The 46516-nt window shown below is 30.1% G+C and carries 49 protein-coding genes, 2 tRNA genes, 1 pseudogene and 1 riboswitch; of the genes and pseudogenes, 32 read left to right on the forward strand and 20 right to left on the reverse strand.

Going from position 1 to position 46516, the window contains the following annotated elements:
* The first annotated feature begins 40 nt into the window (after positions 1-40).
* From Q0075_RS10835 to Q0075_RS10845, 3 genes are read left to right on the forward strand one after another with little or no spacing between them, the layout of a single operon-like run.
* Positions 41-3802: a gliding motility-associated C-terminal domain-containing protein gene (locus tag Q0075_RS10835; RefSeq protein ID WP_297869521.1), complete on the forward strand. Its 3762-nt coding sequence runs from the start codon at positions 41-43 to the stop codon at positions 3800-3802.
* Between the two features lie 30 nt (positions 3803-3832).
* The gene (locus Q0075_RS10840; RefSeq protein ID WP_297869522.1) at positions 3833-4738 is read left to right on the forward strand and encodes a type IX secretion system membrane protein PorP/SprF; all 906 of its coding nucleotides are present in this window, start codon (positions 3833-3835) and stop codon (positions 4736-4738) included.
* An 11-nt stretch (positions 4739-4749) separates the two neighbouring features.
* On the forward strand, positions 4750-6657 hold the full coding sequence (locus Q0075_RS10845; protein ID WP_297869523.1) for an OmpA family protein: 1908 nt from the start codon (positions 4750-4752) through the stop codon (positions 6655-6657).
* Positions 6658-6709: 52 nt separating this feature from the next.
* On the opposite strand, the gene Q0075_RS10850 is transcribed toward Q0075_RS10845, so the two are convergent.
* Both Q0075_RS10850 and pdxH read right to left on the reverse strand, forming a co-directional pair.
* Positions 6710-7165, reverse strand: coding sequence for a CAP domain-containing protein (locus Q0075_RS10850; protein ID WP_297869524.1), 456 nt, complete (start codon positions 7163-7165; stop codon positions 6710-6712).
* A 274-nt stretch (positions 7166-7439) separates the two neighbouring features.
* Complete coding sequence (gene pdxH, locus Q0075_RS10855; RefSeq protein WP_297869525.1) at positions 7440-8084, reverse strand: pyridoxamine 5'-phosphate oxidase; 645 nt, start codon at positions 8082-8084, stop codon at positions 7440-7442.
* A 115-nt stretch (positions 8085-8199) separates the two neighbouring features.
* Here pdxH and Q0075_RS10860 point away from each other — a divergent pair, with 115 nt between their 5' ends.
* From Q0075_RS10860 to Q0075_RS10870, 3 genes are read left to right on the forward strand one after another with little or no spacing between them, the layout of a single operon-like run.
* Positions 8200-8742 (forward strand): RNA polymerase sigma factor, encoded by a 543-nt coding sequence (locus Q0075_RS10860; protein ID WP_297869526.1) that lies wholly within the window; start codon positions 8200-8202, stop codon positions 8740-8742.
* A gap of 30 nt (positions 8743-8772) precedes the next feature.
* Positions 8773-9195 carry a hypothetical protein gene (locus tag Q0075_RS10865; protein ID WP_297869527.1) on the forward strand — a complete coding sequence of 141 codons (423 nt, stop codon included), beginning with the start codon at positions 8773-8775 and terminating at the stop codon, positions 9193-9195.
* 10 nt (positions 9196-9205) lie between these two features.
* A complete protein-coding gene (locus tag Q0075_RS10870) occupies positions 9206-9655 on the forward strand; it encodes a sensor of ECF-type sigma factor (protein WP_297869528.1) in 450 nt (149 codons plus the stop codon).
* Between the two features lie 40 nt (positions 9656-9695).
* Here the strand turns inward: Q0075_RS10870 and Q0075_RS10875 are convergent, their stop codons facing one another.
* Positions 9696-10718 carry an oxidoreductase gene (locus tag Q0075_RS10875; protein ID WP_297869529.1) on the reverse strand — a complete coding sequence of 341 codons (1023 nt, stop codon included), beginning with the start codon at positions 10716-10718 and terminating at the stop codon, positions 9696-9698.
* A gap of 156 nt (positions 10719-10874) precedes the next feature.
* Between Q0075_RS10875 and Q0075_RS10880 the strand changes: the two genes are divergently transcribed.
* The 3 genes from Q0075_RS10880 to Q0075_RS10890 all read left to right on the forward strand — a co-directional run bounded on the left by Q0075_RS10880 (position 10875) and on the right by Q0075_RS10890 (position 14444).
* Positions 10875-12002: a hypothetical protein gene (locus tag Q0075_RS10880; RefSeq protein ID WP_297869530.1), complete on the forward strand. Its 1128-nt coding sequence runs from the start codon at positions 10875-10877 to the stop codon at positions 12000-12002.
* A 73-nt stretch (positions 12003-12075) separates the two neighbouring features.
* Positions 12076-13293, forward strand: coding sequence for a methyltransferase domain-containing protein (locus tag Q0075_RS10885; protein WP_297869531.1), 1218 nt, complete (start codon positions 12076-12078; stop codon positions 13291-13293).
* A 2-nt stretch (positions 13294-13295) separates the two neighbouring features.
* The gene (locus Q0075_RS10890) at positions 13296-14444 is read left to right on the forward strand and encodes an endonuclease (RefSeq protein WP_297869532.1); all 1149 of its coding nucleotides are present in this window, start codon (positions 13296-13298) and stop codon (positions 14442-14444) included.
* A 119-nt stretch (positions 14445-14563) separates the two neighbouring features.
* Here Q0075_RS10890 and Q0075_RS10895 read toward each other — a convergent pair whose 3' ends face one another.
* The 8 genes from Q0075_RS10895 to Q0075_RS10930 form a co-directional block, all read right to left on the reverse strand.
* Positions 14564-15265 carry a sulfite exporter TauE/SafE family protein gene (locus Q0075_RS10895; RefSeq protein WP_297869533.1) on the reverse strand — a complete coding sequence of 234 codons (702 nt, stop codon included), beginning with the start codon at positions 15263-15265 and terminating at the stop codon, positions 14564-14566.
* Positions 15266-15310: 45 nt separating this feature from the next.
* Positions 15311-15760, reverse strand: a complete 450-nt coding sequence (locus Q0075_RS10900; RefSeq protein ID WP_297869534.1) for a FixH family protein — start codon at positions 15758-15760, stop codon at positions 15311-15313.
* Positions 15761-15772: 12 nt separating this feature from the next.
* A complete protein-coding gene (gene ccoG / locus Q0075_RS10905; RefSeq protein ID WP_297869535.1) occupies positions 15773-17191 on the reverse strand; it encodes a cytochrome c oxidase accessory protein CcoG in 1419 nt (472 codons plus the stop codon).
* A 61-nt stretch (positions 17192-17252) separates the two neighbouring features.
* Positions 17253-18203 (reverse strand): cbb3-type cytochrome c oxidase N-terminal domain-containing protein, encoded by a 951-nt coding sequence (locus Q0075_RS10910; RefSeq protein WP_297869536.1) that lies wholly within the window; start codon positions 18201-18203, stop codon positions 17253-17255.
* A gap of 103 nt (positions 18204-18306) precedes the next feature.
* A complete protein-coding gene (locus tag Q0075_RS10915; protein WP_133607121.1) occupies positions 18307-18477 on the reverse strand; it encodes a CcoQ/FixQ family Cbb3-type cytochrome c oxidase assembly chaperone in 171 nt (56 codons plus the stop codon).
* A gap of 5 nt (positions 18478-18482) precedes the next feature.
* Positions 18483-20660 (reverse strand): cytochrome-c oxidase, cbb3-type subunit I, encoded by a 2178-nt coding sequence (gene ccoN, locus Q0075_RS10920; RefSeq protein WP_297869537.1) that lies wholly within the window; start codon positions 20658-20660, stop codon positions 18483-18485.
* 2 nt (positions 20661-20662) lie between these two features.
* Positions 20663-20860, reverse strand: coding sequence for a cbb3-type cytochrome oxidase assembly protein CcoS (ccoS, locus tag Q0075_RS10925; RefSeq protein ID WP_297869538.1), 198 nt, complete (start codon positions 20858-20860; stop codon positions 20663-20665).
* Between the two features lie 90 nt (positions 20861-20950).
* On the reverse strand, positions 20951-23326 hold the full coding sequence (locus Q0075_RS10930; protein WP_297869539.1) for a heavy metal translocating P-type ATPase metal-binding domain-containing protein: 2376 nt from the start codon (positions 23324-23326) through the stop codon (positions 20951-20953).
* Between the two features lie 110 nt (positions 23327-23436).
* Between Q0075_RS10930 and Q0075_RS10935 the strand changes: the two genes are divergently transcribed.
* Together Q0075_RS10935 and Q0075_RS10940 are read left to right on the forward strand one after the other, a co-directional pair.
* The gene (locus Q0075_RS10935; RefSeq protein ID WP_297869540.1) at positions 23437-24114 is read left to right on the forward strand and encodes a Crp/Fnr family transcriptional regulator; all 678 of its coding nucleotides are present in this window, start codon (positions 23437-23439) and stop codon (positions 24112-24114) included.
* A 136-nt stretch (positions 24115-24250) separates the two neighbouring features.
* Complete coding sequence (locus tag Q0075_RS10940) at positions 24251-24664, forward strand: hypothetical protein (protein ID WP_297869541.1); 414 nt, start codon at positions 24251-24253, stop codon at positions 24662-24664.
* A 110-nt stretch (positions 24665-24774) separates the two neighbouring features.
* Here Q0075_RS10940 and Q0075_RS10945 read toward each other — a convergent pair whose 3' ends face one another.
* Complete coding sequence (locus Q0075_RS10945) at positions 24775-25083, reverse strand: rhodanese-like domain-containing protein (RefSeq protein WP_297869542.1); 309 nt, start codon at positions 25081-25083, stop codon at positions 24775-24777.
* Between the two features lie 130 nt (positions 25084-25213).
* Between Q0075_RS10945 and Q0075_RS10950 the strand changes: the two genes are divergently transcribed.
* The 3 genes from Q0075_RS10950 to Q0075_RS10960 are packed head-to-tail and all read left to right on the forward strand — an operon-like array spanning position 25214 to position 26914.
* Complete coding sequence (locus Q0075_RS10950) at positions 25214-25666, forward strand: MarR family transcriptional regulator (RefSeq protein ID WP_297869543.1); 453 nt, start codon at positions 25214-25216, stop codon at positions 25664-25666.
* 15 nt (positions 25667-25681) lie between these two features.
* Positions 25682-26314 (forward strand): NAD(P)H-dependent oxidoreductase, encoded by a 633-nt coding sequence (locus Q0075_RS10955; RefSeq protein WP_297869544.1) that lies wholly within the window; start codon positions 25682-25684, stop codon positions 26312-26314.
* A gap of 33 nt (positions 26315-26347) precedes the next feature.
* On the forward strand, positions 26348-26914 hold the full coding sequence (locus tag Q0075_RS10960) for a YceI family protein (protein ID WP_297869545.1): 567 nt from the start codon (positions 26348-26350) through the stop codon (positions 26912-26914).
* A 128-nt stretch (positions 26915-27042) separates the two neighbouring features.
* On the opposite strand, the gene Q0075_RS10965 is transcribed toward Q0075_RS10960, so the two are convergent.
* Positions 27043-27118 (reverse strand) — tRNA-His (locus tag Q0075_RS10965).
* A 110-nt stretch (positions 27119-27228) separates the two neighbouring features.
* On the opposite strand from Q0075_RS10965, the gene Q0075_RS10970 reads away from it, so the two are divergent.
* Both Q0075_RS10970 and Q0075_RS10975 read left to right on the forward strand, forming a co-directional pair.
* A complete protein-coding gene (locus Q0075_RS10970) occupies positions 27229-28326 on the forward strand; it encodes a site-specific integrase (RefSeq protein ID WP_297869546.1) in 1098 nt (365 codons plus the stop codon).
* Between the two features lie 414 nt (positions 28327-28740).
* A complete protein-coding gene (locus Q0075_RS10975; RefSeq protein WP_297869547.1) occupies positions 28741-29928 on the forward strand; it encodes a hypothetical protein in 1188 nt (395 codons plus the stop codon).
* 57 nt (positions 29929-29985) lie between these two features.
* Here Q0075_RS10975 and Q0075_RS10980 read toward each other — a convergent pair whose 3' ends face one another.
* The gene (locus Q0075_RS10980) at positions 29986-30222 is read right to left on the reverse strand and encodes a helix-turn-helix transcriptional regulator (protein WP_297869548.1); all 237 of its coding nucleotides are present in this window, start codon (positions 30220-30222) and stop codon (positions 29986-29988) included.
* Positions 30223-30314: 92 nt separating this feature from the next.
* On the opposite strand from Q0075_RS10980, the gene Q0075_RS10985 reads away from it, so the two are divergent.
* The 14 genes from Q0075_RS10985 to Q0075_RS11045 all read left to right on the forward strand — a co-directional run bounded on the left by Q0075_RS10985 (position 30315) and on the right by Q0075_RS11045 (position 38331).
* Complete coding sequence (locus tag Q0075_RS10985) at positions 30315-30725, forward strand: hypothetical protein (protein WP_297869549.1); 411 nt, start codon at positions 30315-30317, stop codon at positions 30723-30725.
* Between the two features lie 5 nt (positions 30726-30730).
* Positions 30731-30904 carry a hypothetical protein gene (locus Q0075_RS10990; RefSeq protein ID WP_297869550.1) on the forward strand — a complete coding sequence of 58 codons (174 nt, stop codon included), beginning with the start codon at positions 30731-30733 and terminating at the stop codon, positions 30902-30904.
* A gap of 9 nt (positions 30905-30913) precedes the next feature.
* Positions 30914-31324: a tetratricopeptide repeat protein gene (locus Q0075_RS10995; RefSeq protein ID WP_297869551.1), complete on the forward strand. Its 411-nt coding sequence runs from the start codon at positions 30914-30916 to the stop codon at positions 31322-31324.
* A gap of 20 nt (positions 31325-31344) precedes the next feature.
* Positions 31345-32058 (forward strand): hypothetical protein, encoded by a 714-nt coding sequence (locus Q0075_RS11000; RefSeq protein ID WP_297869552.1) that lies wholly within the window; start codon positions 31345-31347, stop codon positions 32056-32058.
* 53 nt (positions 32059-32111) lie between these two features.
* Positions 32112-32354, forward strand: coding sequence for a DUF6804 family protein (locus Q0075_RS13160; protein WP_366798488.1), 243 nt, complete (start codon positions 32112-32114; stop codon positions 32352-32354).
* Between the two features lie 5 nt (positions 32355-32359).
* Positions 32360-32884, forward strand: coding sequence for a hypothetical protein (locus Q0075_RS11005; protein ID WP_297869553.1), 525 nt, complete (start codon positions 32360-32362; stop codon positions 32882-32884).
* A 9-nt stretch (positions 32885-32893) separates the two neighbouring features.
* Positions 32894-33061, forward strand: a complete 168-nt coding sequence (locus Q0075_RS11010) for a hypothetical protein (RefSeq protein ID WP_297869554.1) — start codon at positions 32894-32896, stop codon at positions 33059-33061.
* Entirely contained in the window at positions 33048-33452 is a 405-nt protein-coding gene (locus Q0075_RS11015; protein WP_297869555.1) for a hypothetical protein, read from the forward strand. Before Q0075_RS11010 ends, Q0075_RS11015 begins: the two co-directional genes overlap by 14 nt.
* 179 nt (positions 33453-33631) lie before the next feature.
* Positions 33632-34333 carry a GH25 family lysozyme gene (locus tag Q0075_RS11020; protein WP_297869556.1) on the forward strand — a complete coding sequence of 234 codons (702 nt, stop codon included), beginning with the start codon at positions 33632-33634 and terminating at the stop codon, positions 34331-34333.
* A 7-nt stretch (positions 34334-34340) separates the two neighbouring features.
* Positions 34341-34820: a hypothetical protein gene (locus tag Q0075_RS11025; RefSeq protein WP_297869557.1), complete on the forward strand. Its 480-nt coding sequence runs from the start codon at positions 34341-34343 to the stop codon at positions 34818-34820.
* A gap of 21 nt (positions 34821-34841) precedes the next feature.
* Entirely contained in the window at positions 34842-35987 is a 1146-nt protein-coding gene (locus Q0075_RS11030; RefSeq protein ID WP_297869558.1) for a trypsin-like peptidase domain-containing protein, read from the forward strand.
* A 7-nt stretch (positions 35988-35994) separates the two neighbouring features.
* On the forward strand, positions 35995-36552 hold the full coding sequence (locus Q0075_RS11035; protein ID WP_297869559.1) for a hypothetical protein: 558 nt from the start codon (positions 35995-35997) through the stop codon (positions 36550-36552).
* Between the two features lie 28 nt (positions 36553-36580).
* The gene (locus Q0075_RS11040; protein WP_297869560.1) at positions 36581-37522 is read left to right on the forward strand and encodes a hypothetical protein; all 942 of its coding nucleotides are present in this window, start codon (positions 36581-36583) and stop codon (positions 37520-37522) included.
* Positions 37523-37614: 92 nt separating this feature from the next.
* Positions 37615-38331, forward strand: a complete 717-nt coding sequence (locus Q0075_RS11045; RefSeq protein WP_297869561.1) for a protein phosphatase 2C domain-containing protein — start codon at positions 37615-37617, stop codon at positions 38329-38331.
* 4 nt (positions 38332-38335) lie between these two features.
* Here the strand turns inward: Q0075_RS11045 and Q0075_RS11050 are convergent, their stop codons facing one another.
* The 6 genes from Q0075_RS11050 to Q0075_RS11075 form a co-directional block, all read right to left on the reverse strand.
* Positions 38336-38923, reverse strand: a complete 588-nt coding sequence (locus Q0075_RS11050) for a hypothetical protein (RefSeq protein WP_297869562.1) — start codon at positions 38921-38923, stop codon at positions 38336-38338.
* A 180-nt stretch (positions 38924-39103) separates the two neighbouring features.
* Positions 39104-40516: a hypothetical protein gene (locus Q0075_RS11055; protein ID WP_297869563.1), complete on the reverse strand. Its 1413-nt coding sequence runs from the start codon at positions 40514-40516 to the stop codon at positions 39104-39106.
* Between the two features lie 221 nt (positions 40517-40737).
* Positions 40738-40835, reverse strand: a riboswitch (SAM-I-IV-variant riboswitch).
* Between the two features lie 305 nt (positions 40836-41140).
* Positions 41141-41216: transfer RNA gene (locus Q0075_RS11060), tRNA-His, on the reverse strand.
* A 74-nt stretch (positions 41217-41290) separates the two neighbouring features.
* Positions 41291-42007, reverse strand: a complete 717-nt coding sequence (gene bshB1, locus Q0075_RS11065) for a bacillithiol biosynthesis deacetylase BshB1 (protein WP_297869564.1) — start codon at positions 42005-42007, stop codon at positions 41291-41293.
* A 30-nt stretch (positions 42008-42037) separates the two neighbouring features.
* Positions 42038-43072 (reverse strand): isochorismate synthase, encoded by a 1035-nt coding sequence (locus Q0075_RS11070; RefSeq protein WP_297869565.1) that lies wholly within the window; start codon positions 43070-43072, stop codon positions 42038-42040.
* Positions 43072-43497, reverse strand: a complete 426-nt coding sequence (locus tag Q0075_RS11075; RefSeq protein ID WP_291109973.1) for a hotdog fold thioesterase — start codon at positions 43495-43497, stop codon at positions 43072-43074. Before Q0075_RS11075 ends, Q0075_RS11070 begins: the two co-directional genes overlap by 1 nt.
* Positions 43498-43632: 135 nt before the next feature.
* Between Q0075_RS11075 and Q0075_RS11080 the strand changes: the two genes are divergently transcribed.
* Both Q0075_RS11080 and Q0075_RS11085 read left to right on the forward strand, forming a co-directional pair.
* Entirely contained in the window at positions 43633-45195 is a 1563-nt protein-coding gene (locus Q0075_RS11080) for a hypothetical protein (protein ID WP_297869566.1), read from the forward strand.
* Between the two features lie 120 nt (positions 45196-45315).
* Positions 45316-46516 (forward strand): annotated as a pseudogene (locus Q0075_RS11085) (phosphoribosylformylglycinamidine synthase); the annotation flags it as partial.

A 46516-nucleotide genomic window follows, 5' to 3' on the forward strand; every position in this document is an offset into this window, starting at 1 on the left:
AATGTACTAATTTTTAGTGTTTTGAGCAACTTTTTTTATAATGCACTACGGGTTATTCATATTATTATTCTTTGTTAGTTTGTCTATACATTCTCAAGTTAGAGTAAACTTTACACCTCGTGAGCCTATTTCTTCTCCTTCTACTAGTATTTTTAGTATTAAAGGTGATTTTACTTTAATAGGAAATACTAACTTAACACTTAATAACTATGATGTCAACGAACCAAATAGTAATAATAATATGGTTTATGTTGATATTGATGGAGATTCAAATACTTTTAATTCTTCAAGTGCTAATTTGACATTCTCAAATGAAAATGGTGCCATTCCCGAATGCTCAAAAGTTATTTTTGCAGGATTATACTGGACTGGAAGAGCATCTGACGGATCTAATAGCCCAGAAACATTTAATGTAACCAAAAATTCTGTCACAAAATTATTTAATAAACGAAAAGTAAAATTAAAAGGTCCATCATCAACATCTTATATCGAGATAACTGCTAATAGTAATGATATTTATTATCCACAAAATTCTGATGGATTCATGTATTCTGCATTTGCTGAAATAACTGACTATGTTAAAAATAATGGAATTGGTCAATATACTGTAGCAGATATTGCTCTTGTTGAAGGTAATGGGGGGTCTACAGGATACTATGGAGGCTGGGGAATAATTGTTGTGTATGAAAATTCAAAGATGAAATGGAGAGATATTACCGTTTTTGATGGACATGCATATGTACAAGGAAATTCAACTTCAAATCATCAAATTCCAATATCGGGTTTTAATGCAGTGCAAACAGGTCAAGTTAATGTTAAACTTGGTCTTATGGCAGGTGAAGGTGATAGAAGTATCAGTGGTGATTATTTTAATATACAAAGATCTAGTGATAATAATTGGCAATCTTTAAACCACACTGGAAATTCAACTAATAATTTCTTTAATTCTTCTATTCAAACTGGAGGAAATACTAGAAATCCAAATTTAGTTAACAATACGGGTCTTGATATTTCAATGTTCAATATTCCAAATCCTAATAATTCAGTCATTACTAACAATCAAACCTCTACAACTTTAAGATATGGATCTACACAAGATACCTATGTGATTTTTATGGCAGCAATGGCTGTTGATGCTTACATCCCAGATCCTGAAGGTGTTATGTCATTAGTAACCATTAATGGTGTCCCAGCGGCTTCTACGACAACTGTCACTCCAGGCCAAGAGATTGAATACTCCATCAAAATTCTTAATGAAGGTACTGAAAATATAAATAACGCACAAATTAAAATTCAATTACCATATACAGCAACATTTGTAAATGGAAGTCAAAACGGTGTTGTTAATTTTAGTCCACTACCAACTCCAAATAATATATATTTTAATCCATACGATGGTCCATCAGGTACTCTTATTTGGGACATTGGAACATTACCTGTTCCAGTAAGTCCAACAACAATTTTAGGAGAATTAAAATATAAAATAAAAATAACTGAGGATTGCTTTTTACTAAAAAATTCAAATTGTGTTCCTGCTGCATCATTATTTGGTTATATAAATGGAATTGGTGCAATTACAGGAATACAAATTATAAATAAACCTTTTATTCAAGGTTATGTTACAAGTGGTTTATGCATTGGAGATCCTATATTAAATCCTATAACGACAATGATTGATGCTACAAACTTCATTAATCAAAATTGTCAAAATACTATCAACGAATTAGTTTTTAATTATTGTAGTCCTATATCTCAAGTGCCGTTTAATTCGATTGCATCAAACTATCCTATTGGTACACAATTTTATAACAATTATCCTGTAAATGGAAGTACAATTGAATATACAAATTCAAATCCATTTCCAAATACCTTAGGAAGTTTGAATTACTATGCTGTACCACCAAATGCAAATGGTTGTTACTATACTTTAAAAATTAACATCGATACAAATCCAACAATTACGTCGCCTCAATCTGTAAATATAAATGGCTGTAATTCTTCTGTAATTTCTACTTTAGTGTATAGTGAAACACCCGTTAATATTAATCTTCAAGATTTTATTAACGCCAGTGGAAATGTATCAAATAATCAATTAAATTACACTATATCTTATGTTGATACTTCAAATGGTAGTTGTCCTCTTGTAGTAACAAGAACATATACAATAATTACTTCATGTAGTACTCAAACAATTACACAGACTTTTACCATCATCGATACAACCAATCCTGTGATTTTAGTGCAAGCTTCTAACTTAGAAGTACAATGCGATGGCAATGGAAATACTGAAGCTTTAAATGCTTGGTTGGCTTCTAATGGTGGTGCTTCGGCTAGTGATAACTGCTCGAATGTAACTTGGACTAACAACTTTACTTCGGTTTCCGATACGTGTGGTGCAACAGGTTCAGCTTCGGTGACTTTTACTGCTACTGATAATTGTGGAAACAGTGCTGCAACTACTGCTACTTTTACCATCATCGATACAACCAATCCTGTGATTTTAGTGCAAGCTTCTAATGCAGAAGTGCAATGCGATGGCAATGGAAATACTGAAGCTTTAAATGCTTGGTTGGCTTCTAATGGTGGTGCTTCGGCTAGTGATAACTGCTCGAATGTAACTTGGACTAACAACTTTACTTCGGTTTCCGATACGTGTGGTGCAACAGGTTCAGCTTCGGTGACTTTTACTGCTACTGATAATTGTGGAAACAGTGCTGCAACTACTGCTACTTTTACCATCATCGATACAACCAATCCTGTTTTTACAAGCGAATTACCTCAAAATATTTCTGTTTCTTGTGATGCTGTTCCAAACCCTGTAATTATGACGGGAACAGATAATTGTAGTGATGTAACTATAAACGTACTAGATGCGATTGACAGACAAGAGTCGCAATGTGAGGGTGAGTATATTATCAATAGAACATGGACAATAACTGATGGTTGTAACAACAGTTCTAGTTATACTCAAATCATAACTGTTTTTGATAACACTCCTCCTACTTTAACAACTCAATTAAACTCTCAAATTAGCGTTTTATGTTCTGAGATTCCAGAAGTTCCAGAATTAATTTTCACAGATAATTGTTCTGGAATCAATGAAATTAATTATAGTGAAACATCCAATGTAGTTTCAATTTATGAATATGTCCTTATTCGTGAATGGATAGTATCTGATAATTGTGGAAACGAAGCAAATTTTTCCCAAACTATAAACGTTAGTGTTGAAAAAACGTCTGATGCAATTCCTTTTGCAATTTGCATTGAAGAAAATCCAATAGATTTATTTACTATATTAGACGATTCAATTCCTACAACTGGAGAATGGCAAGAAATAACAAATTCAGGTGGATTGAATGGTAATATTTTTAATCCTAATAATGTGACTTTAGGAAATTACACCATACAATATGTTGTAGCATTAGAAGATAATAGTTGTCCTATGATTTATGAAATTTATTTAAATGTTAATGATGATTGTATAGTATTAGCTGCTTGCGATATTACTGTGTATAATGCAGTATCACCAAATGATGACAGTTCAAATGATTTCTTGTTTATTGATGGAATTGAGTGCTATCCAAATAATTCTATTGAAATTTATAACAGATGGGGAATTTTAGTCTATGAAGAAACGGGTTATAATAATAGTCTTAAATCGTTTAAAGGTGTATCTGAAGGAAGAAATACTGTTAATAGAAATGAACTTCTACCAGACGGAACTTACTTTTACATTCTTAAATATACAGATGAGGAAAATAAGAAACATGATCGATCAGGATATTTATACTTAAACCGTTAATTGACTTAAAAAAACTTAAAAACAAACAAGATGAAAACGATTCTAACATTAATTTGTGCATTCATTTTACAAAATATCTATTCTCAACAGGATTCTCAATATACGCAATATATGTACAATACGTCACTAGTAAATCCTGCTTATGCAGGTTCTAGGGAAACTATTACAGCCTTTTTACTTCATAGAAATCAGTGGGTTGGATTAGATGGAGCACCAGTAACTAACAATTTCTCAATAAATATGCCGATTGGAGATTCAAACTTTGGGATTGGATTAAATTTTGTAAATGATAAGATTGGACCAGTAACAGAGAATGAAATTTCTGCTGACTTATCATATTTTATTCAAGTTTCTGAAAATTATAAATTATCTTTAGGCTTAAAGGGAACTGCAAATTTATTTCAATTAGATGTTAATAAACTAAGGGTATTTGATCCTACTGATCCTCAATTTCAAAATATGGATACTGAATTTTCACCAAACGTTGGAGCTGGATTATATCTTTTTTCAGATAAAACTTATTTAGGATTATCAGTGCCAAATTTTTTTGAATCCTATCGATATAATGATAACAATATTAAAATTACAAAAGAAAAAATGCACTTTTATTTTATTGCTGGACACGTTTTTAAAATAAGTAATAATATTGATTTTAAACCTGCTCTATTAAGTAAAATAGTAGAAGGCGCTCCACTACAAGCAGACGTAACTGCAAATTTCTTATTCTTTGAAAAACTAACATTAGGTGCTGCCTACAGATGGGATGCTTCTGTAAGTGCTTTAGCTGGATTTCAAATTTCCGATTCTTGGTTCATTGGATATGGATATGATTTAGAAACTACGAAACTTGCTAACTATAATTCAGGTTCACACGAGATATTTCTTCGATACGAGTTGTTCAACAAAAGCAGTGTTTCAGCTCCTAGATTTTTTTAAATTTTCTAATTATGAAAACATTATACACACTAGTATTCGTTTTAAGTATCACAGTTGGTGCTTTCGGTCAAGGGTCTAAGCTAAACAAAGCGGACAAAAAATACGACAAATATTCCTATATAGATGCAATCGAAATTTATGAGAAAGTGGCTGAAAAAGGATATAAATCTGTAGAATTATTTCAAAAATTAGGTAATGCATATTATTTTAATAGTGAATTAGATAAAGCTTCTAAATGGTATGGTGAACTTTTTGCCTTAAATCAAGAAACAGACTCTGAGTATTATTTTAGATATGCTCAAGCCTTAAAAGCGGAAGGAAATTACGAAAAATCAAATCAATACATGGAATTATTTGCCCAAAAAACAAACGATTCTAGAGCTAAATTATTTCAAGAAAATAAAAATTACTTAACTAATATTGATGCTGTTTCTGGAAAATACACTATAGATAAAACAGATGTTAATTCAGAATTTTATGATTACGGTCCAACATTTTTTGGTAAACAAATTGTATTTACTTCTTCTCGAAGTGAAGGTAACCAATATTCTAAAATTCATGCTTGGACAAAACAAAACTTCACTGATTTATTTGTTGCTTCAATTGATAATGATGGAAGATTAGGTAGCGTAGAAAACTTTTCTAAAACCGTGAATACCAAATTTAATGAGTCCTCTCCTATTTTTACGAAAGATGGCAAAACCATGTATTTTACTAGAAACAATTACAACGACGGCAAAAAACGTAAAAGTGACGACAAAGTAATCATGGAAAAAATTTACAAAGCTGAATTAGTAAATGGAGAATGGACAAATGTAAAAGAACTTCCTTTTTCAAGCGACAATTACAAAACAGCACATCCTGCTTTGAGTACAGATGAGAAAACATTGTATTTTGCCTCAGATATGCCAGGAAGCTTTGGTAATTCAGACTTATACAAGGTATCAATTGATAGTAATGGTAATTTTGGTTTACCAGAAAATTTAGGAACAACTATAAACACGGAAGGAAGAGAAACATTTCCTTTTATAGATGCTGATAATAATTTATTTTTTGCATCTGATGGACACCCAGGACTAGGTGGTTTAGACATTTTTGAAGCTAAAGTCAACAATAATTCTTTTGAAAAACCAGTTAATATTGGTAAACCCTTAAATAGTCAATTAGATGATTTTGGTTATGTAACTAACAAAGATGGTTTGGGATTTTTCTCCTCCAACAGAGATGGAGGAATAGGTTTTGATGACATTTATACCTTTAGAATTTGTACGCATACATTATCTGGATTAATAACAGATATTGATACAAAAGAAATTTTACCTAATTCCAAAGTAATTCTATATGATGATAAAATGAATAAAATTTCCGAAACAATTGCTTCAGAAAAAGGATTATATTCTTTTAAAATTGATTGTAATAAAAAATATTTGGTAAGAGTTTCAAAAGAAGAATACGAAACAATTGAAAAATCATTTGAACCAATTTCAATTAATGGAGAATCTAAATTAGATTTTGAACTAAAACGTAAAATATTCCCAATAGAAGTAGGTACAGATCTCGCTAAAGTATTAAATATTAGTATAATTTATTTTGATTTAGACAAATGGAATATTCGTAAAGATGCAGCAGAAGATTTAGAAAAAATAATTGCCGTTATGAACCAATATCCAAGTATGACAATTGATATCCGTTCACATACCGATAGTAGACAATCACATAAATACAATGAACAATTATCAGATCGTAGAGCAAAATCAACTTTAGAATTTATGGTTAAAAATGGTATAAATAGAAGTAGATTAACCGCAAAAGGGTATGGAGAAACGCAATTAGTAAATAACTGTTCAGATGATGTTCCTTGTAGTGAAACTGAACATCAGAAAAACAGAAGAAGTGAGTTTATAGTAATTAAAATGTAACCTACTTTAATTATTTTTTGGAAAGCAGTTGTTTAATTTAATAACTGCTTTTTTATTTTTTTATAAATATGTTAGTGTAGTACTTTTTACCTTCCTCATCAATTTTTATAGCTCCTCCAAAATGTGTGTAGTCACCTTCTAAATTAGCTTTATGGCTAGGACTATTAATCCAAGCATTCACAGTTGAACTTGCTGAAGAATAACCATAAGCAATGTTTTCACCAACTCTGTAAGCACCTAATACTTCTTGCAAATTAGATTTTCTCTTATCAAAACCATCATGTGTAACCACATGATTAACATACATGTAATCATTATGCTCAGCAGATTTATATGAAATATGATCAATAATATTTAACGGATTTAAACCTATTGAAACTCTATAATTGTTTACCTGATCTAATAATTCTAACTCGGCCGTAGAATGCGTATAACTTTTGACAACTTCAGTTGAAGAACTTGGATTACTTTCATTATCAGAAGAACATGATACAAATAAAACAAGCATTAACGCTAAAGTAACTGAATTTAATATTAAATTTTTCATGACTTTATCTTTTAAATTAATGAACTAAACAATTTAATAAAATCGACAAACTGTTTGATTTCTTAGATAAAGGTACAAAATAATCGGTAACAAACATAAAAAATCGATGAAATACATCAAAATTTAACGTTTTAAACATTTGAATATCAAATACTTAAAACTTTACTTACATAAAAAAAATCCTAAGCTTTAAAACTTAGGATTTATAATGTATATTTTTTTAAAAATTTGATTATCAAGGAGATAAACGTTCTATCTTCCAATCGTATTCGTTAGTTAATTGATAGCGAATTCTATCGTGTAAACGATTTGGTCTTCCTTGCCAAAATTCTACTTCTACAGGGCGAACTAAAAAACCACCCCAATGTGCTGGACGTAAAATTTCTTTTCCCTCCCACTCTTTTTCTAAGGTTTTCAAATTATTCTCTAAAAACTCTCGATTCGGAATTACTTCACTTTGTGGCGAAACAATTGCACCTAATTTACTTCCATCTGGACGAGATGAAAAATAATTATCTGATATAACATCAGTTGTTTTTTCAGCAATTCCTTTAATGATAATCTGGCGCTCAACAGTTGGCCAAAAGAAAGATAAACAAACATTCGGATTATTCAAAATGGCTTTTCCTTTTTCGGAATTGTAGTTGGTATAAAAAATATAACCTTCTTCATTGAACTTTTTAAGCAATACCACACGAGCTTTAGGGAATCCGTCTAAACCAATTGTCGTAACAGTCATAGCGTTTACTTCCTCGGCTGCATTTAATTCTTCCGCTTCATAAAACCATTTATGAAATAAATTTATTGGATCTTCTGGAATTTGATTTTCCAATAACTCACTCTTTTCGTATGATTTTCTATAATTGCTTAAATCTTTCATCGTTATTTTATTTCTACAAAGCAAAGTTACAAAGGGAAACTTGTTTTTTTACTAAAACAAAAATTAAAATTAAACCTTTTTGAATATCTTTAGTCTTATAAACAAATATTGCATTTTGCAAGACGAAAAAGCTTTCATCTCCGAATTATTAAACCCGAAAACGCAGAACGAAGCGTTTCGAAAGCTATTGCAATTGTATCAAAAACCATTGTATTATCACATTAGAAACATGGTTTTAAATCATGATGATGCCGATGATGTGCTTCAAAATACATTTGTAAAAGTTTTTGGGAATCTTAAAAATTTCAAAAGCGATAGTAAATTGTATTCTTGGATGTACCGAATTGCCACCAATGAAGCCATCACGTTCATGCAACAAAGAGCAAAAAAACAAGGAATTTCAAATGAAGAAGCCCAACAGAAAGCGATAAATAAATTAGAAAGTGATGTTTTTTTTGATGGCGATGAAATCCAACTGAAATTACAAAAAGCCATTGCTATTTTGCCTGAAAAACAACAAATAGTCTTTAAAATGAAATATTTTGAAGAATTAAAATACGAAGAAATGTCCGAAATTTTAGGAACTTCTGTTGGTGCTTTAAAAGCAAGTTATCATATAGCAGTTAAGAAAATAGAAGAATTTTTACATACCAATTAAACCTTTTAACCTTATTTTTGTCCAATAGATATGAAGCAATTTGATTTAGAAAATAACAAAGAAATGAAATCGGGATTTAAAGTTCCAGAAAACTACTTTGAGCAATTCGAAGCAAAAATGATGGAACAAATTTCTAAAGAAAAGGAAACTAAAGTTGTTTCTTTATTCTATAGAAAGCAAGTTTGGATAAGTTCAATTGCAGCTATCCTTTTACTTGCTATTGCACTTCCGGTTTATTTTAACATGGCAAAAGAAAACAGTTTAGACGCTGGAACTATAGAAGTATATCTATCTCAACAACAAGGAATTGGAATCACTGAGTTATCAAAACACTTAACCAATGAAGACATCGCTGAATTAGAAAATAATTTATCAATAAATAAATCTAATTCTGATGCTGTGGAAGATTATCTTTCCGAATCAGAAAATTTAGATTACTATATTAACGAATAATAATTTACCCATGAAAACGAAATTTATATTAGCAATTATATTACTTTTTATTTCATCTGTATCCTTTTCACAGGACTTTAAAGAAAAAAGAGAAAAAGTAAAAGCACTAAAAGTGGCTTACATAACAGAACAATTAGAATTAACAACAGAAGAAGCTCAAAAATTTTGGCCACTCTACAATGCATTTGATGACAATCAAGCGGAGTTGCGTCACGAAAAAATGAGAGCTATTTTAGATCGTTTTAGACCTGGGAGTGTAGATAAATTAAGCGAGAAAGAAGCTTCTGCTCTTTTAGTTCAAATGGAAAGTTTAGAAGAAAATCTATTCAACCTAAGGAAAAAATTCATAAAAGATTTACAAGGTGTAATTAGTGCCAAGAAAATCATCAAACTTAAAAAAGCCGAAGAAGATTTTAATAGAGAATTATTAAAACAAATGCGCGAAAAAAGAAGAGGATAATTAAATTTTAAAAAGCGCTCAAAGTTATTTGAGCGCTTTTTTATTGGATTTCAAATCGAACCAACTTATTTCTTCCTGTTGCATAAAAGACTTTCTCTGATTCAAATCTGAAAGTAAAAAAATCTTTATCATCAGAGAATTTTGACCAAGTTTTGCCAAAATCACCCGAATAAAACATGCCTGTTCCACCAACAGAAATAAGCTTTTTTCCGTTACTATTTGGAACAAATTGCACACAAGAAGCGTAACCAAAAGCTTCTTTTTCAGCGATTAATTTCCAAGTCTTACCACCATTTTTAGTAATGGCTTTGTTGTCCCAATTTTGGTCTTGCTTCATATAATTTCCACCTGCAATAATTCCGATTTTTTTATTGTAGAAATCAGCAGTGAAAATTCCAGTCATTTCCTCACCTTGTACTATTGGCGTTTCATAAACTTTCCAGGTTGCTCCAAAATCCTTAGAAACAAAAACCCTCGATTTCTTTCCACCAGAAACCATAAAAATCGATTTTCCTTTTATGGTTAAATTGGTGTTGCTAGTAGCAAAAGCGGCTTCACCTTCTGAAACTTTTGGTAAAACATCGCAATTTACTTTTTGCCACGTTTTGCCTCCATCATTCGTTTTTATGACTGCTAAACAGTTTTCAATTGGGTCACCCATGGCAAATCCGTTTAAATCATCTACAAACTGCATACTATCGTAAAACACTTTTTCGTGTTCTTCTTTGTAAACAACAGTTTCTTCCAACGTTTTTTTATCAATACGAATCAACATCGCTGGATTTCCAACAGCTAAAATAAAAATGGCTTCTTTGGTTCCTGCTATACTTCTAAATTCTGTAGTTCGGGCAACGGATTGAATATCTTTTAAAATTGTAGTGTCTTTTTTCTTGTCGTAAAATCCGTAACGACCTTTATCCATTCCCATCCAAACTTTTTCATCGTCAACAAATATGGCTCTACAGCTCAATTTGGTTTCGAGAATTACTTCCGATTTAAATTTTACACTTTGAGCTATTGCTGAAATACTTATAAAAAATAGAAATAAATAAATCTTCTTCATTAGATAGGTTTTATTTTCAAATATAATGGAAATGTTGCAAAGGAAAAATATATTTTACAAACATCTAAAAATCAATAAGTTATTCTCTATTTGAAAACTTTGGCATAGTAATTGGTTATTTAAAAATAGAAATAAGAACCTTAAAACGAATATATTATGAAAACAAAATTGAAACATATGAGCTTACTGGCTTCATTGACGATAGGTTCGCTTTTTGCACAAGATAAAACTACGGTTACAGCAAAAAATTCGGATATCAGCGACAATTTAGATTTAAGAGCTGTTGCAACTGTTTTTGGTGATGCAAAAGACTTAGAAGACTTTGAAAGAAGGTTGAATGATCCTAAAACTCAAATCTCCAATTTAGATTTGAATAACGATAATTATGTCGATTATTTAAGAGTTATTGAAACAGTTGAAGGAAACGTGCATTTAGTTGTGGTGCAAGCTGTTTTGGAAAAAGATGTTTTTCAAGATGTCGCTACAATTGAAGTAGAACGAGATAGCAACAACCAAGTTCAAGTACAAGTTGTGGGTGATATTTACATGTATGGAACCAATTACATTTACGAACCTGTTTATGTGCATACTCCAATAATTTATACTACTTTTTGGGTAGGAAACTATCGCCCGTATTATTCATCATGGTATTGGGGTTATTATCCTAGTTATTATAGCTACTGGAATCCGTTCCCAATTTTTAGATATAGAAATCACATTCATCTTCACATCAATTTTGGTCACAGTTATCATTATGTTTCACACAGAAGATGTGCTTCAGTTTATAACAATTATTATGGAAGAAGAGGAAATGGTTACGAAAGAATGCATCCAAATCGTTCCTTTGCACATAGAAATTCAGGATATTCAAACCGCTATGAATTAGATTCTAAAAGAAATATCAAGTCGCCAAGAAATAGAAGTGAAATATCTTCAAACTCACCAAGAGGAACTCGTGAAACAAGAGCATATAATGGAACAACGCCAAGAACTAGAACAGAAACAAGTAATCCAAGAAATAACGGAACAAGAGGTAATTCTCCTAGAGTAACTTCAGAAAATAGAGGTCGAAACGATGGCTCAAAATCAAATCGTGGTAAAGAATATTCTGAAAACAGAAGTAATTCTTCAAGAGAAAGAGGAACAGTAACAAGTAATGGTAACAGAGGAAATTCCGAAGCTAGAGGAAATTCTTTAAGAGGTATCTCACAGTCAAGAAGTAGTGCTCCAAGAAGCAATTCAAATTTAAGAGGTTTTGAAGGAAGAGGAAACGGAAGAGGCTAAATATTAAAGCTGTCAATTTTGGCAGCTTTTTTTATTTTTATTCCTATCTTTGCAGGCTGATTTAAAATAAATAATGAGATTACACAGAAATTTAGTATTCACTACAATCGATTCGCTTATGGCGATTTTCAACGAAGAAGAATACGCTGATAAAGTGGTTGCCAGAGCACTTAAAAAAGACAAACGTTGGGGAAGTCACGATAGAAAATTCGTAGCTGAAACCATTTACGAAATCGTAAGATGGAAACGTTTATACGCCGAAATTGCAGAAGTAAAAGAACCTTTTGATAGAGATAAAATTTGGAGAATATTTGCCGTTTGGGCAGTATTAAGAGGCTATACCCTACCCGATTGGAAATATTTTGAAGATACACCGGTTAGAAGAATCAAAGGAAGATTTGACGAACTATCTAAGATAAGAAAGTACAGAGAATCAATTCCTGATTGGATGGATGAATTAGGAGTTAAAGAATTAGGTGAGGAAACTTGGACTAAAGAATTAGCAGCTCAAAACGAACAAGCAAAAGTAATTTTAAGAGTAAATAAACTTAAAACTACCAAAGAAAAATTAAGAGCCATCTTAATGGATTTGAATATTGAAACCGAGTTTCACAAAGATTATCCAGATGCATTAATTTTAACCGAAAGAGCTAATGTTTTTTTAACAGATGCTTTTAAAGATGGTTTGTTTGAAGTGCAAGACGCTTCTTCTCAATTAGTAGCTTATTTCTTAGATGTTAAGCCTGGAATGCGTGTTGTGGATACTTGTGCTGGTGCTGGTGGAAAAACCTTGCATTTGGCTTCTTTAATGGAAAATAAAGGGCAATTAATTGCTATGGATTTATATGAAAGTAAATTAAAGCAATTAAAAATTCGTGCTAAAAGAAACGGCGCTTTCAACATTGAACCTCGTGTTATTGAAAGCACAAAAACTATAAAAAAATTATACGATAAAGCCGATAGAGTTTTAATCGATGCGCCTTGTAGTGGATTAGGCGTTTTAAAAAGAAACCCTGATAGCAAATGGAAATTACAACCTGATTTTATCGATAACATTCGAAAAGTTCAGGCAGAAGTATTAGAAAATTATTCAAAAATTGTAAAACCGGGTGGAAAATTAGTTTATGCTACTTGTTCGGTATTACCTTCAGAAAATCAAGAACAAATTAAGCATTTCTTAAGCACTGAGATTGGAAAAGAATTTACATTTGTCAAAGATCAAAAAGTATTAGCAAGTGGAAGCGGTTTCGACGGATTTTACATGGCATTATTAGAAAGAAAAAATAAATAGATATGAAAAAAAATTACTTACTAACCCTATTATTGTGTTCCGCTGTCGGATTTGCACAAATTCCTACTGGATATTATAATACCGCAACTGGAACCGGTTTAACCTTAAAAACAAATCTAAAAAAAATTATTGATAATGTAAGCGATGGAATTCCTTCAGAGCACTTACATTCAGATCAAGGTTATGCTGCGTTATGGACACTTTATACTCATACTGCATTTAGAGATAATTATTATGAAAATGATGGTAGTTTATTAGATATGTATTCTGAAAATCCTTCTGGAGCTGATTCTTACAACTATACAACAACTTCTCAACAATGTGGGTCATATAGTGGAGAGGGTGATTGTTATAACAGAGAACATTTAATTCCTCAATCCTACTTCGATGGATATGCTACTAACCCAATGAAAAATGACCCATTTTTTGTAGTTCCATCAGATGGAAAAGTAAATGGGGACAGGAATAATTTACCTTTTGGAAAAGTTGGTACGGCAACATATACTTCTCAAAATGGTTCTAAAAGAGGAAATGGTATAAATTCTGGATATGCTTTAGGGTATTCTGGTGTTGTATTTGAACCTATTGACGAATTTAAAGGTGATATAGCACGAGCATTTTTCTATTTTGCTACACGATATGAAGATAATATGGATGAGTTTTATAGTACAGCAAATGCTGCTACATGTGAAGCTAAAAATATGTTTGATGGTTCAACTGGACGTGCATTTACAAATCCTTTTTTAGATATTTTATATAAATGGCATACTGATGATCCGGTAAGTGCTAAAGAAATAGCTATTAATAACGATATTTATTACAATCATCAAAGTAATAGAAACCCATATATTGATCATCCTGAGTATGTTGGTTTAGTTTGGAATAGTTTTTTGTCTAACCCATCTTTTGTATTTGAAAATTCAATTTCAATTTACCCAAATCCAGCTGTAAACAACGAAGTTACAATTTCATCTGAAACGGAATTAAAATCAATTGTTTTATACAATATTAACGGACAAATCATCCAAGAAATTAAAAATCCTACACGTGTTGATAATTCATATAAAGTGAATAATTTACCTAGTGGATTTTATTTAGTTCAAATGGCTTCTGAAAATGGTATTGCAACTAAGAAACTTATTGTAAATTAAGATTCAAAGCATATAAAATAGAAAAGTCTCATCATTTATTTGATGAGACTTTTTTTATGAAACAAAAAGAGTGATAAAGCTAAAACTCCATCACTCTTTTACCCTATTAACTAAAATATTTAATGACAATTGGCTTCCGATTGTACAAATAAACTCATATTACTTGGTGATAAATATGGAATATCCAATCCTAAGCCTCTTATAATAAACAACATTCCTATAATTACCGCTACAAACGGTATTGCTTTTTGAATGGTTCCTCTAAATGAAAATGAAACTAAATTAGAAACATATACCACAGCAGCAAGCATTGGTATCGTTCCAATTCCAAATAAAATCATATAAAGTACACTTAATGAAATACTTTGCATTGCAATGGCTCCAAAAAGTGCAACGTAAACCATTCCGCAAGGTAAAAAACCATTTAATAATCCAATCGTGAATAACGATTTGTAGCTTTTGTTTTTAAATTGTTGCCCTAAACTTGATTTTACTTTCGTAATGAGACGATAAACTGGTTTTGAAAAATTATATTTAGCAAATACTTTTTCAGGAATTAATGCTACTAAAATCATCAAAACCCCAACGATTATCGAAAGTTGTTGTTGCATTCCTGCTAAATAAAAACTTCTACCTAAGATTCCAAAAATTAAACCTAATAAACCATAAGCGGTTAACTTGCCAATATGATATGTTATAATTTGAGTTACTTTTTTAGCTTCATTGCTTCTATCTACGGGTAACATCATGGCAATTGGACCGCACATTCCTATGCAGTGAAAACTACTGATTAAACCAAATATAAAAGCTGAATACAACATCAATTACAAGTTCAAGTTCAAAATCAAGTTCAAAACAAATAAATATTATTCTATTTTAAACGAATCTTTGTTCAAATATTTCACACCATCGTATTCCCAATCAATAGAAATGTCCCAAAGACCGCCAGCCAAATTACTTTTAGGTATGAGCAAATGTGGACTAGATAATGAAATCGGAATTTCAAAATCTAATTTCTGACTAGACGGTCTGTATAAGGACACTTTTCCATTTATTTTTGAATAATCAAAATCAGCTGGAAATTGAATTTTCATTCCTTCCGCAGTTTTTTCGATTGTTACTTTATTGGTTAATGCATTCGCATTCTCTTGTTTTTCAATATCGCCTTGAACTAATGCTTCTTTTTTGTAATAATCCTCTACTACTAATTCATGATCATATTTATCATTAGACTGTACTTTAAATACATAGGATAAAATGAATGTCATAAAAAGTGCAAAAGCAATAACGATTCCGGTTCCCCAATTAAATTTCATAACTATATTTTTTTAATTAAAGTTTCTTGGTCCTTGGAAATTAGTTGTTGTTTCTTCAATCAACTTATCTCCGTTATATAATTCTAACTTTAAATGTACTTTTTCATCTTTTAGCAAAACTTCTGAAATATCAATGTATAATGTCCCACTTGCTAAACCTTGTTTTGGCACCTTAATTACTGGACTTCCCACTAATTTTATTTCTCCTTTATAATTAACAATCTTAACAGTAACATTATCAAATTCTTGTTCTGTTTTATTGACAATTTTATACGTGTAGAAATTACGAATGTTATCTCCATTGTGTTGAAACAATTGCCCTGACATTGGTAAGAAATTAGCTTCTACATCATTTCGTAAAAACAACATTCCGATTAAAACGCCCACTAACAAAGTTAAAACGCCTATGTAACCTTTCATTCGAAGTGTTAACTTGAATTTTTCTTTCTTGACGATTTCGTCTTCGCTGGCATAGCGGATTAATCCTTTTGGTAATCCCACTTTTTCCATAACGGTATCACATTCATCAATACAAGCGGTACAGTTAATACATTCTAACTGAGTACCATTACGAATGTCAATTCCAGTAGGACAAACTACCACACATTGGTTACAATCGATACAATCTCCATGACCAAGTGCAGTTCTATCTTCACCATTTCTCCATTTTTTTCTTCCGTTTGTACCTTCTCCTCTAACATGATCATAAGATACATTTATTGATTTATTATCCAATAAAACTCCTTGCATTCTTCCGTAAGGACAAGCAATAATACAAACTTGTTCTCTAAACCAAGCAAATACAAAATAGAATACGCCAGTAAAAATTAATAAGGCAATTAATGTACTTAAATTATTTGCTGGTCCTTCCGTAATCATTTTGATAAGTTCATCGCTGCTAATCAAATACGCTAGAAAAACATTGGCTATGAAGAATGAAAAAATAAAAAAGATAATCCATTTCGTAACTCTTTTTCTTATTTTTTCAGCATTCCAATCTTGTTTAGCTAATCGTAACTGAGCACCTCTGTCACCATCAATCCAATATTCAATACGTCTGAAAACCATTTCCATAAAAATAGTTTGCGGACAAAACCAACCACAAAAAATACGTCCGAAAGCTACTGTAAATAAAGTCAATCCTACTACTCCAACAATCATTGAAATCATAAACAAATGAAAGTCTTGAGGCCAAAATGCAAATCCGAAAATACTAAAACGTCTTTCGAGTACATTAAACATCAAAAACTGATTTCCATTAATTTTAATAAAAGGGGAAGCTATTAAAAAAACCAAAAGAAAATAACTCAATAACTTTCTTTTATCGTAAAAAGGGCCAGAAGGTTTTTTAGGATAAATAAAATTTCTTTTTCCTTCTGCATTAATAGTTGCAATGGTATCTCTAAAGCTTTCGTCTGGTAAATTTGACATAATTATGCAATTTTTAGTTTAAAAAAGGTTTTGAGAATTTCCCAAAACCTTTTTTATAAATTTATTTTCCTACAGGAGCTTCTACTTTGGTAGAATCAACTACTGTTGTTGTTGCAGCTGCTGGAGTCGCTTCTGCTGTTTCAACCCAAATTTCTCCTTCGGCTGGTTTTCCTCCCGGAGGATTAGAACCTTGTAAACTTAAAACATAACTTGCAACACTTTGAATATCTTTAGAAGATAAATTTTTATTCCAAGCCACCATTGATGGATTATTTTTACTTCCTTCAGAAATTAACTTGAAGACATTTTTAATTCCTCCTCCATTAATCCAATGTTTGTCGGTTAAATTAGGTCCAACTAATCCTCCACCATCAGCTTTGTGACATGCTGCACAAGCATTTGTGAAAATTTCTTTCCCTTTTGCTAAACTTGCAGCATCAGTAACAGCAACAACTGTTTCATAACTTATTTCTTCTGAAGCATCTTTTGGCAATTTCGATTTTTCTAATTCTGCTAATTCAACTTCTTTATTAAATTCTTCTGCTTGAGTATAGTCTCCAACAATGTGGAAACGTACCAAATATACGGCTGCAAAAATAATTGTACCATAGAATAAATATACCCACCATGGTGGTAATACGTTGTCTAACTCTTTGATACCATCGTAGTCGTGATCTAACATGATATCTTCTTCTCTCTCCATTTCATTAGAACGAGTAAGTTTAGCAACAATATTTTGGTACCATTTGCTTTCTGTAAAAGAAACCGTTTGTGCATCTGCTAATTGTTTCTTTTGCTCGTCTGTTAATAAATGATAGGTTACTTTATCAACAGCGTCGATTACAATTTCGATTGCAATTAATAAGAAAAGGAATACTCCTAAAAATAAAGCTACCATAGGAAACTTTATAAAGGCTGGCCTGTCTCCTGAATCGATAAAATATTCCAAAGCTGCAAATACTACTGCAAACAGTAATGGAACTCTTACGTATGATGGAATTAATTTTTTCATTTGTTGAAAATTTTGATGTTATGAGAACCTGAACAACCATGAAACTACCCAAAAATTACAAAATATCATGGTTGTTTCAGTTTCTCTCTAATTATAATTATGACTATTCGTCGTTTAAAGGCATTTCACTTATTTCTTTGATTTTTTCTTTGCTGTAAGTAAATGCCCAAACCGTGAACAATACAAACGCTGTAAAGAAAATAGTCAACGAAATGATTGGATAAATTTCTACTCCCGTTATGGTTTCTAAATTATGTTTAATAAACTTTAGCATAACTTTTATTTTTTAACTTGAGTATCAGTACCTAATCTTTGTAAGTAAGCAATAAGTGCTACAATCTCTCTGTTTTTCAACGGAGCTGCTGTTTCTTTTCCAAATGATTTCTTAATTTCTGGATTTGCTAATAAATTGGTTTCAATTTTAGTAGCTTGTTCGTCCATATGTTTAAGAGCATTATTAATATCTGCCTCAGAATAAGGAACTCCTAAAGTTACCATGGTTCTCATTTTGTCTTGAATAGTTGAATTATCTAATTCATTTTTAATTAACCATTGGTATCTTGGCATAATTGATTTTTCATTTAATCCTTGAGGATCATACATATGGTTAAAGTGCCATACGTCATCTCTACCTCCATTAAATGGTTTTCCTTTAACACCTTCACGAGCTAAATCTGGACCTGTACGTTTAGAACCCCACAAGAATGGATGGTCGTAAACAAATTCACCAGCTTTTGAATAGTCTCCATAACGCTCAACTTCTGAACGGAACGGACGTACCATTTGTGAGTGACATCCCACACAACCTTCACGGATATATAAATCTCTACCTTGTAACTCAAGTGGTGTATATGGTTTAACAGATGATATGGTAGGAATATTAGATTTTACTAAAATCGTTGGCAAAATTTGAATTAAACCTCCAATTAAAATCGCAACAGTCGTTAATAACATAAATTGAACAGGTTTTCTTTCTAACCAAGAGTGTAATTTTTCACCTTTTAAACGACTAGGAGAAATAACTGCTAAAGCTGAAGCTTCTGCTAACTCATTCTCAACTGGAGAACCTTGTCTTACTGTTCTAATAACATTGTAAACTAATACAACAACCCCTACTAAATATAACGTTCCACCTACAGCACGCATCCAATACATTGGCATGATTTCAGTTACTGTTTCAAGGAAATTTCCATATTGTAATGCACCGCCATCTGGTTTAAATTGTTTCCACATAGAAGCTTGAGTAAATCCAGCTACATACATAGGAAGCGCGTATAAAATAATACCTAAAGTACCAATCCAGAAATGGAAGTTTGCTAATTTTTCAGAGAATAATTTCGTTTTTGTCATTCTTGGGATTAACCAGTAGATCATACCAAATGATAAGAAACCATTCCAAGCTAAAGCCCCAACGTGTACGTGAGCAATAATCCAATCTGTAAAGTGTGCAATAGCATTAACGTTTTTCAATGATAACATTGGACCTTCAAAAGTAGCCATACCATAACCAGTAATTGCCACCACGAAGAATTTCAACACAGAATCAGTACGTACTTTATCCCAAACTCCTCTTAAGGTTAATAAACCATTGATCATACCTCCCCAAGATGGCGCAATCAACATTACAGAGAACACAACTCCTAAGTTTTGAGCCCAATCTGGTAAAGCTGAATACAATAAGTGGTGAGGTCCAGCCCAAATATAAATGAAGATTAACGACCAAAAGTGAATAATTGATAATCTATAAGAATATACTGGACGATTTGCAACTTTTGGTACAAAGTAATACATCATACCTAAGAATGGAGTTGTTAAGAAGAATGCCACTGCATTGTGACCATACCACCATTGAACTAACGCGTCTTGAACACCCGCATAAACCGAGTATGATTTCATACCTGATAATGAAACTGGTAATTCTAAACTGTTAAAAATATGAAGTACAGCAACCGTTACAAACGTAGCGATGTAAAACCAAATAGCAACATAAATATGACGCTCTCTTCTTTTAATAATGGTTCCAATCATGTTGATACCAAACACTACCCAAATTAATGCAATTGCAATGTCAATTGGCCACTCTAATTCTGCATATTCTTTAGATGTTGAATACCCTAAAGGTAATGTTATAGCTGCAGCAACAATAATTAACTGCCAACCCCAAAAGTGAACTTTACTTAAAAAGTCACTCAACATTCTAGTCTTTAATAAACGTTGCATAGAGTAATAAACTCCTGCAAACATAGCATTACCAACGAAGGCAAAGATTACCGCATTGGTGTGTAAAGGTCTTAAGCGTCCAAAACTTAAAAACGAAATACCGCTGGTTAAGTTTGGAAACAAAAATAGGAAAGCTAAAATAAGCCCCACTAACATTCCCACTACACCAAAGACTATACTAGCGTAGAGGAAATTCCTTACAATTTTGTTGTCGTAATAAAATTGTTGCTTCTCCATAATTAGATTGATTTTTGTTTTTCTGTTTGTATTAATTTGTTAGGATTTTCTTTTTTTACAACTTCATCTTCAAATAACATTCTGACAGATGGTGTATAATCGTCATCATATTGACCGCTTTTAACTGCTCTGATAAAAGCAATCAAAAAAGCAACGGCAACTATTATACTGATAGTGATTAATAAATAAATGACACTCATACCTTAAATTGTGTTAACAAAGTTACTTCCACTCGTTTTTATAAAACATGACTTTTATCATGTATTAAAATTTTCTTAAATTTAATCAATTTATTTCTTTCCAGCATACAAATTTGTAAGAATTGTTACAAAACTTACAATTGTTATTGTGCTGAGCGGCATAATGATAGCTGCTACAATAGGATCTAAAGCTCCAGTTACGGCATAACTTAGTCCTACAACATTGTATAATAAGGAAAGTCCAAAACTCATATAAATCGTCTTCATAGCGTTTTTAGAGTAGCGCATAAAAAAGGCTATTTTATCGAATTGTGTGGCGTCTAAAATTCCATCACAAGCTGGTGAGAATACATTAACGTTTTCTGAAATGGATAATCCTAAATTACTTTGCGCTAATGCTCCTGCATCGTTTAACCCATCCCCTACCATCATGACATTTTTGCCTTCTTTTTGCAATTGTTCGATGTATTGTAGTTTTTGCTCTGGCTTTTGATTGAAAACTAAAGTAGTTTTCGCTGGCAACATTTTTTCTAAAATTCTTCTTTCTCCATCATTATCTCCTGATAAAACAACCAAATTGTAATGTTTAGCCAAATCAGCAAACAATTCTTCTAATCCTTTTCTGTATTGATTATTGAAGACATAACTTCCTTTGTAAACACCATTGATTTCGACATGCACTTTAGTTTTCTTATGCGTGTTTTCGGTCATGGTTTTTAGGAATTGTGACGAACCTAATTTTATGGAATTTCCCTCAATTTCTGCAAAAATTCCTTTTCCAATAATTTCTTCAAAACTCGAAGTTTCTACTTTTTCTTGGTTTGGAATGAAATCATATAATCTTCTACTTAATGGATGATTCGAACCTCGTAAAACGTTCTTCAATAATCTTAATTCTGATGTATTTAATTCAGTTCCTTCGTAAGTAATGGCTGTTTTTTTATTGGTTGTAATCGTACCTGTTTTATCGAAAACAATCGTATCTACTTTGGCTAATTGTTCTACAACTAAAGCATTCTTTAAATATAATTTTCGTTTGCCTAGAATTCGCAATACATTTCCTAATGTAAACGGAGCCGTTAAAGCCAACGCACACGGGCACGCCACAATCAAAATCGCAGTGAAAACATTAAATGCTGTTGTAACATCAATAAATACCCAATAAATAAAGGAAACTATAGCCAAGGTTAATAAAGCTGGCGTAAAATAGCGACTGATGCTGTCGGTTATATTTTTGTGTTGTTGTTCTACGCGTTTTTGAAAAACATCGTTACTCCATAATTGGGTTAAATAACTTTGGGAAACCGAAAATAACACTTCCATTTCAATGACTTTCCCCATTTGTTTTCCACCTGCGAAGACTTTATCGCCTGATCTTTTCTCAATCGGAACCGCTTCACCTGTTACAAAACTGTAATCAATAGAAGCTTTTTCGGAAATTAAAATGCCATCTACTGGAATTAACTCTTGGTTACGAATTAATAATCTGTCGCCTTTTTGAATATCATATACTTGAACTGATTCTTCATCTCCATTTGGCAAAACCTTCGTAATCGCAATTGGAAAATACGATTTATAATCGCGTTCAAATGAAAGGAAATCATAAGTTTTCTTCTGAAATAACTTTCCTAACAACATGAAGAAAATCAATCCCGCCATACTATCGAAGAAACCTTGTCCGTAATCAAAAACGATATCAACTGTACTTCTTACGAACATCACCACAATTCCTAAAGCAATTGGAATATCAATGTTCAGTAAACCTGATTTCATGCTTTTCCAAGCAGAAACATAATACCCAGAAGCGGAATAAATAAACGTAGGAAGCGATAATCCGAAAATCAACCAACGGAAAAATCCGCGGTATTGATCAATCCAATATTCTTCTACTTCAAAATATTCGGGAAACGAAAGCAGCATGATATTTCCAAAACAGAAAAACGCTACTCCTATTTTATAGATTAAGGTTCGGTCGATTTTTTTCTTTCCTTCATCAAAATTTTCTAAAGAAATGTAAGGTTCGTAACCAATCGAACTCAATAAATAGACGATATCTTTTAAAGAAGTTTGTTCGGGATTGAACGTAACTCGGACTTTCTTTTCGCCAAAATTAACTTGCGAAGTACTTATTCCTGGTTGAAGTTTTTGTAGATTTTCCAGAATCCAAATACACGAACTACAGTGTATATGAGGAATGTAGAGTGAAACAATATGTGTTGTACGCTCTTGGAATTCCAATAATTTAGTAACAATTTCTTCATTGTCTAAAAAGTCATATTTACCCTGAATGTCTTGTGGAGTGGCGCCGGGTGCTGCCTGAAAATCATAATAACACGTTAGGTCGTTTTGACTAAAAATTTCGTACACGGTTTTACAGCCGTTGCAACAAAACTTCTTTTCGTCAAATACTATCTCGTCTTTTTTTATAATTTCATTACCACAATGGAAACAATTTTCTGTGTCCATATAATTTGCTCATTTTACCTGTGACAAAGTTCTTTTATAAATATAAATCAAAATATGATATTTGTCATACATTTTTGTAATTTTGTAAACACATTAAACAAAATCTTATTATGAGTAAATGCGAACAGTGTATTGTGAGGCAATTTAGTTCATTAAAAGCCTTAAATAAAGATGAATTACTTCGCATGGCCGAATGCAAAACATCGTACACTATTAAAAAAGGGGAACCTATCTTTGAAGAAGGAGAAGTAACTAATGGTATTTACTGCATCAAAGATGGCGTTTGTAAACTGTCAAAATTAAGCGACAATGGGAAAGACCAAATTGTAAAATTGGTTAAACCAGGCGAATTATTAGGGCAACGTTCGATGATTAGTGACGAACCTGCGAATTTAAGTGCCGTTGCTTTAGAAGATATGGAAGTTTGTTTTATTCCGAGAAGTGAAGTTATGCAGTTTTTTACGCAAAACAACCAGTTTTCGATGAATGTGATGAAAACGATTTGCGAAGATTTAAAAGGAGCCGACGACCACATGGTAAATATGGCTCAGAAAACCGTTCGCCAACGTTTAGCCGAAACATTAATATACTTAGAAGATACCTTTGGTAAAAACGATGACGGTACCTTACGCATCCAACTATCAAGAGAAGAATTAGCGGGAATGATTGGAACTGCTACTGAAAGTTGTATTCGTTTGCTTTCTGAATTAAATAAATCAGAATATATTGAGTTGATTGGAAAGAAAATCAAACTATTAGATAAAAATAAATTAAAACGATTAACATAAGAGAATCCGCTTAAAAGCGGATTTTTTGTTGGGTGAAATTGTAAGATTTTTATATATTTACGAAAATAATAAAGTATGATGATTATCATACACAATCAGGTTGACAACATTTTAGTATATCAAACAGAAAGTAAACATGAAAGTAAAAGTCCTGACATATTCAATAATTAGTTTTGTATTACTAAACATATGGACCTTGTATTTATTCTTTGATTATTTTACTGAAAAAGAACAAATGTTTCATGGCTTAGGTTTATTTTTTAATTTTGTAAATAGCATGATGTATGCTGTTGGACTTGGCTGTTTTTTGTTAGTCCTCAGATTGGTTATGTTTTTAAAAAACAAATCAAATCCTTTAAAATCAAACTTCATTTATATTCTTTGTGGAATATTTAACTTAAATATTTTCTTTGTTTGGTTGATTTGTATAATCTTAAAGATTTTAGAAATTGGTAATGGAATGTTGGCAAGTTTTGCTTTTGGTTCTTTATTAATTTCAGGTTTTATAATTTCAGATACATACAAATCATGTTTCAAAATAACAAATTGATTGAGAAAAATACCGATTGTATAACCAAATGTTAAGCTGAGGATCTCCCCGATAGAGGAAGACTTTATTCCATACCCACAAAAAAAATCCGCTCTTCAGCGGATTTCTTTTTATTCTGTTGGTCCTTCCCAATTAGAAAAACCACCTAATAAGTTAAAGGTGTTCTCAAAACCTAATTGTTCCATAGCGTTACAAGCGTTGGCACTACGCACTCCAGCCGCACAATACACATAATAGTTCTTCGATTTATCCAACTCCTCTACTCTATAGATAAAACCTTGTCCTTTATATATATCAATATTAAGAGCGCCAGGAATATGACCACCATTAAATTCGTCTTCGGTACGAACATCTAATATAACGCCGTTTTCATCTTGCGAAAACTGGTTCCACCACGTGTTTTGATCTAAGTTTGTCATCTTTATTATTTTTTTTCAAAAGTACTATCAAAAAATACAATTTTAAAACTTTAACAAAAATTTATTAAACATTTGTACATACAAATAAAATAGTTAACTACATTTGTACATACAAATTTTACAACATCAAATGAGAATAGAAGAAATCATAAAACCTAATACTCCTATGGCAATGGAGAAGAAAACATTACTCAATGTAATGTACACTCAAAATGTCATTTCGGAAAAGTTTAATGAGATATTAAAACCATTTGACCTTTCCCCTGAACAATTTAATGTATTACGCATCTTAAGAGGTCAGAAAGGAAAACCGGCTAACATGTGTATGATACAAGAACGCATGATTGCGAAAACCAGTAACACCACACGTTTAGTTGACAAATTGTTATTAAAAGAATTAGTACTTCGAGAAGTTTGCCCAATCAATCGCCGTAAAATGGAAATTACAATTACGGAGAAAGGTTTGAAACTTTTACTACAATTGGATCCTTTAGTAGAAGCTCATGAGCAATCTTTTTCTAAGAATTTGAGTGTTGCAGAATTAGAATTATTAAACGAATTGCTTGAAAAATTTAGAAATTAAAACCCTAAAATTACTATGACAAATTTTATAGAAAATCAGAAATGGCGTTATGCTACTAAAAAATTCGATGCTAACAAAAAAGTATCAGCATCAGATTTAGAAACTTTAAAAGATGCAATCCAATTGAGTTCGTCTTCTTATGGTTTACAATTATATAAAGTATTTATTATCGAAAATCCAGAAGTTAGAGCGCAATTACAGCCAGTTTCTTGGGGTCAATCACAAATTGTTGAGGCTTCTCACCTGTTGGTATTTGCTAATATTGTGGATGTTCAAGACAAACATATTGATGATTATGTTCAAAACATCGCCAATACAAGAGGTTTATCTGTAGAGGATTTAAAAGGATATTCTGATTTTATGAAATCTAAAATTGTTCCGCTTCCTGTGGATAAAAAATCTATTTGGACATCAAAACAAACCTATTTAGCTTTAGCAAACTTAATGAATGCTGCAGCCGAATTAAAAATCGATGTTACGCCGATGGAAGGTTTTGAGCCAGAACAATACAATGAAATTTTAGGATTAAACGCATTAGGATTAAACGCTTCATTAGTAGCAGCTGTTGGATACCGTCATGAAGATGACGCAACACAACACTATGCTAAAGTTAGAAAACCAAAACATGAATTATTTATTACTATTTAATTATAACCATTAACATTTAAAACAATTTTAAACATGAAAAATTTCAAATCAATTGCTTTAGCTCTTGTAGCTTTCGTATCATTTGCAACTAATGCACAAACAAGTAAAAAAGTTGATGCTTCAAAAAGTACTATCAACTGGGTTGGTAAAAAAGTAACAGGTTCTCACGAAGGTACAATTACTTTAAAAGAAGGAACTTTAATTTTCAAAGGAAAAAAATTAGTAGGTGGAAACTTTACAGTTGACATGACTACTATTAATACAACAGACTTAGAAGGAAAAGGAAAAGCAAACTTAGATGGTCACTTAAAATCGGATGATTTCTTTGGTGTTGAAAAATTCCCAACTGCTACTTTAGTTATCAAATCTCTTGGAGAAAAAGGTAATAGCGTTTACGCTGTAACTGCTGATTTAACAATCAAAGGAAAAACAGAATCAATCAAATTTGATTTAACTGTTGCTGCTAATTCAGCTTCAACTACATTAAAAGTAGATAGAACTAAATATGATATTAAATATGGTTCAGGAAGTTTCTTCTCTGACTTAGGAGACAAAACTATCTATGATGATTTTGATTTAACTGTTAAGTTAGCGTTCTAATAATGTGGGAAATATTTGCTATGAAAAACAAAAAGCCTTGAATTTCTTCAAGGCTTTTTTTATTTGATACTTTTTCAACACATACAATAAAAAAAGCTCCGAGTTTCCTCGAAGCTTTCCAATGTTAAGGGTGAAAGACGGGTCTCGAACCCGCGACCTTCGGAACCACAATCCGACGCTCTAACCAACTGAGCTACAATCACCATTTGTTTTGCGAGTGCTTGGATTTATAGTAACAATTCAATATTTGGTAACAATCAAAATATTTTAAGAAACAGTCTTTTATTTATGTGTGTCACAAGTGTGTCACAAATATGAATTACGAATTTAAAAATTTAAAAAAGTTTAAACTATCAAATGGTAGAATGGGAATTTCATTTTTTTACAATGAAAAACGATTTCGTTACTTTAACTCTTCTGTAATTGGCGAAAATTTTAATCCAAATACTTGTGAAGAATCATTAAAGGAAAAACAGCATGATTTATTATATCAATCGTTTTTTATAAAATTAGAAAAAGGATGGCGACCAATTGAAGAAAAAAAGTTAAGGAAAATCAAACCAATTGACATAAAAATAATTGATGCTATTAATTTATGTTATAAAAGCAAAATGAATTTAGAATATAGCAAAAGTTATAAAAAAGACCTAACTATTTCATATAAAAGGCTTAATGATTTTATATCAAATAGAAAATACCAAAATTTATACCTCAGTGATTTTAATATCAATATTGCAAAAGATTTGATAAATTTCACTAGCAACTCAAAAAGAGTACAATTAAACTTTAAAAGAAATTATTCTGCAATGTTATCAGATATTTTTAAAGAATATAAATTTGAAAATCCTTTTCCTCTTATCAAATTAGTTAAAACAGAGGAAGTACTACACAAGCCAATTAAAGAAATTAAGCTTGTATTTAATGAATTAGAAAAATTCAATTCAAATCTTCATTTATGTTGTCTTTTAGCTTACGGTTGTCTTTTAAGACCGCATAGAGAAATTAGAAATTTAAAATGGGATGATTTTAATATAGATTGCACTCAAATTAGTTTAGCTGGAAATAGAAATAAAGGTAAGAAAAATAGAATTGTACCTATTCCATTGTTTGTTCAAAAATATTTAATAAAGGGTAATTCAGGGGATAACATTTTTTCAAATAATGAATATCCTTTTAATGAAGATTATTTTAAAACGCTTTGGAGTAGGTATAAGAAGATATCTAAATTACTTGAACCTGATAATACATTATATAGTTTCAGGCATACTGGAGCAATTAGTGTTTATGAAAAAACAGGAAGCTTAAATAAGTTACAACAAGTTATGGGACATGGTAACATTAGTGTTTCTTTAACTTATTTGAGAGGTCTTGGAGTTAAACAGCTGTCAATTGAGGATATGCCAGACCTATAAAAATTTTCACATTTGATTTATCCCCCCTAAACTGTATAAAGATTGTTTATTTAGGTCTTGGGGGGTATACCAAAAAAACACCCCCAATATGCGCCCTAATTCTGGAGAACCATACAGCTATTCGTATAAATTTAACGATATATATGTTGCACATTTATTTTAATAAACTTGATAATAAATATTTCTTGTAATATAATGATTTTTTACTATCATTGATGAAGTAATACAAATGATAATATTTAATGAAGTGTGTAAATTTCACTATATATACTTAGTGTAAGACTTTTATTTTTTTTTAAGTATTAAAAAAAGATTAAATACTGTTAGCTTTAATGGTACATAGATTCTTCCGAATAAACTTGTATAATTCATTTATTATGTTTACTTCTGTAGCTGAAAAATAAAATCTAGTTTATGGAAATTTTTAGCTCAATTTTTTCTTTTTTTAAAAAGAAAGAAAAATATCCTTATGCACCACTTGTAATTGAAAAAGTTATTTTACCAGCTTTTTTTGATGACAGGAAAATTGATAATGTAAGACGTATTGATGTCGATGAAACAAATCTTAAAGATTATGAACTATTCAATTTCGGAGAAAATTTCGTATTGTATTTTGAAAATGAAATTTCAGCAGATTCAGATAACTATATAAGACAAAACTATACAGATTTAAGAGAACAGTTCTATAATAAAGGTAGAGATTTTTTTTATCTGCCAATTTTATTAGAAAACATTGATTTTGAAATTTTACCAGCTTTAAAATCCACATTTCCCTTTTTATCTGACAACTTCAATAATCTAATTATAGATGAATTAAAAACTACTAGATTTGATTATGATTCTATTTTATTAGATTTTATACATTTCATTGCTTATAAAGGGGATATTTCAAAGGGTTGTATAAGCTCTAATAATGGTTATACAATTGTTGAGCGAAAAAATGGAGAATCAATTGAAAAGTTTTTTGATGGTTATATTGAAAATTTAAACACTAATGATTCATACAGCGGAGTACGATTTTACAGCTTAAAGAAAGATTCTGAAGAAGATGATAATATAAAAAGACAAACTGTAGAAAGTTTAAGTTTCATAAATAATGAAATTGAAAGATTAAGAAAATCGGGGCAATTGGCAATATTAGCACCAAAAATATATGATTTTTTGAAGAAAAATATTGAAGGGGTAATTTACAATAATATTCATCCAATGATTATTTCAGAGGATTACAAAATACTAATTCCTGAATGTAATAACTTGGAAATAAAACTAAGTCATCTAACAAAGGCTATTTATTTATTGTTTTTAAACAGTTCTGAACCAATCAACTTGAAAGAGTTATACTTATATAAAGACAGCTTGTTTAAAATTTATAAAAACATTTCCAATCAAAATTCATTAGATAAGATAAGAGAAACAATTGATGAATTAGTAAAAGAAAATAACGAAGAAATTTATGTTCATATAGCTAGAATTAAAAAAGCCTTTTTAGTTCATTTTTCAGAATTTATTGCTTTTAAATACTACATCACAGGTGAAAAAGGAAAGCCTAAGCAGATACTTTTAGAAAAAGAAATGATAATTTTTGAATGTCCAGAGTTATAACTTGCAAGGTTGCAAAACTTAAAAACAAATAAGTATTAGCAATATTTTTGTAAAAAATTATTTAGTTTTAGTAATAATATTGAGAAGGTCTTTTGGCTCAATTTCAAGTGCATTAGCAATTTTGACTAGGGTTTTCACTGTAGTATTAATTTCAGCACGTTCAATTCGACCTAACTGAACTTTTGATAAATTACAATAATTAGCAAGTTCTTGCTGAGAAAGACTATTTTTCTCTCTCAACTGTCTGATATGAATGCCTAGTTCTTCTAGAAATTGAGTTTCAGAAATTTCCATACTCAAAATTGTAAATAATAAATTTCAAAATGGATTCATATATGATACCATTTTTTTTATATTTGTAAAAAACTAACTTTAACATAAATAAAATGAAAAAAAATATTTTAACTTTATTTGCATTTACATTAGTGGGTTGTTCTTCTGAATCTGATAATGTCTCTTCCAACAGTATTATATCTCCACCAGCATGGATTCAAGGTGTATGGTTGCAGGATAACGGTAACGGAGGGGTTGCAAATAATGGTTATCAATTTACAACTGATGATTTTATTTTGAAAGGTCTTGTAGATTATTCATTTAAAAATCAAATTAACACCAATTTATCAGTGGGTGCAAATTCAACTGTTACAGAAACTAAAACCGACAACAATTATAATGTAAGTATAACTTTATCAACAGCTACTTCTAATTATAATTTTATAAAAATATCTTCAACAAAAATAGAATGGGTTAATGACCCAATGGGAGATTTAGTTGAGACTTTTTATATTAAACAGTAGAAATTATGAACTTTATATTAATTATTATTGGCTGGTTTATTGGTGGATTTATTATAAACTACCTTTTTTACAATGAAGTACCTGATTACCTTGTGGGGAAATCACAAACTGCAAAAGCATTACATATTATATTAAACATAGTTACTGTCATTGCTTTATTATTAAATATTTTTTCATAGCCAAATCACATGAAATTATTACTTCTAACATTTTTGTCTTTTTTTTCATTACAAATGCTTTTTTCTCAAAACATTACGATTGCCGAAAATCACAATGATAAAGCAATAGATGAACTCATGCTCGGAAACAATAAGACAGCACTCTATGAAATAAATCAAGCTTTAAAAATAAATCCTAAAAATGCTAATTATTACTATATTAGAGGCATGATTCTTCAAAAAATGAATGATTTAAACAAAGCGCTAATTGATTATAAAAAAACACTATCTTTAAATTCAAAACATATTGATGCGACAATCAAATGTGCAATTGTTTATGCAAAACTTAACGATAAAACAAAATCTTGTGAATATTTCAAAAAAGCATGTGATTTAGGAGATTCTAAAGCGTGTGAAGGTTACTATAAATTTTGTAACTGAAATTTTTAATTTTAACTACCATGAAAACTACAAAAACTGTAAGAAGCTATAAATATTTGATAATAACAATTTTAAATTTTATAGTCCTTTTTATAGCTAAAATTTATTATGAATATCTCGACAACTTGGATAATCCATTTGTATTTAGTGGAGATGAAAGAGAAAGTAATTTTTATCGGGAAATTAACTCAAAGCAAGATATTTTGGCAAATATTTTAATGATTTCAGTTATATTATCATTAATAATAATCATAAAAAAAATTAAAGATTTCAAATTAGGGATAGAAAAATTAATACTTGGGATTTGGTTTATATATCTAATCACTATGATGGTTGAATTTTTAAACTTTCAGACTGGGGATATAGCTTATCGTATTTGCAAAACTTATTTTTTTAATTATTTACTTTTTATACCTCATTTATTCATAATATACAGAAAAACATTTATTGGAGAAATTATTGACCTTTCTAATGAAATAATTAATAAAGAAGAAAAGAAATTTTCAAACAGTTTAGAGGACTTAAAAAAATTATTAGAACTGGGGCAGATTAGTGAACAAGAATTTAACTCTAAGAGAGAAACAATATTAAAAAAGAAAATAGAGACAGAGATAAAATTAACTGAGGAATATAAATTGCTCGAAAAAACCAAAAATACTGGATTAATAAACGAAGATGAATTTAAGTTCAAATTTTTCAATCTAATAGAAAAAAAATACCATGAATCACTATGACAAAATCAATAAAAATAATATTAGCAATTATACTTTTTTTATGTGTATTGAACATGCCTTATGGATATTATCAATTTGTTAGACTGGCATGTGTTTTAGGGTTTTCTATATTGGCTTATAATTCATATAAGAATGATAATGATTTTACTAATGTGATTACGTATGTTTTTTTAGTACTTGTTTTTCAGCCATTCAATACTGTAGGGTTGAACAAAATAACCTGGAATATAATAGATGTTATTGTTGGAATTGGACTACTGATGAGTTTAAAAAAGGACAACACAAAACAAAATTAATTTTTATGAATTTAATTAAGCATACAAAAATATTTGTCATTTTATTAACTTTTATTTCATGTAATAATAAAGGAAATGACTCATTTTCTTCAGACTCAGAATCTCAATTTGAGTCAAATGTTAATGAAAAAGTTGAAAATTCAAAATTTGTTTATGCCGTTTTTACTGTTGAAGAACCAGAATTAATTATTAAAAAAGAAGAATATTATTCTGAAGACCCATATGATTTAAGATTAAAATATAAAGATGTTTATGATGTAGAATTAAATAAAGTGTTTTACAAATCTGAAATTCAAGAAATATATAGGTATAATGAAGACATCAAATATAAAATTCTTGACGATTTTCAGAATGAAGTAAATAACCAATTAATATTAAAAAAATCTGTTTACAGTAATAATTTATGGATTAAATGTAAAGATGACGCACTTAGAGATTTGTTTAAAAATTATGAATTTAAGATTATTGACAGGGAAGTAAATTCATTTGATTCATATAGTGAAGCAAGTAAATCAAAAGAAACATTTTAATTCAAAATTATGAAAAAAATATTATCATTAATAGTCTTTACATTGTTAGTTTCATGTAAAACAACAACAGAAAAATGTGTGGATAAATTAATTGAAGAAGAGGGTTATTCTTATGAAGAAGCTTGTGATGAATGTGAATATATGCGAGATTCAGAAGCTAGATATGATAGAAATTAGCATGATATTCTCACGACCAAAAATAAAGAAACCAACTTTTTATGAAGAATTATATTATATTAATTCTGAACAGGAATTGGTTTGTAGATTTTCTTCCTATTCTATAATTAAAAAAGAGTTTAAAAAAATTGGGGTAGATACAGACGGAGCTACAATTGAAGAATTAATGGCTCAAATTAGCTTGATGTTTTTGGAAGGATATACTTCTCAACTTGAAGAAGACCCTTACTATTCGCTAGGTCAATTTAAGCAAACGGAGTTCTATAAAATTCGTTATGTGCTTTTAAGCCATCTCAAAGAAGTAGGCTTTTATCTTTATGATTATAAAGAAGAAATTATGCCTGAAAAAATTAAAGCATTTTATAAAAAAAATAAACAAGTGATTAAATGAGATACCTGAAATATTTAAAACATTGGATAGCAATTCATCCTGTAAGAAGTTTAATATTATTATTGTTTTTAATTCTTTTTTTTACAATTTTATTTTACTTTAGAAAAGAAATTAAAAGTAAATTATCAAATTATAAATTACAATTCAAATTAAATAGAAAGTTAAAATATTCAATTATTTTGATAGCTTTATTTTCAGCTCTAATTGTTTCATTTTTTTACTTTAAAAATAATAGAAGTAACCGAATATTTTCTGAAAACACTTATATTTCAAAAACTAAACACCTGTTTGGAATAGATATTTCTCATCATAATGGAGAAATTAATTGGGATGAAGTAAAAAAATCAAAACATCCTATTAAGTATGTATTTATTAAAGCTACGGAGGGCAAAAAATTAATCGACAAAAGATTCCATTATAACTGGAAAAATGCTAAAGAGAAAGGTTATTTGGTTGGAGCCTATCACTTTTATAGACCTAATGTGAGTTCTGAAATTCAATTTAACCATTTCAGCTCAACAGTTGAATTAGAAAAAGGAGATTTGTTGCCTGTTTTAGATGTTGAAAAAGAAAGTGGCTTTGGGAAAAACAATTTAATTAAAGGAATACGAAATTGGATTAATTTATGTGAGAGTAAGTATGGTGTTAAACCAATTATATATACTGGTAGAAAATTTTATGAGCTGTTTTTAAAAGATGAATTTTCAGATTGTCCTCTTTGGATAGCTTCATATTCTTCCGAGGGCAATATAAAAGAAATAGAATGGGATTTACATCAATTTACTGAAGATGTCATTATAAAAGGTGTGCCCGAAAATGTTGATGGAAATAACTTTAAAGGAGATTTTCTCAAATTAAAAAGCGATTATTGTATTAAATAGTATTTTTATGGAAGGAAGACATTTTGCGGTATTAACATCAATATCTTTGTGGAGTTTGACTTATTTAATTGCCTTCATAATTATTACAAGTAAATTATCAAAAGACAATCTGTTTTCCAAAATAGCATCTAAATTTAAAATTTATTGGACTGTTTTTTATATTTCAATTCTCTTCCCTTTTTTAGCTGGAGTATCATATAATATTGGAGGTAGTATGGAAAAAGGTAATTCAATAGCATGGGGATGTTATATTGAAATTTTTTTTAGTGGGGCAGTATTTTTATGGTTATTATCGGGAATTGTACTTTTTCTGATAATGATTTTAGGATTTTTTAATCCAAAAAAATTAAGATTTGATAAAAGAAAAGACTTATTTTTCGCTTATATTTCAATTCAATCTTATGCATTTTTAATGATTATTATTTATATCATTTGCATAGGCTATTTTTCAGGTGAACTTAGTGGAAAAGATAGCTCATGTTTGTAAAAATTAATTCAAATTTAAATGATGAATAAAAAAATTTTTCAAGTAATATTTATTACAACACTTATATTAGGATGTAACAGTAACAGTAATTCATCGAAAAGTAATGAGATAGAACTAATAGAAAAGGATTTAGAACTAAGAGAAAAAGAATTAAATCTAAGAGAAAATGAGCTTTTATTAAATAGTCAAATTTTATCTGATGAAAAAGAATCTTTATCCTCTATTTACGATAAAGTAAAAAAGGGTGTTTATCTAATTTACACAAAAAATAACGAGGGTATTTCTCAAGGGTCAGCTTTTATAATTGATAAAAGTGGTATTGCAATAAGTAATTATCATGTATTTAAAGATGCTTCATCTGCCATTGCAATTAATGATGAAGATGATGAATTTATGATTACAGAGATTATTGATTATGATAAAGATAAAGATTATATAATTTTTAGAATTGGAAATTCGGATAATATAAAATATCTAAAGTTAGCAACTAACACTCCTAAGATTGGTGATGAAGTTTTTACAATTGGTAACCCAAAGGGATTAACTCAAACCTTGTCTACTGGGATAGTTTCTAGCTACAGAGATGGTAATAATTTTATTCAAACTACAGCAGAAATTACACATGGTAGTAGTGGTGCGCCATTATTTAATAAATATGGGGAAGTAATTGGAATTACAACTAGTGGAATTGGAGAAGCCAATTTAAATTTCGCCTTGAATATAAATTCAATAGGCTTAGAAAATTCATTAAATTTTACAGAAAATTCTAACAAATCATCCAACCTGTCAAAAAATGAATTAATAAAATTTATAAAAAAATATTATGAAACAATAAGTCAAGAAAATTGGGATAGGTTAAATCAGCTTTATTCAAGTAATATAAATAGATTTTATGATAAATTTAATATAATAAGTTCTGAAGCAATTGACTTAGCAAAGGGATATAAATCAACTTTTAAAATTTTAAATACTTCATATAAAATTAGAGAGGAAACTATATTTTTTAATAGCTCATCTAAAGGTACTGAAATTAGTTTTATTTTGGATTATTCAATCCAAAGACAAGACAAATCAAAACCAAAAAACTTCACTCTGAACATTGTGATGGTATTAGATAACAAAAATCAAATAAAAAGTATTTATGAAAATATACTGGATAAAAAATAATATGAGCATGAAATACATCAATTTAAAAATTTTAATAATTATATTGTGTATAAGTTTAATTTTTATTTCTTGTAAAGAGACTAACAACACGAATGATATTGAAGAAACAACTTTAAAAAAGGAAAATGAACTATTAAGAAAGGAAAATGAGCTTTTGAGAAAAGAGGAAGAATTAAATCAAAAAATAGTAATTGAAGAATCTCAAGCAAAACAATCTGAAAGAACAGATAATCTTAATTTTTTAAAAACATTAAATGGTATATATCCAAACGATGTTAAGTTATTAGAAAATTCTTCATTAACTCAACGTCTTAAAATTCTAATTGGAAATGAACGTTATAACTTTTTAATTGAAAATTGGGCAACTGAAATACCTATGGTTTTTTCAAATAATATTTTTGTAACAGAAGGTTGTCAAGCACATAATTGTAGTTCTACAAATTTTATCATTGTATATGATTTTTCTAAAGATATTATGTATGCTGGTATTAGAGAAGAAGAAAACATTCAAACTTTTTCTGAAGATGGAAGCAATTCAATAAAAATTAATGAATGGAAAAAATAATAATTAATAGTAAAAATAATTGTTAAAAATGTTAAATATTGGATTAAAAAAACATCTTGAATCACATAATAAATTATCAGAATTTTGTAAACCTTTCACTAATAGTATTTTCCCTGAATGTGAAATTGATGTTATTCTAGACGAAACTTACAAATTTTTTTATCACCAATTTTTGCCTAATTGTAAACTAACTGTGTTTTTAGTTTTGGAAAGAGATTTAAGTAGCACTGTTAATTTTGGTTCTGCAAAAATTAATGTTAAATGTTATGTTGAAAATAAATCAAACAAAAGTTATTTTTATTACGAAGTTAAACCAAAATATTTATCAAGTAATCAATTTCTTAATGAACTCAAATTAAACCCTACATTTAAAGAATTTCATATTTATCATAATATTATGAACTCTTGGAATGTTATTGATGATAAATACCGAAATTTTGAGATGAATTTTAATGGTAACAGTATTCATAAAGTTATAAGTCCATACAATTTAGATTTTAAAGAAAATAAGTTTTCTATAATTCCAGCTTTAATAAAATATGAAAATAATAGTAATCTGAACTTCCAAAAAAGATATGATTTTTGTATAATAATATCATATTCCGAATTTGATTTTATACCACAGGATGAACAAGATGTTGAAGATGTATTTTTATTTTTTGAAAAGTTCAGTGTTTTTTCAGGAGACAAGGAAATTAGTCGAAAAATAATAGAAAATAAAGAAGGTAAATTTGGATTTGAAGACAAACGTTTTTCAATTGTACAATCAACTCAAAATAATAATGTAGGTTTTTTTAAAGATTTAGAAAACCCAAAAACAAAGGAAGTTACAATTTCATACAGAGTTGGTCAAAAAAATTTTAATACAAAAATTGATAGAGATGAAATTAATAATATTATAGAGTTATGGTTGCTATTTGAGAAATTATCAAATTTAACAGATTTTAAACCAGATATGTGGAAAGATTAGTTTAAATATTCCGTTAATTATTTTGTTAGCAATATGGGTAAAACCCTCATCACTATCTTTAATTGCATCAAAACCTAAACTAATTTTAGAAAATGTTTATTTTCAAATCTGAATATAAAATATACGAAAAATCCAAAAGAGATATCAATGAAGATTATTTAATTTGCCATTCAAATAAATTTTATGCTGTTCTAGATGGTGTTGGTGGAAATAGAAACGGTCAGATAGCTTCAAAATTAGTTGGAGAAACTATAAAAGAATCACTTTTAAAATCTAAGTCTATTGATGAAGCGATTGAAGAATCAGAAAAAAAGTTAAGTTCTTACAAAAGAAAGCATCCTTCTTCAGAACGAATGGCAACAACAATTGCCGTTGCTGAAATATTAGAAAATAGTATTCTAGTATCTTGGGCTGGAGACAGTCGAGTTTATCAATTTCGTAATGGGAAAATTATATTCATGACTAAAGACCACACTTGGGTAGCAGAAGCAGTTAAAAAAGGTGTTTTAAGCTCCGTGGAGGCACTTTTTCATCCAAGAGCTAATGAAGTAACAAAATCAATAAAAGATAGCTCAAAACCTGTAAAATTAGAACAGATTTTAATAGACGATATTCAACCAAATGATTACTTTTTAATTTGTACAGATGGCATTACAGAATCGTGGATTGATTCGGCTTTAGAAGAGCTGTTTTCTAAATTTAATTCATCAAATGATATAATTCAAGAATTAAAAAAATGCTGTGAAACATTTTCAGAAGATAATTTCACAGCAATTATATTTAAAATTGAATCAATCTCTCGTTTTTAAAAGACTACTTTTTTCCATACTTTAATTCATTATACCACAATGCATCTCTATGTATTTTGTAATACATTTTGGAATCACTTACAGTGTAATGTACATAAGTTTCGTCAATATGTGTTATTCTTGGATTTAGTTGAATTTTTTCCACATCACAATACAAAAGATTTTTGAAAAGTCTAAAATTTGCATCTCTTTCAAAGTCGCTTAAACTTGGTTCCAAATACCAAATGTAATTTCCGCTGGAGACAATTACGCTTTGAAGCCATTCGACATCATTACAATCGGGATGAGGTTCATTTATTAATTCTGAAACTTCTCCTCTTACACCTTGTGTAAGTAATTCCTCAATGAATAAGTAATCTTTCTGTAATACTAATCCATTAGCAATAAGAACTTTTTGTTCAAATTCTTCAAGTTGAAAAGGTGGCGAACTCATTTCAGCAGTCATTAAAATATTTCCATTTGTAACTCCTGAAAAATTGTGTTGTGTTGAAAATTTCTCTATACTATCAAATTTCTCTACAACACTTGAAACTTTTATAACAAGAGTTGAAAAAACAATTTTTTGAATATCTAGGTCGATGTATGTAATCATAAAATATCTATAAGGCTAATTATGTGAATAAAAATTAAAATATACTAGTTAATAATTAAGGAAACTTTCTTTGATTCTATTTAGTTGATATGGATTCTAACTAACATTAGTATAAATACTTATAAAGTAAAAAAGTATTAAAATTAAAAAAATATTGTTAGTAACAAGCAAGTTTTTTATTTAACTCACTTCTCGATAATCCGTTACGAACTTAGACTTTTCAATGGTTAGATTTGGAGCTACTCCAAATAAATCAATAAATTTATTATCCATAAAATCTTTAAGTTCCTCCACATGACTGACAGTCGTAATCAAGCAATCATGTAATGTGAAGACAGGAACTTTACCTTTATGAATCTTGTCATACTCCCTAGCTATTTTGTCAATCATTGTTTTCGCTTCAAATTGAAAAGTACAATAAGCTATTTTTTTGTGTCGTTCTTTTGGGTCTCCATTATTATTGTCGATATTTTTAAACTCATTTATAAAATAAAGGACTTGAGGAAATATAGAACCAAAAGCAAGTTGTTCAAATTTATAAATACTAGTTTTAGCAAAAAGCATTGACAATAGCCTTTTCTTTGCAAACTTCACCAAGTCTTTCATGTCGCCATCAAAATAATAACCAAATTGCTCTTTAAATGCGTGATTGTAATACTTCATCACTTTTTCAAAATTGTAACCCTTTGAAGTATAAACTTCTTCTTTAAAGATTCTATCAGCAAACCGTTCGTAGAGGTGTTTATTTAAAACTAAATCGCCAAAGTCGTCAACCTCTTTATTTACTTGGTATACAGGCATTTTTTCTAACATATAAATGATAGAATTATCATACTGAAATTCATCTGAAACGTAAGTCAGACGATTAGCTAGATAGTACTTCATAATCAAAAACAGGAAAAATGGTATTGCCGAGCTGATGTCGACTTCGGCTAGAAATTCCCCATCATATTGTAGATGATTTCTAGCATTTTTTGATAAACGTGTAATGTTAGAATGAACCCTCCCATCAGTCTTTGGTTTTAATGTTAATTTGGTATCTCCATTCATTATTTTGATGATACTTTTAGCGTTTCTAAGACGTTTTTCTTTATCAAATATTTCGTTTATACGTTCCATTGCTAAAGAAGGCTCATAAATTCTTAATTTACCATAATTAAAATATTTCAATAAGAAATAATAATTTAACCTTACCATTTCATTAGTAGTTTTTTTTAGTATTATTTCATTTATTTTTCTTAAAAGAGATTTATCTGTAATTTCATAAATCTCTAATTCACTGTCGGAGTAATATTTCGGGAGTTTGTAACCAAATGGCTTGCCTTTTTCATATCTTGCCCCCCTTAGAACAGCTCCGTTATTGGGGAAGTTTTCAGTTAAAAATTGTATATGTTTATTATATATTCTGTTAAATTTTTGAAGATACTTAGAACTCAATCTAGTATAATTTGAAGATTTATTGCTTTGGTACAAAATCACAAAATGAATGACCAAGTAAGCAAAGTCAGTATTGAACTTGAAATCGGGATTGTATTTGTTTAATAAATATTCAAGGTTTAAATTCTTTGGTTTTAGGATATAATATGCTTTCATTTTTACGATATTTTTAGACAAAGCGATGCCTACGATGTTAAAAACACCGCTAAATCTTATAAGTTAAATTTTAATTTATTAAATTGGAAACTAGCTTAAAAAGCTAATGATAAAGCATAAAAAGTCAATACACTTTGAAGCGACAACGAATAAATACAATTGTTAAAGGAATTTTGCAGTAAAAGAACACACTGCTAGGAAAACAGACAGTTTTAGTCATAAATACGTTTTTCTTTTAGTTAAAAACTCACATCTTTTTTCCACCTTACATACGTTAACGCAGGTTGGCATAGGATAAACCTAACTCTTGATATTTTTTACAAAATTACAAAAAAATACTGAAATAGGCAAGTATAAATGACTAAAAATGAACGCATACCGAATATCGACAGTAAATAAACTCTAAAAATAACTAATAAAATAAGTTTTAAAACTTTGAAAAGTGTGCCAAAAGTGTGCCAAGAAAATAGGAAATTTGACTTTTTTTTTATACTTTTATATAAATATTAATCAGACACTTCTTAAATAAGAAACCGTTCTTTTAAATTTTGTAAGTTATTGGAAATATGCGTATTAACTACAATAAAAAAAGCTCCGAGTTTCCTCGAAGCTTTCCAATGTTAAGGGTGAAAGACGGGTCTCGAACCCGCGACCTTCGGAACCACAATCCGACGCTCTAACCAACTGAGCTACAATCACCATTTGTTTTGCGAGTGCAAATATAGGGGTTTACTTCTATCTTGCAAAGATTTTTTTTACTTTTTTACTACAATTTTATTTCAAATCGCCTAAGCTATTGACAGCCAAATATCTTTCAGTAGTAAAACCTTCTGCATACTCTACTCCTACTAACCTTCCAAGGTCTTGAGCACGATATTTTACACTATCTAAAAAGTTTTTTGAAGTAATTGGTGAAACCGGTTCTTTTGAATTTGGATCATAAAACTGCGAACCATAAGCCAACACAGAATCCATTTTTTTATCCATAAATTCCGAAATATCCACCACAAAATCAGGTTCAATATTTTGCCATTGAATATAATGATACACTACTTTTGGTCGCCATGCTTCTTGCGCTTCGCCATTTAACTCGGTTTTAATTTGGCGTAAACCTGATAGAAAACAAGCATCGCTAACTAATTTACTTCCTTTTCCATGATCAATGTGTCTATCTTTAACGGCGTTACACAAGACGATTTCAGGTTGGTATTTGCGAATCATTTCAATTACTTTCAATTGATGTGCTTCATCATTTACGAAAAAACCATCACGCATATCTAAATTATCACGCACCACAACTCCTAAAATCTCTGAAGCCTTAGCCGATTCCGAATTACGAATTTCCACCGAACCACGAGTTCCTAACTCACCACGAGTTAAATCGATAATCCCGACTTTCTTTCCAAGGCTAACTTCTTTGGCAATCGTGCCGCTACAACCTAATTCTACATCATCTGGATGCGCTCCAAAAGCTAATATATCTAATTTCATTTTTAGTTTATAAGTTTATCGTTTAAGAGTTTAAAAGGTTTTGGAAACTAAAATATTTCTCATGGTCATGGATTTGTTTTCTGTTTCAATAAATTCCTTTTCAGGATTGCTGTCTTTTGTGATGCCACAACCTACGTAAATAGTTACAACATTATTTTCTACTTCTAAACAGCGTAAATTTACGAATAAATCGGTTTGATTGTCTTTATTGTATTCACCTAAAAATCCCGCGTAATATTTTCGATTATAACCTTCATTTTTCAGAATAAAATCGATGGCTTGTACTTTGGGTAAACCACAAACCGCTGGTGTTGGATGTAACGCTTTTATCAAATCATTCGCTTGAAAATCAGGAGTTAATTCACCCGAAACAAACGATTTTAAATGCGCTAAATTTCCAGCTTTAACTGTTTTAGCATCAGAAACAATAAGATTATTTATTTTATCTTTTACTTTAGTTACAATATAATCCGTTACAAATTGTTGTTCTTCGATTTCTTTGGTGGCCCAAATTACATTTTCCGAATACAATTGTGTTCCTGCTAAAGCCACCGTTTCAAACTGATTTTGATTGATTTTTACTAATTGCTCTGGCGTAGCTCCCATCCATAAACCAATTTTAGGATGAAAAAACAAATAGCGAAAAGCCGTTGGATAAGTTGAAATCAAGCTCTGAAAGGTTTCAATAATTGAAATTTGCTCTTTTAAAACTATTTTTCGAGACAAAACTACTTTATCAAATTGACCTTGTTGAATAGCCAAAACTCCTTTTGAAACTAAATCTTCAAAAGCCTCTTTTTGATTACTTTCAGAAGTGAAATTTTCAGTAGATTTTTTCTCTAAATTTTCAAGATTTCCTTGTGAAAAGGTATTCCCTTCAAATGGAATTATTACTTGATTTCCTTCATGAAAAGGCATAAAAACAAATCCGGCTTGACAGATGAAATCAATAATTTCATCATTTTGTTGTACCAGTAAATTCCAAACGTTTTCATTAGGTTTTACATAGCAAACAAACGATTTTTGTTGCGAAAATAAAGCTTGTATTTCTTCAAAAACTTGCATTATTGTCTTCTCGATAATACCATATTGGTTAATTTACAAAGCGAAATTAACTTTCCGTCTTCGTCTACAATTCTAATTTCCCACAAATGAATACTTGCACCTTTATGAATGATTTTTGCCGTAGCTGTTACCATTCCTTCTCTTTTACTTTTCAAGTGATTGGCAGAAATTTCGATACCACGAACTTCTTGCTTTTCTGGATTTACAAACATTAAAGAAGCGGCACTTCCAACACTTTCAGCTAAAGCTACTGTTGCTCCTCCATGCAATAATCCCATTGGTTGATGCACTCTTGGATTTACTGGCATAGTTGCAGTTAAGAAATCTTCACCAGCATCAGTATAAACAATATCTAAGGTATTCATTAAAGTATTTTTGCTCCAATCGTTACACAATTGCAACATTTTTTCTCTATCAAACATCATAACTTTATTTTTTGTAAAATTAATCATTCCGAATAGAATATTTCAACAGATTTAACGTTTTAATAGTTATTTTAATCCATTTTTGATTTTATAGATTTAAAATTAATATTTACATTTACCAAAATTACATTATTCATGAGTCGTTTATTACTTTTAATACTAATTGGATTTGCCGTTTCATTAACTTCTTGTAGAAACGATTTTGAATTTGAATCTAAAACAGGTGGTTTAGAATTTTCAAAAGATACGGTGTATTTGGACACTGTTTTTACTAATATTGGCTCGAGTACTTATACGTTGAAAGTGTACAATAGAAGTAGTAAAAACATTTCAATTCCATCACTTAGATTAAAAGATGGAACAGCATCAAAATACCGTTTAATGGTAGATGGAATGGCGGGGCAAGTGTTTGAAAATGTTGAAATTTTGGCAAAAGATAGTATGTATATTTTCGTTTCGGTTACTGCCGAGGTTGCCGACGCTAATCCTTCCGATTTTCTATATACCGATAAAATTTTATTTGGAGATGAAACCAATCCGAATCATCAAAAAGTGGAGTTGGTTACTCTAATTCAAGATGCTTATTTTATTTATCCTGGAAGAGTTCAAAATCCAGATGAAACCTATACTTATGATGAATTAAATTTGGGTGTCGATGGAGATGGAAATCCTATTTCAATACGAGGTAGATTTTTGGAAGAAACTCATCCAGTAAATGGAAACGAATTGCATTGGACTAACACCAAACCTTATGTTGTTTACGGTTATGCCGCTGTCCCATCGAATAAAACACTTGTCGTAGATGCAGGAGCAAGAGTACATTTCCATGCCGAATCAGGATTAATTGTTGCAAATAATGCATCTATTCAAGTTAATGGTAGTCCTTCAACTACAGCAGCTTTAGAAAATGAAGTTATTTTTGAAGGCGATCGTTTAGAACCCAATTTTTCTGAAGTTCCTGGTCAATGGGGAACTATTTGGTTTTCACAAGGAAGCACAAATAATCAAATTAAAAATTTAACTATAAAAAATGCAACTGTTGGAATGTTAGTTACCGGAAACGATGAAACTTCTACTCCTACTTTAAATATCGAAAACACACAGATTTACAATTGTTCAAATGTGGGTATTTTAGCCCGAGATGGAAATATAGAAGGAAGAAATGTTGTTATTAATAATTGTGGCCAAATTTCATTTGCAGGAAGTTATGGTGGAAGTTATGAATTTACACATAGTACATTTGCAAATTATTGGCCATCACCTAATCAATCCGCTGTATTATTGAGCAATGAAAATGATGGCAATACACCTACCACATTATCAAAAGCAAATTTTAATAATTGCATTATTCATACTTCAAGTAATTTTGGTATTATATTGGAAAAAACAAATCAAAATTTTAATTACAAGTTTGATAACTCATTAATAAAGTTTGCCGATTTTAGCAATCAATTTATCAACAATGAACTTTATGATTTTTCTAATATCAATTTATTTGATACTTGCTTAATTGCAAGAAGTTCGACTAACAATAATCCTGATTTTAAAGATGCTAGAAACAATAAATTGATTATAGGAGAAAACTCAGCTGCAAAAGGAACTGCAGATAACACCTACTCTACTTTTAATGATATCTTAAACAATCCAAGAAGTAATCCTTCAGATATAGGAGCTTACAATTGGACCACTTTCGATTAACGAAACAAGTGTTATTATTATTTTGATTGTTCTATTTTTTAGAATAAATTTGCAACTTCAACAACAACAAAATGTACTGACAAGTCGAGACTTGTCCCTACAAATAAAAACACAACTACAATGATTCATTTCTTCGGAAACCAATCCAACACGGTTTTTGCGGTTCAAACGCAAAACGAGATTTCATCAGAAGACATCAACAAATTAAATTGGCTTTTTAGCAACGCACATAAAATAGAAAAATCCGTATTGTCGGATTTTTTTGTTGGACCACGTGCCGCTATGATTACGCCTTGGAGTACAAATGCGGTAGAAATTACTCAAAACATGGGAATTTCAGGTATTATTCGTATCGAGGAATTTGAAAAAGTAGCTGCCGATTTTAATGATTTCGATCCAATGCTTTCACAAAAGTATTCGGAGTTAAATCAAGAAATATATACGATTAATATCCAACCAGAACCAATTTTAGATATTGAGGATATTGACGCATACAATAAATCAGAAGGTTTAGCATTAAGTCAAGAAGAAGTGGACTATTTGAATAATCTATCCACTAAATTAGGAAGAAAATTAACTGATTCTGAAATTTTTGCTTTCTCACAAGCGAATTCAGAACACTGCCGTCACAAAATTTTCAACGGAACTTTTGTGATTGATGGCGAAGAAAAACCAACTTCTTTATTCAAATTAATCAAAAAAACGTCAGAAACAAATCCCAACGATATTGTTTCGGCTTACAAAGATAACGTAGCTTTTGTAAAAGGTCCGAAAGTAACACAATTTGCTCCAAAAAGCGCCGACAAACCAGATTTCTACCAAGAAAAAGAATTTGATTCGGTACTTTCTTTAAAAGCAGAAACACATAATTTCCCAACAACAGTAGAACCTTTCAATGGAGCTGCAACCGGTTCAGGAGGCGAAATTCGTGACCGTTTAGCAGGTGGACAAGGTTCGTTACCATTAGCAGGAACTGCAGTTTACATGACTTCTTACTCACGTTTAGCAGAAGAACGTCCTTGGGAAAATGGAATGAATGAAAGACCTTGGTTGTACCAAACTCCGATGGATATTTTAATTAAAGCTTCAAACGGAGCTTCAGATTTTGGAAATAAATTTGGGCAACCTTTAATTACAGGTTCTATTTTAACTTTCGAACATGAAGAAAACAATCGTAAAATTGGTTACGATAAAGTCATCATGCAAGCGGGTGGAATTGGTTATGGAAAATTAGATCAAGCAATTAAAAAGAAACCTACTGCTGGCGATAAAATCGTTATTTTAGGTGGAGAAAATTATAGAATTGGAATGGGTGGAGCTG

The sequence above is a fragment of the uncultured Flavobacterium sp. genome, from assembly GCF_937967675.1.
Classification (GTDB): domain Bacteria; phylum Bacteroidota; class Bacteroidia; order Flavobacteriales; family Flavobacteriaceae; genus Flavobacterium.

What these genes read in the sequence shown, in the direction of transcription:
- Q0075_RS10850 (WP_297869524.1), bottom strand. Translation starts at nt 7,165, where the DNA reads ATGCTTGTTTTATTTGTATCATGTTCTTCTGATAATGAAAGTAATCCA.
- Q0075_RS10880 (WP_297869530.1), top strand. Translation starts at nt 10,875, where the DNA reads ATGAAAACAAAATTGAAACATATGAGCTTACTGGCTTCATTGACGATA.
- Q0075_RS10840 (WP_297869522.1), top strand. Translation starts at nt 3,833, where the DNA reads ATGAAAACGATTCTAACATTAATTTGTGCATTCATTTTACAAAATATC.
- Q0075_RS10915 (WP_133607121.1), bottom strand. Translation starts at nt 18,477, where the DNA reads ATGCTAAAGTTTATTAAACATAATTTAGAAACCATAACGGGAGTAGAA.
- Q0075_RS10835 (WP_297869521.1), top strand. Translation starts at nt 41, where the DNA reads ATGCACTACGGGTTATTCATATTATTATTCTTTGTTAGTTTGTCTATA.
- Q0075_RS10935 (WP_297869540.1), top strand. Translation starts at nt 23,437, where the DNA reads ATGAGTAAATGCGAACAGTGTATTGTGAGGCAATTTAGTTCATTAAAA.
- Q0075_RS10970 (WP_297869546.1), top strand. Translation starts at nt 27,229, where the DNA reads ATGAATTACGAATTTAAAAATTTAAAAAAGTTTAAACTATCAAATGGT.
- Q0075_RS11015 (WP_297869555.1), top strand. Translation starts at nt 33,048, where the DNA reads ATGATAGAAATTAGCATGATATTCTCACGACCAAAAATAAAGAAACCA.
- ccoS (WP_297869538.1), bottom strand. Translation starts at nt 20,860, where the DNA reads ATGAGTGTCATTTATTTATTAATCACTATCAGTATAATAGTTGCCGTT.
- Q0075_RS11005 (WP_297869553.1), top strand. Translation starts at nt 32,360, where the DNA reads ATGAATTTAATTAAGCATACAAAAATATTTGTCATTTTATTAACTTTT.
- Q0075_RS10885 (WP_297869531.1), top strand. Translation starts at nt 12,076, where the DNA reads ATGAGATTACACAGAAATTTAGTATTCACTACAATCGATTCGCTTATG.
- Q0075_RS10910 (WP_297869536.1), bottom strand. Translation starts at nt 18,203, where the DNA reads ATGAAAAAATTAATTCCATCATACGTAAGAGTTCCATTACTGTTTGCA.
- Q0075_RS10930 (WP_297869539.1), bottom strand. Translation starts at nt 23,326, where the DNA reads ATGGACACAGAAAATTGTTTCCATTGTGGTAATGAAATTATAAAAAAA.
- Q0075_RS10845 (WP_297869523.1), top strand. Translation starts at nt 4,750, where the DNA reads ATGAAAACATTATACACACTAGTATTCGTTTTAAGTATCACAGTTGGT.
- Q0075_RS11070 (WP_297869565.1), bottom strand. Translation starts at nt 43,072, where the DNA reads ATGCAAGTTTTTGAAGAAATACAAGCTTTATTTTCGCAACAAAAATCG.
- Q0075_RS10995 (WP_297869551.1), top strand. Translation starts at nt 30,914, where the DNA reads ATGAAATTATTACTTCTAACATTTTTGTCTTTTTTTTCATTACAAATG.
- Q0075_RS11030 (WP_297869558.1), top strand. Translation starts at nt 34,842, where the DNA reads ATGAATAAAAAAATTTTTCAAGTAATATTTATTACAACACTTATATTA.
- Q0075_RS11000 (WP_297869552.1), top strand. Translation starts at nt 31,345, where the DNA reads ATGAAAACTACAAAAACTGTAAGAAGCTATAAATATTTGATAATAACA.
- Q0075_RS11075 (WP_291109973.1), bottom strand. Translation starts at nt 43,497, where the DNA reads ATGATGTTTGATAGAGAAAAAATGTTGCAATTGTGTAACGATTGGAGC.
- Q0075_RS11055 (WP_297869563.1), bottom strand. Translation starts at nt 40,516, where the DNA reads ATGAAAGCATATTATATCCTAAAACCAAAGAATTTAAACCTTGAATAT.
- Q0075_RS11050 (WP_297869562.1), bottom strand. Translation starts at nt 38,923, where the DNA reads ATGATTACATACATCGACCTAGATATTCAAAAAATTGTTTTTTCAACT.
- Q0075_RS10985 (WP_297869549.1), top strand. Translation starts at nt 30,315, where the DNA reads ATGAAAAAAAATATTTTAACTTTATTTGCATTTACATTAGTGGGTTGT.
- Q0075_RS10865 (WP_297869527.1), top strand. Translation starts at nt 8,773, where the DNA reads ATGAAGCAATTTGATTTAGAAAATAACAAAGAAATGAAATCGGGATTT.
- Q0075_RS10895 (WP_297869533.1), bottom strand. Translation starts at nt 15,265, where the DNA reads ATGTTGTATTCAGCTTTTATATTTGGTTTAATCAGTAGTTTTCACTGC.
- Q0075_RS10875 (WP_297869529.1), bottom strand. Translation starts at nt 10,718, where the DNA reads ATGAAGAAGATTTATTTATTTCTATTTTTTATAAGTATTTCAGCAATA.
- Q0075_RS13160 (WP_366798488.1), top strand. Translation starts at nt 32,112, where the DNA reads ATGCCTTATGGATATTATCAATTTGTTAGACTGGCATGTGTTTTAGGG.
- Q0075_RS10900 (WP_297869534.1), bottom strand. Translation starts at nt 15,760, where the DNA reads ATGAAATTTAATTGGGGAACCGGAATCGTTATTGCTTTTGCACTTTTT.
- Q0075_RS10890 (WP_297869532.1), top strand. Translation starts at nt 13,296, where the DNA reads ATGAAAAAAAATTACTTACTAACCCTATTATTGTGTTCCGCTGTCGGA.
- Q0075_RS10960 (WP_297869545.1), top strand. Translation starts at nt 26,348, where the DNA reads ATGAAAAATTTCAAATCAATTGCTTTAGCTCTTGTAGCTTTCGTATCA.
- Q0075_RS11035 (WP_297869559.1), top strand. Translation starts at nt 35,995, where the DNA reads ATGAAATACATCAATTTAAAAATTTTAATAATTATATTGTGTATAAGT.
- ccoG (WP_297869535.1), bottom strand. Translation starts at nt 17,191, where the DNA reads ATGTCAAATTTACCAGACGAAAGCTTTAGAGATACCATTGCAACTATT.
- Q0075_RS11010 (WP_297869554.1), top strand. Translation starts at nt 32,894, where the DNA reads ATGAAAAAAATATTATCATTAATAGTCTTTACATTGTTAGTTTCATGT.
- Q0075_RS10990 (WP_297869550.1), top strand. Translation starts at nt 30,731, where the DNA reads ATGAACTTTATATTAATTATTATTGGCTGGTTTATTGGTGGATTTATT.
- Q0075_RS10955 (WP_297869544.1), top strand. Translation starts at nt 25,682, where the DNA reads ATGACAAATTTTATAGAAAATCAGAAATGGCGTTATGCTACTAAAAAA.
- ccoN (WP_297869537.1), bottom strand. Translation starts at nt 20,660, where the DNA reads ATGGAGAAGCAACAATTTTATTACGACAACAAAATTGTAAGGAATTTC.
- Q0075_RS10975 (WP_297869547.1), top strand. Translation starts at nt 28,741, where the DNA reads ATGGAAATTTTTAGCTCAATTTTTTCTTTTTTTAAAAAGAAAGAAAAA.
- pdxH (WP_297869525.1), bottom strand. Translation starts at nt 8,084, where the DNA reads ATGAAAGATTTAAGCAATTATAGAAAATCATACGAAAAGAGTGAGTTA.
- Q0075_RS10870 (WP_297869528.1), top strand. Translation starts at nt 9,206, where the DNA reads ATGAAAACGAAATTTATATTAGCAATTATATTACTTTTTATTTCATCT.
- Q0075_RS10940 (WP_297869541.1), top strand. Translation starts at nt 24,251, where the DNA reads ATGAAAGTAAAAGTCCTGACATATTCAATAATTAGTTTTGTATTACTA.
- Q0075_RS11080 (WP_297869566.1), top strand. Translation starts at nt 43,633, where the DNA reads ATGAGTCGTTTATTACTTTTAATACTAATTGGATTTGCCGTTTCATTA.
- Q0075_RS11040 (WP_297869560.1), top strand. Translation starts at nt 36,581, where the DNA reads ATGTTAAATATTGGATTAAAAAAACATCTTGAATCACATAATAAATTA.
- Q0075_RS11045 (WP_297869561.1), top strand. Translation starts at nt 37,615, where the DNA reads ATGTTTATTTTCAAATCTGAATATAAAATATACGAAAAATCCAAAAGA.
- Q0075_RS10945 (WP_297869542.1), bottom strand. Translation starts at nt 25,083, where the DNA reads ATGACAAACTTAGATCAAAACACGTGGTGGAACCAGTTTTCGCAAGAT.
- Q0075_RS10980 (WP_297869548.1), bottom strand. Translation starts at nt 30,222, where the DNA reads ATGGAAATTTCTGAAACTCAATTTCTAGAAGAACTAGGCATTCATATC.
- Q0075_RS10950 (WP_297869543.1), top strand. Translation starts at nt 25,214, where the DNA reads ATGAGAATAGAAGAAATCATAAAACCTAATACTCCTATGGCAATGGAG.
- Q0075_RS11025 (WP_297869557.1), top strand. Translation starts at nt 34,341, where the DNA reads ATGGAAGGAAGACATTTTGCGGTATTAACATCAATATCTTTGTGGAGT.
- bshB1 (WP_297869564.1), bottom strand. Translation starts at nt 42,007, where the DNA reads ATGAAATTAGATATATTAGCTTTTGGAGCGCATCCAGATGATGTAGAA.